At 64.0% G+C, this 57,671-nt stretch carries 45 protein-coding genes (2 of these 45 cut by a window edge); 23 read left to right on the top strand and 22 right to left on the bottom strand.

Translation table 11 applies throughout. From position 1 onward, the window contains the following. The 6 genes from trbF to ODI_RS13625 form a co-directional block, all read left to right on the top strand. Nucleotides 1-634 carry the 3' portion of a conjugal transfer protein TrbF gene (gene trbF, locus ODI_RS13650; RefSeq protein ID WP_067751292.1) on the top strand. It extends 71 nt beyond the left edge of the window, so only the last 634 of its 705 coding nucleotides appear in the window; the start codon falls outside the window, past its left edge; its stop codon occupies nt 632-634. Then, complete coding sequence (trbG, locus tag ODI_RS13645) at nt 631-1,620, top strand: P-type conjugative transfer protein TrbG (RefSeq protein ID WP_067751289.1); 990 nt, start codon at nt 631-633, stop codon at nt 1,618-1,620. Before trbF ends, trbG begins: the two co-directional genes overlap by 4 nt. A gap of 2 nt (nt 1,621-1,622) precedes the next feature. Continuing rightward, nucleotides 1,623-2,915, top strand: coding sequence for a TrbI/VirB10 family protein (locus tag ODI_RS13640; RefSeq protein ID WP_067751286.1), 1,293 nt, complete (start codon nt 1,623-1,625; stop codon nt 2,913-2,915). Continuing rightward, the gene (locus ODI_RS13635) at nt 2,912-3,148 is read left to right on the top strand and encodes a DUF2274 domain-containing protein (protein ID WP_067751284.1); all 237 of its coding nucleotides are present in this window, start codon (nt 2,912-2,914) and stop codon (nt 3,146-3,148) included. Before ODI_RS13640 ends, ODI_RS13635 begins: the two co-directional genes overlap by 4 nt. Nucleotides 3,149-3,294: 146 nt before the next feature. Then, nucleotides 3,295-5,115 carry a hypothetical protein gene (locus ODI_RS13630; protein WP_197707100.1) on the top strand — a complete coding sequence of 607 codons (1,821 nt, stop codon included), beginning with the start codon at nt 3,295-3,297 and terminating at the stop codon, nt 5,113-5,115. Beyond that, complete coding sequence (locus tag ODI_RS13625) at nt 5,112-8,189, top strand: AAA family ATPase (protein WP_067751278.1); 3,078 nt, start codon at nt 5,112-5,114, stop codon at nt 8,187-8,189. Before ODI_RS13630 ends, ODI_RS13625 begins: the two co-directional genes overlap by 4 nt. Nucleotides 8,190-8,511: 322 nt before the next feature. Here the strand turns inward: ODI_RS13625 and ODI_RS13620 are convergent, their stop codons facing one another. From ODI_RS13620 to ODI_RS13600, 5 genes are all read right to left on the bottom strand, one after another. Next, nucleotides 8,512-9,516, bottom strand: a complete 1,005-nt coding sequence (locus ODI_RS13620) for a Wadjet anti-phage system protein JetD domain-containing protein (protein WP_067751275.1) — start codon at nt 9,514-9,516, stop codon at nt 8,512-8,514. After that, complete coding sequence (locus tag ODI_RS13615) at nt 9,513-13,913, bottom strand: coiled-coil domain-containing protein (protein ID WP_067751273.1); 4,401 nt, start codon at nt 13,911-13,913, stop codon at nt 9,513-9,515. Before ODI_RS13615 ends, ODI_RS13620 begins: the two co-directional genes overlap by 4 nt. A gap of 2 nt (nt 13,914-13,915) precedes the next feature. Then, nucleotides 13,916-14,647 (bottom strand): hypothetical protein, encoded by a 732-nt coding sequence (locus tag ODI_RS13610; RefSeq protein WP_067751270.1) that lies wholly within the window; start codon nt 14,645-14,647, stop codon nt 13,916-13,918. Further along, complete coding sequence (locus ODI_RS13605; protein WP_231968056.1) at nt 14,644-16,080, bottom strand: hypothetical protein; 1,437 nt, start codon at nt 16,078-16,080, stop codon at nt 14,644-14,646. The genes ODI_RS13610 and ODI_RS13605 overlap by 4 nt, the downstream gene beginning before the upstream one ends. Before the next feature lie 132 nt (nt 16,081-16,212). Further along, nucleotides 16,213-22,845, bottom strand: a complete 6,633-nt coding sequence (locus tag ODI_RS13600) for a DUF3320 domain-containing protein (RefSeq protein ID WP_067751268.1) — start codon at nt 22,843-22,845, stop codon at nt 16,213-16,215. Between the two features lie 210 nt (nt 22,846-23,055). Between ODI_RS13600 and ODI_RS13595 the strand changes: the two genes are divergently transcribed. The 3 genes from ODI_RS13595 (at nt 23,056) to ODI_RS13585 (ending at nt 25,466) form a co-directional block, all read left to right on the top strand. Then, nucleotides 23,056-23,547, top strand: coding sequence for a helix-turn-helix domain-containing protein (locus tag ODI_RS13595; RefSeq protein ID WP_067751265.1), 492 nt, complete (start codon nt 23,056-23,058; stop codon nt 23,545-23,547). Nucleotides 23,548-23,772: 225 nt separating this feature from the next. Then, nucleotides 23,773-24,165: a helix-turn-helix domain-containing protein gene (locus tag ODI_RS13590; protein ID WP_157929762.1), complete on the top strand. Its 393-nt coding sequence runs from the start codon at nt 23,773-23,775 to the stop codon at nt 24,163-24,165. Further along, entirely contained in the window at nt 24,162-25,466 is a 1,305-nt protein-coding gene (locus ODI_RS13585; protein WP_067751260.1) for a type II toxin-antitoxin system HipA family toxin, read from the top strand. Before ODI_RS13590 ends, ODI_RS13585 begins: the two co-directional genes overlap by 4 nt. Before the next feature lie 299 nt (nt 25,467-25,765). On the opposite strand, the gene ODI_RS13580 is transcribed toward ODI_RS13585, so the two are convergent. Next, nucleotides 25,766-27,112 carry a S41 family peptidase gene (locus ODI_RS13580; RefSeq protein WP_067751258.1) on the bottom strand — a complete coding sequence of 449 codons (1,347 nt, stop codon included), beginning with the start codon at nt 27,110-27,112 and terminating at the stop codon, nt 25,766-25,768. A gap of 402 nt (nt 27,113-27,514) precedes the next feature. Here ODI_RS13580 and ODI_RS13575 point away from each other — a divergent pair, with 402 nt between their 5' ends. Further along, a complete protein-coding gene (locus tag ODI_RS13575; protein WP_067751255.1) occupies nt 27,515-28,126 on the top strand; it encodes a hypothetical protein in 612 nt (203 codons plus the stop codon). Nucleotides 28,127-28,129: 3 nt separating this feature from the next. On the opposite strand, the gene ODI_RS13570 is transcribed toward ODI_RS13575, so the two are convergent. Continuing rightward, entirely contained in the window at nt 28,130-29,200 is a 1,071-nt protein-coding gene (locus ODI_RS13570; protein WP_067751253.1) for an MBL fold metallo-hydrolase, read from the bottom strand. A gap of 106 nt (nt 29,201-29,306) precedes the next feature. Here ODI_RS13570 and ODI_RS13565 point away from each other — a divergent pair, with 106 nt between their 5' ends. The 4 genes from ODI_RS13565 (at nt 29,307) to hxsA (ending at nt 33,295) form a co-directional block, all read left to right on the top strand. Further along, complete coding sequence (locus ODI_RS13565; RefSeq protein WP_067751251.1) at nt 29,307-29,924, top strand: TetR/AcrR family transcriptional regulator; 618 nt, start codon at nt 29,307-29,309, stop codon at nt 29,922-29,924. Nucleotides 29,925-30,099: 175 nt separating this feature from the next. Beyond that, a complete protein-coding gene (hxsB, locus tag ODI_RS13560; RefSeq protein WP_067751248.1) occupies nt 30,100-31,551 on the top strand; it encodes a His-Xaa-Ser system radical SAM maturase HxsB in 1,452 nt (483 codons plus the stop codon). After that, nucleotides 31,539-32,666: a His-Xaa-Ser system radical SAM maturase HxsC gene (hxsC, locus tag ODI_RS13555; protein WP_074046777.1), complete on the top strand. Its 1,128-nt coding sequence runs from the start codon at nt 31,539-31,541 to the stop codon at nt 32,664-32,666. Before hxsB ends, hxsC begins: the two co-directional genes overlap by 13 nt. Continuing rightward, the gene (hxsA, locus tag ODI_RS22705; protein WP_074046776.1) at nt 32,663-33,295 is read left to right on the top strand and encodes a His-Xaa-Ser repeat protein HxsA; all 633 of its coding nucleotides are present in this window, start codon (nt 32,663-32,665) and stop codon (nt 33,293-33,295) included. The genes hxsC and hxsA overlap by 4 nt, the downstream gene beginning before the upstream one ends. A gap of 79 nt (nt 33,296-33,374) precedes the next feature. Here hxsA and ODI_RS13545 read toward each other — a convergent pair whose 3' ends face one another. Then, nucleotides 33,375-34,115 carry an SDR family NAD(P)-dependent oxidoreductase gene (locus tag ODI_RS13545; RefSeq protein ID WP_067751246.1) on the bottom strand — a complete coding sequence of 247 codons (741 nt, stop codon included), beginning with the start codon at nt 34,113-34,115 and terminating at the stop codon, nt 33,375-33,377. 155 nt (nt 34,116-34,270) lie between these two features. Between ODI_RS13545 and ODI_RS13540 the strand changes: the two genes are divergently transcribed. Further along, entirely contained in the window at nt 34,271-34,951 is a 681-nt protein-coding gene (locus ODI_RS13540; RefSeq protein WP_067751244.1) for a TetR/AcrR family transcriptional regulator, read from the top strand. A 30-nt stretch (nt 34,952-34,981) separates the two neighbouring features. On the opposite strand, the gene ODI_RS13535 is transcribed toward ODI_RS13540, so the two are convergent. From ODI_RS13535 to ODI_RS13525, 3 genes are all read right to left on the bottom strand, one after another. Further along, the gene (locus tag ODI_RS13535) at nt 34,982-35,581 is read right to left on the bottom strand and encodes a TetR/AcrR family transcriptional regulator (protein ID WP_067751242.1); all 600 of its coding nucleotides are present in this window, start codon (nt 35,579-35,581) and stop codon (nt 34,982-34,984) included. Between the two features lie 22 nt (nt 35,582-35,603). Beyond that, the gene (locus ODI_RS13530) at nt 35,604-36,215 is read right to left on the bottom strand and encodes an NAD(P)H-dependent oxidoreductase (protein ID WP_067751240.1); all 612 of its coding nucleotides are present in this window, start codon (nt 36,213-36,215) and stop codon (nt 35,604-35,606) included. A 116-nt stretch (nt 36,216-36,331) separates the two neighbouring features. Then, nucleotides 36,332-36,769: an Lrp/AsnC family transcriptional regulator gene (locus ODI_RS13525; protein ID WP_067751238.1), complete on the bottom strand. Its 438-nt coding sequence runs from the start codon at nt 36,767-36,769 to the stop codon at nt 36,332-36,334. A gap of 120 nt (nt 36,770-36,889) precedes the next feature. On the opposite strand from ODI_RS13525, the gene ODI_RS13520 reads away from it, so the two are divergent. The 3 genes from ODI_RS13520 (at nt 36,890) to ODI_RS13510 (ending at nt 39,328) form a co-directional block, all read left to right on the top strand. Continuing rightward, nucleotides 36,890-37,801 (top strand): DMT family transporter, encoded by a 912-nt coding sequence (locus tag ODI_RS13520; RefSeq protein ID WP_067751236.1) that lies wholly within the window; start codon nt 36,890-36,892, stop codon nt 37,799-37,801. Nucleotides 37,802-37,818: 17 nt separating this feature from the next. Further along, nucleotides 37,819-38,148: a DHCW motif cupin fold protein gene (locus ODI_RS13515; RefSeq protein ID WP_067751233.1), complete on the top strand. Its 330-nt coding sequence runs from the start codon at nt 37,819-37,821 to the stop codon at nt 38,146-38,148. A 118-nt stretch (nt 38,149-38,266) separates the two neighbouring features. Further along, nucleotides 38,267-39,328 (top strand): zinc-binding metallopeptidase family protein, encoded by a 1,062-nt coding sequence (locus ODI_RS13510; RefSeq protein ID WP_067751230.1) that lies wholly within the window; start codon nt 38,267-38,269, stop codon nt 39,326-39,328. Nucleotides 39,329-39,500: 172 nt separating this feature from the next. Here the strand turns inward: ODI_RS13510 and ODI_RS13505 are convergent, their stop codons facing one another. The 5 genes from ODI_RS13505 to ODI_RS13485 all read right to left on the bottom strand — a co-directional run bounded on the left by ODI_RS13505 (nt 39,501) and on the right by ODI_RS13485 (nt 45,067). Further along, entirely contained in the window at nt 39,501-41,456 is a 1,956-nt protein-coding gene (locus tag ODI_RS13505) for a family 2A encapsulin nanocompartment cargo protein cysteine desulfurase (RefSeq protein WP_067751228.1), read from the bottom strand. Between the two features lie 9 nt (nt 41,457-41,465). Further along, the gene (locus ODI_RS13500) at nt 41,466-42,398 is read right to left on the bottom strand and encodes a family 2A encapsulin nanocompartment shell protein (protein ID WP_067751225.1); all 933 of its coding nucleotides are present in this window, start codon (nt 42,396-42,398) and stop codon (nt 41,466-41,468) included. 56 nt (nt 42,399-42,454) lie between these two features. Further along, complete coding sequence (epsC, locus tag ODI_RS13495; protein ID WP_067751906.1) at nt 42,455-43,399, bottom strand: serine O-acetyltransferase EpsC; 945 nt, start codon at nt 43,397-43,399, stop codon at nt 42,455-42,457. Between the two features lie 99 nt (nt 43,400-43,498). Beyond that, nucleotides 43,499-43,972 carry a rhodanese-like domain-containing protein gene (locus tag ODI_RS13490; RefSeq protein WP_067751223.1) on the bottom strand — a complete coding sequence of 158 codons (474 nt, stop codon included), beginning with the start codon at nt 43,970-43,972 and terminating at the stop codon, nt 43,499-43,501. A 192-nt stretch (nt 43,973-44,164) separates the two neighbouring features. Continuing rightward, complete coding sequence (locus tag ODI_RS13485) at nt 44,165-45,067, bottom strand: AraC family transcriptional regulator (RefSeq protein WP_067751220.1); 903 nt, start codon at nt 45,065-45,067, stop codon at nt 44,165-44,167. 166 nt (nt 45,068-45,233) lie between these two features. Between ODI_RS13485 and ODI_RS13480 the strand changes: the two genes are divergently transcribed. Continuing rightward, complete coding sequence (locus ODI_RS13480) at nt 45,234-45,989, top strand: SDR family NAD(P)-dependent oxidoreductase (RefSeq protein WP_067751218.1); 756 nt, start codon at nt 45,234-45,236, stop codon at nt 45,987-45,989. A 2-nt stretch (nt 45,990-45,991) separates the two neighbouring features. On the opposite strand, the gene ODI_RS13475 is transcribed toward ODI_RS13480, so the two are convergent. The 3 genes from ODI_RS13475 to ODI_RS13465 form a co-directional block, all read right to left on the bottom strand. Continuing rightward, a complete protein-coding gene (locus ODI_RS13475) occupies nt 45,992-47,461 on the bottom strand; it encodes a UdgX family uracil-DNA binding protein (RefSeq protein WP_067751215.1) in 1,470 nt (489 codons plus the stop codon). Beyond that, complete coding sequence (locus ODI_RS13470; protein ID WP_067751213.1) at nt 47,461-48,666, bottom strand: putative DNA modification/repair radical SAM protein; 1,206 nt, start codon at nt 48,664-48,666, stop codon at nt 47,461-47,463. The genes ODI_RS13475 and ODI_RS13470 overlap by 1 nt, the downstream gene beginning before the upstream one ends. 103 nt (nt 48,667-48,769) lie before the next feature. Continuing rightward, nucleotides 48,770-51,121 (bottom strand): glycerophosphodiester phosphodiesterase family protein, encoded by a 2,352-nt coding sequence (locus tag ODI_RS13465; protein ID WP_157929760.1) that lies wholly within the window; start codon nt 51,119-51,121, stop codon nt 48,770-48,772. Nucleotides 51,122-51,304: 183 nt separating this feature from the next. On the opposite strand from ODI_RS13465, the gene ODI_RS13460 reads away from it, so the two are divergent. Then, nucleotides 51,305-51,763: an Rrf2 family transcriptional regulator gene (locus ODI_RS13460; protein WP_067751208.1), complete on the top strand. Its 459-nt coding sequence runs from the start codon at nt 51,305-51,307 to the stop codon at nt 51,761-51,763. Between the two features lie 137 nt (nt 51,764-51,900). Continuing rightward, nucleotides 51,901-52,794: an NAD(P)/FAD-dependent oxidoreductase gene (locus tag ODI_RS13455; RefSeq protein ID WP_067751903.1), complete on the top strand. Its 894-nt coding sequence runs from the start codon at nt 51,901-51,903 to the stop codon at nt 52,792-52,794. A 61-nt stretch (nt 52,795-52,855) separates the two neighbouring features. Here ODI_RS13455 and ODI_RS13450 read toward each other — a convergent pair whose 3' ends face one another. After that, nucleotides 52,856-53,872: a zinc-binding alcohol dehydrogenase family protein gene (locus ODI_RS13450; RefSeq protein ID WP_067751204.1), complete on the bottom strand. Its 1,017-nt coding sequence runs from the start codon at nt 53,870-53,872 to the stop codon at nt 52,856-52,858. Nucleotides 53,873-54,000: 128 nt separating this feature from the next. On the opposite strand from ODI_RS13450, the gene ODI_RS13445 reads away from it, so the two are divergent. Together ODI_RS13445 and ODI_RS13440 are read left to right on the top strand one after the other, a co-directional pair. Further along, the gene (locus ODI_RS13445) at nt 54,001-54,951 is read left to right on the top strand and encodes a LysR family transcriptional regulator (RefSeq protein ID WP_067751201.1); all 951 of its coding nucleotides are present in this window, start codon (nt 54,001-54,003) and stop codon (nt 54,949-54,951) included. A 52-nt stretch (nt 54,952-55,003) separates the two neighbouring features. Beyond that, nucleotides 55,004-55,582, top strand: coding sequence for a flavin reductase family protein (locus tag ODI_RS13440; protein ID WP_067751199.1), 579 nt, complete (start codon nt 55,004-55,006; stop codon nt 55,580-55,582). A 55-nt stretch (nt 55,583-55,637) separates the two neighbouring features. On the opposite strand, the gene ODI_RS13435 is transcribed toward ODI_RS13440, so the two are convergent. Together ODI_RS13435 and ODI_RS13430 are read right to left on the bottom strand one after the other, a co-directional pair. After that, nucleotides 55,638-56,897, bottom strand: a complete 1,260-nt coding sequence (locus tag ODI_RS13435; protein ID WP_067751197.1) for a saccharopine dehydrogenase family protein — start codon at nt 56,895-56,897, stop codon at nt 55,638-55,640. A 40-nt stretch (nt 56,898-56,937) separates the two neighbouring features. Beyond that, nucleotides 56,938-57,671, bottom strand: partial view of a carboxynorspermidine decarboxylase gene (locus ODI_RS13430; RefSeq protein ID WP_067751195.1) — the 3' portion only. Its footprint extends 364 nt past the window's final position; 734 of the gene's 1,098 nt are visible here — the last part of the coding sequence; its start codon lies off the right edge, out of view; its stop codon occupies nt 56,938-56,940.

Here is a 57,671-nt window from a genome sequence, read left to right as displayed (position 1 = left end):
GCAGGTGTGGGACGAGCGTATCGGCTCGGCCCGCGTGCAGGCGAAGAACTGGCGGCTGATGGCCTTCGGCTGCCTGGCGCTGGCACTGCTGATGGCCGGCGGCTTGGTCTGGCGCTCGGCGCAGTCCATCGTCACGCCCTATGTGGTGGAAGTGGACAACGCCGGCCAGGTACGCGCCGTGGGCGAAGCGGCCACGCCGTACCGGCCCAACGACGCACAAACGGCGCACCACATCGCGCGCTTCATCACGCTGGTTCGATCGCTGTCCATCGACCCCATCGTGGTGCGGCAGAACTGGCTGGACGCCTACGACTACACCACCGACAGGGGCGCGGCCGTGCTCAACGACTACGCCCGTAGCAATGACCCGTTCGCCCGCATCGGCCGCGAGTCGGTGACGGTGCAGATCAGCAGCGTCGTGCGCGCAAGCGACACGTCTTTCAACGTGCGCTGGACGGAGCGCCGCTACGTCAACGGCGCCGCCGCCGGGCTGGAGCGGTGGACGGCCGTGGTGTCCATCGTGCAGCAGACCCCGCGCACCGAAGAACTCCTACGCCACAACCCGCTTGGCATCTACGTCAACGGCATGTCGTGGAGCCGCGAGCTGGATTCTTCCGAAGGAGCCAAGCCATGAACCTGCCTTTCCGCTTTTACGCTTTGCCGTTGTTGCTTCTTGCCCTGTCGGGCTGCGCCACGCAGGGCAAGCCGCCGCCGACCATTTCGCTCGATGAACCCATGCAGGCCCAGCCGTTGCCTGAACCGCCCAAGCCGGTCGAAGTGGTGGAGGTGCCAACGGTGCTGCCGATGCCGGCGCAGTTGAAACCGCTGCCCGAGGTGGACGAAGCGCCGCCGGCGCCGGAGCCGGCCGACGAAACTGTGCGCGTATCGAAGGCCAATGCCGAGGCGCGTATTGCGCCCACGCGCGAGGGCTACGTCAACGCGATTCAAGTCTGGCCGTACACCGACGGCGCGCTGTATCAGGTCTATGCCGCGCCGGGGCGGGTGACGGTGGTTTCGCTCCAGCCGGGCGAAGAACTGGTGACGGTCGCCGCCGGCGATACCGTGCGCTGGATCGTCGGCGACACGTCCAGTGGCAGCGGCGACGAGCTGCGGATCAATGTGCTGGTCAAGCCAATCCGTTCCGGGTTGAAGACGAACCTGGTCATCACCACCAGCCGCCGGACATATCTGCTGGAACTCACTTCGACCGAACGCGCCTGGATGGCCTCGGTGTCCTGGGATTACCCAAGAGACCGGATGCTGGCCTTGCAGCGCCAGGCGCAGGCCGCGCAGGCGACCGCGCCGGTCGATACCGGCCTGTCGCTTGAGCGCATCCGCTTCCGCTACGCGATCAGCGGCAGCAATCCGCCGTGGAAGCCGCTGCGCGCTTTCGACGACGGCGAGAAGGTCTATATCCAGTTCCCCGCGGGCATTGCCCAGGGAGAGCTGCCGCCGCTGTTCGTGATCGGCGCGCAGGGCGACGGGCAACTGGTGAACTACCGCTTCCGCTCGCCGTACTACATCGTCGATCGGCTGTTCGGTGCGGCTGAACTGCGCTTGGGCGGGGACGGTGGCGACGTGGTACGCATCGAGCGCACGGATGGCACGCGGAGGAACTGACCATGAGCCAGGACGACACTCCCGACGTTGCCGCGCCGCAGGCGGGCAAGGTCAAGCCCGAAACGGTGGTGCTACGCGCCCAGCCGCGTCCGGTCACACGGCTGAACCGGCGCACGCTGGCCATCCTCGCCGGCGGCCTGTCGGTCGCCGTGCTCGGCGCGCTGATGTGGTCGCTGCAACCGCAGCGGCGCACGGCCAACGAGCAAGCCGAGCTTTACAACGTGGATCGCGTTTCACGCTCCGAAGGACTCGACCAGCTTCCGGCCGACTATTCCAAGCTGCCGCCGACCTTGCCCCCCGACGTGCCCGAGCTGGGGCCGCCGCTGCCGGGCGACCTTGGGCCGGCCATCGTGAATTCGCAGCAGCCGGCCGTGGCCGCCTACGCGGCCCCCGGTCACGACCCTGCCGAGGCGGAACGCCTGGCCCGCTTGAAGGAGGCCGAGGAAGCGGCTGCATCGTCGGTCTTCTTCCGCACCGGCACCCCGCAAGCCGCGCCGGAGGCGCAGTCGCAGGTCGCTGCTGCGCCGGGCTTCTCCACCAATGCAGCCTTCGACCCGATGGCGGCTGGGCCGGCCTCGACGGCGGCCCAGCCCGCCGACCCAACAGCCGTGCAGAACAGGCAAGACCAGAAGGAGGCGTTCCAGCAGGCCGGAACCACGGAAACCCGTAACTCCGGCAATCTGACCCTGCCGGCCTCGCCGTATCAGGTCATGGCCGGAACGGTGGTCGCCGGGGCGCTGGTTACGGGCATCAAGTCGGACTTGCCGGGCGATGTGATCGCCACGGTGACGGAGCCGGTCTATGACACGGCCACCGGGCGCTTCCTGCTGATTCCGCAGGGTTCCCGCATCCTCGGCCGCTACAACAGCCAAGTCAGCTATGGGCAGAGCCGCGTTCAAGTCGTCTGGAACCGGATCATTCTGCCCGATACGTCTTCGCTGACGCTCGACAACCTAGCCGGCACCGACCCGGCCGGCTACGCCGGCCTGGAGGATGGTGTCGATTGGCATTGGGATCGCATCTTCGCCGGTGCGGTGCTGACCACGCTGCTGGGCGTCGGCGCCGAGCTGGCCGCGCCTGAGAACCGGCAAGACGGAGATCGCATCATCATCGCCGGGCGCGACAGCGCGCAGGACAGCATCAATCAGGTCGGCCAGGAGATGACCCGGCGCAACCTCAACATCCAGCCCACGTTGACCGAGCGGCCGGGCCTGCCGGTTCGCATCATCGTCAATCGGGATCTGGTGCTGCGGCCGTACCAGCCTCTGTTCTTCAATCGGGGGACTTCACGATGAGCACGACCAACACGCTGCGGCTAGGGCCGCTACCGAGGACCGAGAGTGTCAAGCTCACCTTCTCGTGTTCGGCGGTGCTTAAGGCTCAACTTGACCACTACGCCGAACTGCACACGCAGGTATATGGTGAGCACGTGGACGCAATCACACTCGTTCCGCATATGCTGGAGGCGTTCATATTGGGAGATCGTCAGTATAAGAAGAGAAGGCAGGAGCAGGTACGTAAGAAATGATAATTTCATGCGGAGGAAGGCCGTACCGCATGCGCACACCTTGTTACAATGCAAAAAACAGACCAAAGAAAAAACAGGTGACATGGACGCTTTCTCTTCGGGGCGGCGGATACCAAGAAAATAATGGACGCTAGGGACGGAGCACTGTGGCAATTAACATTATCGATGTCGAAGATGTGTTGCGGCAGCGTCCGCTGCCACTTACGCTTTTTGGTTTGCAGGCACTAAACGCAGCCCGCGAACCGTATCGCGCAGTTTTACTTCAGCCGACTGGGGTCATTGAAGCCAATGAGGCAAGGGTAGGGCATGCGGATGCGGCCCTCGGTCATGCACTCTGCAGTGGTTTCGTCTCGACTGCAGCCCAAGTCCATGCCGACTTAGCTGTTGCTCCCGAGTACTGCGTTCCGTGGAGCGTTGTTGAGGAGATTATTGCTGGACGATACCGGCCCCCGGTTGGTGCTTTGTGGGTACTCGGCTGTGAAAGCATACCGCCGGCAGAGATGCAGGCGCTCGCTGAGCGTTGCAACGCCGCTGGTCAATGCGTATTCCATCACGAGCCGATCGACCCAAGACAAATAGCGCAGAAGCGTTATGTCGATCCTCTGTTATATGTGTTCTGGGCTCATGACGCGAATGGCCAGGCAGTTCTCGTCTTGCTAGTACAGCTCAAAACCGTTGCATGTAGAGACTATCGCGATGTCGAGCAGACCTCGTTATGTGTCGGTCGAGCTGTCTACGCGTTCAACCGCGGCGCAGGGAAGATGAGCTTGTTATCGATCATCTGCTCCGATGCCTTCGACTTCTCCGACCACGTAGATCAGGCTCACCTCAACTGTTTGCTGATTCACATCCAGCTCAATCCAAAGCCTGCTCATGTGGACTACGCTGCCTACCGCGCGCGGCTATGTACTGTTGGTACCAATAGTCATGTCGAGCTACTTTGCTTGAACTGGGCCCAAAACATCATGGAGGCGGTAGGCGGCGGGAGGTTTGCCGAATGGAAAAACGTCGCCGGCTCAGCTTGGTATGCGCCACCGGCAAAATTCGGTGCCGACGATGCGCTGATCGACGAGCTGCACCGAGGAGGACTTTACTACAGTGTGCTCTCACAACGATGGCATTCTTTCTTCCTAAACTACGAAGGCCAGATCCTTCAACTGCAGAAACAAAAACTGTTTTTTTTAGGTGAACAGGCACTCGTGCCAAAAACCTTTGTCTCGATCGAGGATCGCTGTACGTGGAACTCAGTGACAAATGCGTGGGAGCCAGGCGCTATTGCCCACGATGGCTTTGCCGTCGTGCTGCTCGGTTATCAAGCGATCGCGGGTCCGTTACAGCAGGCATCACAAGCCAGCCCGCTCGCGGTCGAGCGAGCCATAGAAATTCTTGTTGGCCCTCGCGGAAATCCGACAACCTGGTACGCGGTCAACGAACTCGACGCTTTTCAGCTGGATCGGGACGAGGAATCGATCCGAAGGGTGACTGTTCACCAGGACATTGAGCCGACGAGGCCCGGCGTCGCTTACCGCAGAAAGAGACTGCAGCGCGCACATGATGCAATTAGGTTAACTCAGAGCGATGTGCCGTGGCCAGCGCCGGTACGAGACCTTGCTGATGGTTTCCACTTCGCATGGCGCCGGGAGGCACCACATCACAACGTTCAGCCGGAAACGGGTGGGCGGGGGGGGGCTGCGCTGGTTTATCTTGCGGATCAGGCCGATGACACGGAGATCGACAGCGTGCACCAGAAACTCAAGCAAGCCATCGTCGGCCACGCTGTGAACGCAGCTATCCGTGACGGCAAGAACGGGGCAGAACTTGCGGATGCAATTGTGCGTGCGCAGGACCGGTTGTGCGTTGTATTTCGTAGGGACAACAACTACGGCGCTCGCGGGCCCCAAGGCACGAATCTTATTGACATTCCCGCTGGCGCATCGCCGGTGGACTTCGCGGAAGACAGGTCATGATCAACGCCCAGCGTGTGGAAGAAATACTCAGAGGCCGATACCCTGACCTCGAAGGTGTAAGCCCAGGAGTGTTTCGCGGCGTCGATCGGTTCGGCTCGCGCGAATACGCGATCCGCTATTTCGATCTGAATGATCAGTTGGCTACAACGGCCGCCTCGCTCAAGCGCTATCAGGAAGAAGTTCTCTCGCCGATGTACTTCTCCACCCAGGTCGCCACCGATCTGCGGTGGAGCCACTATTTGTATTTCATCACGAGCGAGAATGAGGCGGATCAGGGCGAGTACACCCGCTTTAAGGCCGTCATTGAGGGGGACAGGGAGTACGCTCGCAAACAAATCGTCCGGGAAGAGGACGTGCCAGACCTTCTCGCCAAAGGGAACTCTGCCGCGCCTACAGGTGCCATGCCTGTCGATCTGGCGACTACGTGGTCACAAACTCTAGAACAACATGGGTTGGGGTTCATACTGGATGACGATATCTCGGTGCCCGACGCGGTGCGCCGTATCGTCGCGGGAACGAAAGATAAGGCCGCGCGGCCCGTCTCCCCGATGGCGCTGCTTCCCGCTGAAACGGCAGCAGCACGCCACTTCCTCAAGCGTTTGACAATCAAAGGGTTTCGGCCGCATCCCGAGCAAAAAGACCATCCTCTGGGACGTGTCAATTTGATCGTCGGCAGCAATGGAGTAGGTAAGACCTCGCTGCTCGAAGCGATAGAGTTTGGGTACTGCGGACGAAATCGCCGTTCCTCCGTCTTGCTGGATCGGACTTCCGTTACTCTGGAACTTGCGGGTACTTTGGAAAAGCTTTCATCTACCACGGATTCGGCTCGCCTCCGAGCGCGTCACTCGAACTGGTATGCCAAGACCGAACTCAAGAAGGTCAGCATCCAGGATAGTTTCGGAAAATTCAACTTTCTTGATACCGATGCCGCTGTCAATCTCAGCGTGTCGGCTAGCTCGGATCAGATCGGCGCCGACGTCGCCCGCCTGGTACTCGGAGCGGCCGCTGAGAACCTAGCAGATCGGCTTCGTCGTGTGGTCGATAGGGTCCGCGACGAGCTGAAGGGTCTGCACCGCGACAATGCGACCAATAAGCAGCTGAAGCTGGCCGCTGCGGGCCGCATGGATGTCGTCAAGAAAGCCCCGAAACTGTCGGACAGCCTATTCTTAGAGTTGCTTACTGCGTTGAAGCAGTTGGGGTGGTTGCAGCCCCCAGAAGAAAAAGCCGGTATCGCTTCCTTGCGCGAGATTCTGCAGGAAGCGGCCACAACGATCGAACTGCTTCGGCATTCTTCGGTCGACGTGCTGCACAGTGATCCCCCAAGCGCGCTGCAGCTCTTGGCGAACCTCAACGAGGAAGCAGGCAAGGCAACGGCACTGGATGAGCGAGCCAAGGCCGCCAAAACTGAGCAGTCCAAAGCGCAGCGTGCCACGCAGGCGTCAGCTGGCCAGATTGCGACGGGCGATGCGCTGCTGCCCTACGCGCGTACCGATTTTGCGCGGCTGTCCAAGCAGGCGCTGGAGCGACAAGATAGTTTCCGCGCACGAGCATCGAGGCTTGCGCTCGTCGGAAACAAGGTGAACGTGAACGCCGTCGAGCGGTTGCTGGACCAACGTGTCGAAGCGGCCGTTTTTTCTGTAGAGGCGCGAGTCAACGAACTTCAACGCCAGCTCACCACAAGCCGTGCCTCTCTTCAGGCACTAGAGAAAACACAGAGCAATCTGACAGTGCTCACGCAACGTCTGCGTGCTACGGCCCAAGACATCCTGCAGCGTGTGCCCAATCCTGACCACTGCCCCGTTTGCCACACCGAGTTCGAAAGCGGCCAGCTGTTCGTTCGGATGATGGCGGATGTCGGCACCAATACTTCCGAGCAAGCAGCTCTTCTCCAGAACGAGATCGCGGCGACGGAAGATGCATTGACCGATGTCCGGTTGGCGCAATCGGCGCTGGAGCCCATACGGGCGTTTCTGGGCGAGAGTGCCCAATCAACGACAGTCCGCGAGGCACTCGCGCAGATCGATGAGGATAGGGCCCTGCTCGAACGCGATCGCACAAGCCTTGAGACAGTACAAAGTCAGGTCCAACAACTGCAGGCCGATGGGCTTTCTTCCGAAGACCTCTCCGACAGGTTGCTGGCAGCCGGGTTGGCCGAACTGCCATCGCTCGATGAATTGCAGGTCATGCAGGCGAATCACAGAGAGGCGCTGTCTAATGCGCAAGAGGCGTCCAAGAATGCTTTACAGGAATCAAGTGACGTTCAACGCGAATGCGAGGCCCTGGCCGCACGCCTGTCGATCAATCTTCCAGACAGTGCCGAAGCGCTCGCGAAGGTGGTCCAAAGGCAGGTTTCCGACATAGAAGCCGCGCTCGGAGCTCGCCAGACTCTCACGTCGATCCTGGCGATTAGCTCAGACAAAACCGCTGACGAAATAACCATCAATCTTGCCGCTGCGCAGCAACTCGTTGCTAGAGTCGCCACCGCCGTCGCGCAGGAAAGTGCCAACGACACAGCACTCGACAGGGAAACCAAAGCGGTTGCAGACCTCACCGAAAAAATCGAGGCGTGCGATATGACCATCGGGCGTCTGGTTGATGCCGAGCGTGTCTTGGACACTTTGACGCAGCAAAGCTCGGGCGGAGAACTGACCAACAAGATTCTTGCCGAGAATGCGCAAGAGATTGCGCGCACGTTCGCCAGCATTCATATGCCCAATGAGTTCGAACTGAAGGCCGATCGCGGCACATTGGCCATTGTCCGTCGAAAAACGGGCGGCAAGGTCGAACTCGATCAGATGAGTACTGGACAGCGTGCAGCATTCGCGCTTTCTCTTTTCCTAGCTATGAACGGCCGTCTCCGCTCAGGCCCGCCGGTGCTGCTCTTTGACGATCCTGTGGCGCACGTGGACGATATCAACGTCTTGTCTTTCCTGGATCATCTGCGTCATCTGGCAATCAATGGGTCACGACAGATTTTTTTTGCGACGGCGGATACTAAGTTAGCGGGACTGTTCCGCCACAAATTCAGATTCCTTGGTGATGACTTTAAGGAGCTGTCGCTTTCTCGGACATAGAACGAAGAGGCTGTCTAGTTCAATCCTTGCTGTCTAGGGTCAAATTTAAGCTATCCTAACTGTCGATTGATGATGGTGTTGCCAGAGTCGTTGCCTCGCAAATCGCTCCATCTGCTACACCAGCAAAAGATGTGCGGTTCTGACGGTAAAAGCGACGGTGGAGGCCCATGTCGATCACCGAAATCCCTTAAGCCACGCGGGTCTGCGTGGCTTGTTGATGATCGAGTGGGCGGGTAGGGTACAGCGTGGCTAGGCGGGCTTCATCGTAGCTGGAAGCTATGTGTTTTTCCGTTCAGCCGCCCAAACCGCCGCTTGGGGCGGCCTAGATGTCCATGGCGCCAGAATGGAGCTGCTCGGTGCCTAGAGCTTCCTGAGGCAGCCACATGCCCGAAGACCAAACTGCTTCGAGCTTTGCAGCCAGCTCTGAGCCGAGCCAAGCAACTGCCAGTCCTACAGCATAGGTTGCACACTCTGGCTTTTCACGCCGGACCCCGTTTGCAATCAACCAGCGGTACAACGGGAGTGCTGCGGAAACAGTCGGATAGCCCGGTTCGATGCAGCGGTTGAAGTCCACGGGAATTGACAAGCCTTTCGGGTCCAGGTCGCCGAAGTATTCCGCTGAAGAAGCTCCTGTTTCCTGCATCGCCTGCTGCAACGCTCGCCCAGTGAGTCTGAAGTTTTCGCCTCCGCCGTAGACGACTGCGGTGTATCGTTGCGTGCCCTCGTTCCATTCTGCGAAGCTCCAGTATGTGTTGTGGTTCTCGACAACGAGTATGGATTTGCCAGGCGTATCAACCTTGCGATACGGCAGCGGTTGGGGTACCCGGAAGCAACCGATGACGGAGAGTGGGAGTCGTCCGCCAAAAAGAAAGTCCCCGGTGCACATGTTGTCGAGTCGCTTCTCGTCGCCGAAGATTTCCAGGGAACGCTCCTTGATGGGAACTGGAGAAAAAGTCCCCCGGCGTCGAAGCAAGAAGTCATTGATGGGCTGCAACGCTGACAATTGCGATGGCCTCAATTCCGGCCAGAATCCTAGCTCCGGCGCCCAGGTCACGGCGGCATGGTTCATGGCAATCTTGGAGCGAGGCGTGCGCTTCAAGGTGATCCAGAGCGGAAGAGCGGGCGAACCAGCCTGTTCCCAACTTCCAGAAGCCGGAAGTGAGATGGTGCCGTCAGCTTCCAGCTTCTTCAGCGCTTCCAGCAGCATCGAACTGCGTTCTGCGCTGTTCTGGACATCTGGGTACAACGAGAAGTAGTGCCGGCGCAACTCGTCTAGCCGCACACGCTTGCGCGGCGAGGACAGCAGGGCTTCAAGGAATGCGTTCAAGCCGCCGGCTCCTCGGGCATGTCGTTGAGCTTCAGGTTCGCAAACTCGAGGTGCCAGCGTCTGGTTCTGCTGTTCTGTCCGGCGCGGCGCAGACGGATGAACCGCTGGAACTCGCCGAGAGCGTTGAAATCCTGAAGCGCCGTGGCGAATATCAGCTGGACGTTCATGGTCTCGGCCAGCAGACGTTGGGCGCGCCACATGGCGGGGCTGGTGGCCTTTGCGAAGGGATTGTCGAGGATGAGTGGTCCGCCGGCGATGCGATGCACTTGCGCGTGGTTCTCAGCTCGCAACTGGTTGATGACCAGGTACAGGAACATCGCCATGACGACGCCTTCGCCACCGGAGTTCGATACCCGCTCGACTGGTACGTACTGCTCTGTCTCCTCAATGGACATCTTCAGGACTTGCAGTCCCAGCGGACGCCCATAAACGCGCATCACAGCGTCGGCGATGAGATCCGTGCCGCGCGGAGGGAACACGTTCGTATCGACCAATGTATCGAGGTAGGCGCTGAGTGTCTGGCGTCGTGTCTCGACCGGGATCGTGCTGAAACTTGCCCGCATCTTCAGGACTTGTTTGCCACCGACGTATGGGGCACCCACTGGCACGGACTTGTCCTTACTCATTGCGCGATTGAGCGTCGTGATGGCCGAGCGGACGACGGCGAGCACCTCCTCGACGCAGGCGTCGAAATCGGCTTGCATCGATTGCAGCGTCGCTTCAGTCGTTGCGATGCGGTCGTCCAGGTGTTCCAGGAGGCGCCTGGCGTCCGTGCATGCGGCGCCGAACTCGTTGGCGACCATTTGTTGCGCCACATCGGGGTCGACCTCGCGGAACGATGGCTGCGACGCAGCTGCCTTGACGAGGTCGAAGGCGGTTCGGGCCTTCGTATGCAGGCTGCTGACGCCGTGTTCCTTTCCTTTGTAGTCCTTCAGCAGCGCGCTGACCTGATTGCTGGCATCGGTCTCGAGAACCAAACTGTCTGGGTCTGGTACTTCCAGGGTCATTCCTACCTGGGCGCCGATTTCCGCTGCGATTAGCATGGGGTCGGGTTTGTCTGCAAGGCCCATGCTGCTGCGCAGCAGCGCCTCGATCTTTTCGTCGGCCTGCGCTGCCTGGCGCTTTCGATTGGCCCGGTCTGCGGCTTGGTTCGCGGCTTCGTTGGCCGTGCGCATCCGCTCCAGCGCCGCGATTACGCGGCCCTCTGCGTCAGTCACCAGCGCAGCCAGGGCATCCAGGTCCAACGCGTCATGAGCGGGTTCCGCAGATCCGAGGTTCTGCTTGTTCGAATCGAACCACTTCTTTGACTCGCCATTCACGACTTGCAGATTCGAGGCGGCATTCACTTGCCCCGGCCTGGCCGCCTCCAGCGCTGCCTTGACGCCCGCCAGCGCTTCTTCGTGATTAAGGCTCAGGAATGGAGCAATATCCGCCATCTGCACGCCCTTGAACTCACGGGTGAACTCCTTGGCCTTGTCCGCGCGGCGCTTTCGCGCATCGTCCAGCTTGTGCGCCAGGAGTCCGAGTCGCTCCTGCTCCTGAGCGTGGTAGGCGGCTTCGGCGTCGCGATAGATGCGGCGCAATGTCTCCACTGGCCGTGGGTTCTGCAGCAACTGCTCGTGGGCCGGATAGTCCTTGTCATAGTGGGCAATGCTCGCCCGCTCTTCGCCGGCGAGCCTGAGTTCATGGTCTGTGCTCACGCGCAAGCCGTGGTCGCTGTCGTGTTCCTGCTGCAGTCGTTCAAGGCCCACATTGGCTGCAGACTTGTTTTCCTGTGCAGTGATGATGCCTTGCACGATCTGTGCAAGTCTCCGGACGCGTTCCTCGTGGCCGGCTTCGTGTTCGCTCTGAAAACTGCGGACTGCTGACGAAGACAGGACTGCAGCCTGGCGTCGCATATCGGCTGCCTGCGCTTGTTGCTCCAGTGCTTGAGCCTTCTCATCCAGTTCAAGCGCCTGCGATTCGAGGGACTCGGCGCGCGCTGTCGCAGCGGCAGCGTCTTCTTCGAAGGCCAACTTGCCGGCTCGCGCACTTCCGAGTTTTCCGTCGCCGAATTCCTTCGCATACGTGTCCAGTTCGTGGAGTGCCTTCTGCGTCTGGTCCTGGCGCTCCCGATAGGCGGACCGGCGCTCATTTTCCTCGGCGACGCGAAGTTCGAGGTTGGAGGCCAGCTTGGCCGCGGCCTCGACGTTGAAGGCCGAATCGTCCTCGGCCGGGACGATCACGCGCTCGGCCAGTTGTGTCGCAGGCTCAAGGGTTGCCACTGACACCACTACTGGCCGTGCCGGTCGGCGCGTCTCCCAGGCGAGTGCCCTGGCTTTGTCAAGTTCCGCGGACGCCACGGAGACGCCGAGGAAGCGGGCGGGGTCGCTGGCGACGAGTGCCCGCGCTTTGGCGGCATCCGGCAGGGCGCGAGAGATGTACGCGTTGTAGGCCTGAGCCGAGCGCACACCTACCTGTAGAAGCGTCTGGACGACGAGTGCGACATCGGCGCTGTAGCCGGCAACCCCGGTTTCATCGATGGCCTGCCTGGCGGCATGCAGCTCCGCCAGGCGCACGTCTCCCAGAGACACTTGTCTCGCCGACTCGGAGACGACCTCGTGCAGGCGGGTGGGCAAGGCCGCGGACAGCGGGTCGACGCGGTCGGATTCAACGGCGTTCAGCAGAGCGGGCAACTGCGCCAGATGCTCAAGCTCGACTTCCCCTCGGGCGATGAACTCGCCGGCTGACCGGGCCTTGCCGGCCAAATCGGCGGCATGGATGCGCTGCGCTGCGGCGGTCTGCCGATGCTCCCGCGCCTCCTTGGCGCAGCGTTGCTGCGACGCTCGATGCAGGTCGCGCTCGGCGGCCGCGGTCGCAGTATCGGCGTCGAGGCGTTCGAGCGCTTCGGCCGTGGTTTCCTCTTGCGCCCGAAACGTTTTGTCCGCTTCCAATGCTTCACGCCGCCGGGCATAAGCCTCCTCGGCCGCTTGATGCTTCGAGCGTTCTCCTACTTGTCGGAGTTCGTCGGCTTCGGCTTGATCTCGTTGTTTGCGAAAGGTCGTTCGTGCCTCCTCACGCGCGGCAGCCCGCTGATCGAGCGTTTGGAGTTCCTCCTTCAGCCGCTGTTCTTCGCTGAACAGCGCCCGGCGCAGGAGCGCTCCTTGAATCTCGGCGTGGTCCTTCGTCGGCTTGAGATTCGCACGCTCGGCTTCGGCCAGTGCGTCAAGCTCTTTGATCTCTTCGTCGACACCGATGATTTCTTTTTGCAGTCGCGCCGCTCGAATGAGCTGCTCGTTCCGCTCTAGGTCTTTTACCTGGCCATCGGCGGCCTCCTTGCGCGCTTTGGCTTGCGCGCTGCGTTTCTGGTGCCAGGCCCAGGTGACCGTTGCTTGTTCCTTGGTGTGGAGCGTCGAATCCGCTTGCGCAGCCGAAGCCATTTCTCGCTGGATCCGCTCGAATTCCGCTTCCTGAGAGTGGTCGAGGCGCAAGGAGACGGCGCGGGCCTGCAGTGCCTGGACCATCTGCGCGCCACGGACCAGTATCGAGCGCTGCGCAGCCAGCGTCTCGAGGTACAGCTGGGCAGCCTCCGCGAACGCGTTCAGCGCCGCCCGGAACCTGATCAGTTCATCGCGACGCTTCTGGAACTGCGGCTTTCGTCGATGCTTTTCGCACACCGCGACCACCAGCTTGCGCGCTTCATCGGCTTTCGTCGTGTCGCTGGTCAGGTGCAGGAACTTGCGCAGGAACTCGCCCTCCGTCTTGAAGTCGAGGAAACCCGTGTCGAAACCGCCTTCCTGGGCCGAGAAGTTGACCTGCATGCGCAGCATGTCCAGGTCGATGAGACGCTCGTTTCTCAAGTGCCGCTGCCACTCGGCCTGGCGGTTGTGGCTGATGAAAACGTCGCCCGGGTATTTTTTCTGCTGTGCGTGCAGCCAACGCGAAAACTCCTGCATGGAGGTTGGCGTGGGCTGCGCCAGACCGGGGGCCGGGATATCCGTCAGGCCGAGGTCGGTGTGCTCCTCGAATGAGAAGAACATGCGGTCGACTTCAGGTGGCTCCGTGTGCGACCTCACTGCGACCGCCTGACCGGTCACCAGGCGGTAGGGTTCTTCTCCCGCTGTTCTGGACGGCATGAGCCATTCAACGATGATGAATCCAGGAGCGCCATCATGAGTGAAGTACTGGGAGAAGGTGTTGTGCTTGCTCTGGATGTGCTTGAGAAACTTCTCTTGAGAGGTCTCGAAGCACGAGAACACGAGGCCGATGAGTGTGGTCTTGCCGCCGCCGTTTTCCAGATTGATGAGCGTGTCGGTCGGGTGGCCGCTGTCCGGGTCGGTCAGATCGAAGGTCATCCCTTCATACCATGCGGTGCGAAAGCCGCAGTTGCCCAGGTGGAGGCGGGAAATTTTCTGCATGATCACACCGCCTTGCGCTCGGTCGTAGCCAGTTGCGCCATCTCGTAGAGTCGCCGCAACGCCAGCTCTCGCAGTTGCACCCGCAGCCGGAAGGTGGGCGTATAGGTCGCCGCCGCTTCGTCCTCCGCGTCGCGGTCGAGCCGGACAAGGCCGTTCTGCGCCATATGGTTCAGCGCAATCTTGACGACGCCGACGACCGAGGCGTGCGACGCCCGCTGACCGGACGGGATGGCGACGGGCAGTGCTGAAATCGTCTCCCAGCCGGGCGCGAGTTCAGATGGCACGTCCGGCGGGAGGTCGGAGGTCTCCTTCAGGCGTCGCGCCAGGGCATGAAGCGTGTCGCGGCAGGTGGCCACCGACGCCGGGGGCGGGGAGTAGTTGTCGTCGTCCAGTCCATCGGTTGTCGGAAAGAAGACCGCGGCAATGGCGATGTGGGCCAGCACGAGGGCCGCCTTCTGATCCGGCGTCATGCCGCTGCGGATATCCGTGATACGCACCGCGAAGCGGCTGTCCTTGGAGGCTGGAACCACGATGAGACCGCGCTGCTCGCTCAAGTCGAGAATTTGCAGTTCCATGCCGGCCGCGACATCTTCGACGTACTGTCTGAACGTCGGGTCCGCTCTGCACAGGGCAAGCAGTTCGCGGTACTCCGCGTCGTTGATGGGTGAGAGCGTCGTGTGCAGCGCCTTGTACGTCAGTCGCGCGGCGTTGCGCACGGTAGGTTCTGCATTCATGCTGAATCTTCCTGAGGAACAAATTCGAGGGCGCTGCCCTGAGCGATGTCGAGGTGGAACGTCTCTCCCGTGAGTTCGACGCTCACCTTCTTGAACTCGTTCTCGGACCGCGCGAACGAGCGGAACAGGATTAGCACGAGGCACCGCCGCATCGTCCTGTCCAGGCCTTCGTCTTCGGCGGCATCCAGCAACTGGTCGATGCGCAGCCGCTGGCCGGTGGCGAACTTCCCAGTCAGCCAGTCGTTGGCGCGCTGCACGAGTTCCTTTGGAAACTGGTCGGGCGGAGGCTCGAATTTCTCGATCGAGCCTGGGTCGGTCTCGATCTCCGTGTCCTCCCCACGTTGCTCCAGCAGCAGGGTGAACACCGAGTTCATTTCGTACACTTTCGGCCACACGGGTGGGTACAGCGCACTGATGAAGACGTCCGCTTCTGCCGAGAGTACTCGGGCGGGAAGGTTGACGAGTTGCGGAAGCAACTGCGGCTCAAGGTCCGGGAGACCGGTTGGCCTGCGTGCGCGGAAGACTGCGCGCTGTGCTTCGATGAAACGCTCGGGCGCCACGTTGATGTCGGTGACGAGCTGCAGCCGAATGAGGCTGGCGCTACGGATGGTTTCCTTCAGCTGCACCAGGCTCGCGCGCGTCTTCGGCTCGTCGGCGCCAAGCAGTGCTTCGCCAACGGCTTCCTCCATCCGCGCGTCTTCCGCCTGGCGCTGGCGCACGTGCGCTCGCGCCTCGTCCAGCCGCCCCGCCATGTCGCGGCTCCAGTTGACGCTGCCGGGCGCCCGGTAAGCCTGATAGAGCCGGTCGCGGATCAACTGGCGGTATTCGATGGAGTACTTCCGGGCTCGCCGGGCGATCTCGACAGCGGCCTCGAACCGTCCGCGGCGCACCAGCAGGTCGAGCATCTTCTCCATCAGCTCCTGCGAGTCCTCCGGCGCGAGGTCGAGCATTCCCAGGTAGACGAGGTAGCCTTCGGCGGTGGGACGGTAGCGGTAGACGTCATCGGCGTCTGGTTCGAAGCGGACCAGTCGATATCGGATCGACCTGGCGGTGCGGGCAGATGCGTCGAAGAACTCCGCGCTGAACTCCCTGTGGTTGTTGGCTTTGTTGTCGAGCGCGTCAAGGACGACATCCGCGATGCGGCGTGCCTGAGGTGATGTGAGGCCAGGCTTCATGCGGCTGGCGATGTATCCCAGGTGAGCCACGACCTCGACCGATGTACTGCCGCTGGAAATGGTCGTCGCTTCCATCATCAGGTCGAGAGCGGACAACGCGAGGTAGTGGGTGTCGATACCGTGGAACAGTGTCCTGTCCGCACTGCCTTCATCACCAAGCATCGTCTTGTAGCGCTCGAGCTGGAAGATTGGGCGCAGGAGTAGCAGGTTGCGCTGCTGACGCGACAGATCAAGCAGGTCTTTGGCGCCGCCATCCAATCGCACGCCATCCTCGGAGGACGCCCGCGGCCCAGGCTCCGCCGGAACTATCCGGGGCGACGCAAGGCCCTGTTCCGAGTCCAATGGTGGTTCCTCCTGGTACGGTATGGTTCCCTTCCTACGAACGTCTGCCTAATGTCCTGTCGAATGTACGGCTTGTGCTAGGCGTACTCGGCTGGAGGCCCGCAGTTGCTGAAGGCCCAGTTTCCGCGCCATTGCGTAATACACGGCTTCGCCTTCCGTCCCTTGCGCGATCACGGCACGGGCCAGAGAAGCCAGTTCTGGAAGACTGATCTCATCGGCCGCCCGCACGCTGTCCTCGTCGGCGGGCGCCCGGAAAGGCGGCTCCGTTGAGGGGGCAAGATGCTCGGGCCAGTAGAACGTGCCAACCTCTTCATCTGTCGTCCGATAGCGGGCCCGAGCAAGTTGGAACACGCGCTCGCGGATCCGTCCGCCCGTGCGCAGCCAGCCGTGGGCACGGGCGATGCGACGGGCCAGCAGCGCGTCGAGCACGGGCCCCTCGTGATCGACGACGTGCGCGATCATGGCCGACAGGATGTCGTTGTACTCACCGTCAAAGAATCTATCGGGATTGGCCCCGGCGACAGCTTCGGTGGGATCTGTAACCCGATAGAGCGAGGCTTCCGGTGGCGTTATTTCTTCGGCATCGGCATGGGCTGCTCCCGCGGAGACCTGGCGAGCAAAGACTTCCTCGACTTGCTGCAATGGAGCTGTCGCCGAGACTTCCGGTGCGATCGGGTCTGGTGCCTGGATGGGGGCCGCCGTTTCCTCGTCCGGCTTCATCACTGACGCCATGGCTTGAGCGATGGCCGCCTGCGCCAGGCGCTCGGCCTCGGCTTCGCGCTCTGCCTCTTCTGCACGCCGCTCGCGCTGGGCCGTGAGCACGGCTCGCAGCCGGGCATCCAGCCTGTCGAGCGTGCCGGCCGGATCGATCCACCAGTCGGTGGACCAGACGCGAACAATGTCCCATCCCAGGCCGCGCAGGACTTGCTCGCGCAGCTTGTCGCGATCGCGCGCAGTGGCGCTGCGATGATAGGTGGCGCCATCGCACTCCACACCGGCCAGATAACGTCCGGCTGCGTCGGGATCGACGATACCGAGGTCGACACGGAACGAAGAGGCGCCGATCTGTGGCTGGACTTGCCAGCCGCGCCGGGCCAGTGCGGTGGCCACGGCCTGTTCAAAGGGACTCTCGAAGCCGCCCAGGCTGCCGCGGTTGGCTTCTACCAGCGCACGGGCACCGCGTTCGGCGAATTCCAGGAAGTGCTTGAGGTCGCGCACGCCGATGGCCTGGGTGCGTGCCAGGTCCATCTGCTCGGCCCGGAAGCTGGCGAACACGCGCAGTTCGTGACGTGCACGGGTAATGGCCACGTTGAGCCGGCGCTCGCCGCCTTGGCGGTTGAGCGGGCCGAAGTTCATGGCCAGTTGGCCTGCGGGGTCCGGGCCGTAGGTGATGGAAAAATAGATGAGATCGCGCTCGTCGCCCTGCACGCTCTCCAGGTTCTTGACGAACAGCGGTTCCAACTCGTCCTCGGCGAAGTAGGGCTCCAGACGTGGGTCCTTGCGTCGTGCGTCGTCGAGCAAATCCTCGATCAGCTTCTGCTGCTCGGCGTTGAAGGTGACCACGCCGATCGTCAGCCCGCTTTCTCGGAAACCGGGGGTCGTCAGCCGCGCCACGACATCGGCGACCAGCGCCTTGGCCTCTGCGGGGTTGGTCCGCGTGCCTCCCTTCTGATAGGCACCCGACACCAATTGCAAGCTGACCGCGCGATCATTGGTGACGGGGGAAGGAAAGGTAACCAGACCGCCGTCGTAGTAGGCATGGTTGGAGAAGGCGATCAGGCTTTCATGTCGGGAACGGTAGTGCCAGTTCAGATTCCGTGTCGGCAGATTGGCGCCGATGCACTCGTCGAGGATACTTTCCAGGTCGGCCTCGACGTCTTCGTCGTCCAGCCCGGATTCGGCGCGGTCGAAGAAGGAGGTCGGCGGCAACTGTTTGGGGTCGCCGACCATGACGACCTGGCGGCCGCGGGCGATGGCACCGATCGCATCCCAGACCGGGATCTGCGAGGCTTCGTCGAAGATCACCAGGTCGAATGCGTTGGCCCCGGCCTGGAGGTACTGGGCGATGGACAGCGGGCTCATCAGCAGGCAGGGCGTGAGCTTGGTCAGCGCCTCGGGAATCTGGGCCATCAGTTCGCGCAAGGGTAGGTGCGCGCGCTTCTTGCCCATCTCGTGCCGCAGCAGCCCCCATTCGGAGTTGCGGCTGACGTTGTCCTGCGAGGGCAGGTCGGCGCACAGGCGGGCACGCAGCCAGTCCCGGGTCAGGGAGGTGAAGCGCTCATCGAGCTCGCGGAAATCGCGGATGCGCTGTTCGTGCTCGGCGCTGACGAAACCGCGAATGACCGGCTCATGATCGACCACGGCGTTGAGCCACCAGCGCGCGTAGTTGGTCTCGAAAGTTCGGCGTGCTTGGTCCGGGCCGACCTGGCCTTGCTCGATGCCCTGGACCAGCGTGGTCAGCCCGAGTGCCAGCGCCTCGTCGCGCGCCTGGCGCCATGCGCACCAACTGCGCAGACCATGTTCGGCGCGCACGATGGACTGACTTTGCTCGATCAGCCCGTCGAGTGACAAAGACTGCCACTGCGTCTGGGCGGCCTCGGCAAAATGTCCGGTTGTCGCTAATGCCTCGCGTCGGGGTAGCAACTGTTCCCATTTCTCCACGTATCGCGCGCCGGCCAGCGCGATGCGGCCGCCTGGCTCCAGCAGTGCGTTGGCATCGCCCAATAGCGCATGCAGCGGTGCCTTGCAGGCAGAGATCTGTTCGGGCGAGGTGGCCAGGCGGGCCAGCACGGCAGCCAGATCTTCCCGCAGTTGGCAGGCCTGTTCGAGGTCATCCAGATTGGTGGCGAGACCTTTCCACATGCCCGCGGTGGACTCTCGCAAGTCGTCCAGGGCGGTCAGCGCCTGTTCTGTATCGGCTCGCTGGCGAAGCGTCTGGTGGTCGCGTGCCAGCTTGGGGCCGCAAGCGCCTTCTTCAACCAAGATATGGGTGTCCAAAGCACCTTGCTGAGCATGGCTGCGCCAGTCGCTCAGGAAGTCGAGTGCGACTCGCAGGCGGTCGATTTGCGTGGCATGGCCTGCCCATAGGCCGTCGGTCGTTGTTTCCAGCGATGCCTGTGCAGCAATGTCCTGGTCGAGTTGGCGCAGTCGCCGAGCCCGCTGCAGATCGGCTTGCAGGGTGGCTCCGCATTGGCCATTGGCGATGACGTCGAAGCCGTCGTCTTCCCAGGCTTGGCTTTCGCGTACGGCAGCCAGGGCGGTTTGCCAGCGCAGGGCCGTGCGCACCTTGTCCTGTTCTGTGTCCAGTCCCGTCCAAACGTCCGCACATTCCGCGCCTGGAGCGATGGCCTGGATCTGCTGGCGCAAGACGCGGATGGCATTCCAATGCTGCAGATCGTTGGCGACGTCTGGCTGCGAGCCGCCTGTAGTGGCGCTGGACAGTTGAGCTGTGACCTTGCGTTTACCCAGCCACGACTTTGGCCAGAACGTCTGCTCGGCCTGTTCCCACATTTGCTGCAACTGGGCGACGTCAAGCTGTTCGATCGTCTCGCCGTAGGGAGCCGACAGGGCAGCATGATGCTCGCTGAGCTGGGCCAGCAGGCCTAGTGCCTGGTTGAGCTGGACGGTGATGCGTACCGGCCAGGGCTCGCTAAGCTCGCCATGAGTCTGCTGATGTTCGGTGAGCAGGGCCAGCCCGTCGACGCAGGCGGTCATGACAGAGGTTGGCCACGGCGTGGACAACTGCATGTTCAGTTCCGCATGGCGGCGCACCAGTGCCGCGCCTTCCTGCAAGCGTTGGCTCAGGCTGCGTGCGTCGGGCCGCAGGACAAAGCGCCAATCACGTCCCGCCGCCAAAGGCAGGCGTTGAGCGAGCAGCAGCAGCGCTTCGCAGGTTTCGGGCGTCAACGTGGGTGAGGGCAGGCCGATGGCCTGGATAAATGCCTGGGCGGATTCGATCGTCGCCTGGGCAGCGGGAAGCACCTCACGCGCAGCGGCGATCAGCTGTTGCTGCCAGGTGGGCGACCAGTCTCCCTGGCCAACCAGGGCGAGGGGGTGCTGCGCCAGCGCGGAATGGCCAATGGCTTGTGCATTGACTTCCAGGCGGTCCACGGCACTGCGCAGCTGTTCGATGCCAACATGATCGTGTTGATCAGCAGCGGGCCAGGCCAAGGGGAGTGTCGGGACGTCGTGTCCCGCGCTGACGGTGCCGATGGCATCGAACAGGCTCAAGCCGTTGCTGCGACGCTGGTGAAGGCGTTCCACATAGATGTTCAGCGCATCGCGCAGACGTTTGAGTTTGTCGGCTTCTGCCCGCCACTGCTCGGCGTCGGCCTGGCCGCTGCTGGACCAGGCGGACTGCAATTGGGCCAGTACGTCAAGTTTGCGGGCCTTGCTCGAGTGCAGCTCCAGGCAGAACTCGCCCAGGCCGATTTCACGCAGGCGCCGGTAGACGACGTCCAGTGCCGCGATTTTCTCGGATACGAAGAGGACGCGCCGGCCCTGTGCCAGGGATTGGGCGATCAGGTTAGCGATGGTCTGGCTCTTGCCCGTCCCCGGTGGACCGATCAGGACGAAGTCCTTGCCCTGCGAGGCGGCCAGCACGGCCGACAACTGCGAGGAATCCGCCGGCAAGGGGCAGAACATCTGCTTGGGGTCGAAGTGTTGGTCCAGTTCACGCACCTGCGGGAACGGAGCACCCGGTGGATAGGCATCGCGCGGGGTGTCCAGCAGGTGGCGCACGACCGGGTTTTCGCGCAACTGTTCGCTGTGCTCGGCCAGGTCTTTCCACATCAGGTACTTGGCGAACGAGAACATGGACAGCACCACGTCCTCGGTGACTTCCCAGCCCTTGATGTCCTTGATGGCGTGGCCGACGATTTTCCAGACCGCAGCGACATCCAGGCCGGTCTCGTCTTGCGGCAGCGCACCTTCGAGGGCGCCTAGGCTCAGGTCGAAGTCCTGGCGCAACATCTCGATCAAGGTCGGATTGAAGCGGGGCTCGTCGTCGTGCAGGCAGAGCGTGAAGCCCGAGCGGGCGCTCTTGCGCTGCAGGCTGACCGGCACCAGGATCAACGGAGCGCGGTAGCGCTGGCCGTCGCGGTCTTCGCGTGTCCAGGATAGGAAGCCGAGGGCGAGATACAGCGTATTGGCACCGCCTTCCTGCAAAGTCGTGCGGGCGCCGCGGAACAGCTCGGTCAGACGTGAATCGAGCTCGGTTTCGGGAACGCCGACGAAAACCTCGCGTTTCTGCAGAGCCTCCAATGCGTGCGCGCGACGTACGTTCTCGCGTTCGCGGGCTTCGTAGATGGCCTGATCACGAGGATCGGCGCCGTCCATCAGGTCCGGACGCGGGCGCAGCTTCAGGGACTGGCCGCTGGCCAGGAGGTCTTCCAACGCCGCGGGGTCCGGCGCTTCCAGTTTGAGCGACTTCTTGCCGCCCTTGAAGTTGAGCAGATTGTTGCGTAGTGAAAGGTCCAGCAGCTTGCGTTGCCAGCGAAGCAGGCGGTCCTTGGGATCGAGTTGGCTGGCATCTTCCGCATTGGCCGGCGCGCTGTCCGGAAGGTCAGGCGCGTCTTCGATCGTGGGAACGGCAGGTGTGGCTGATGACGCTTCGGTATCTGGTGCACCAGCAGTGAGCGCTTCCGCGCTGGCCAATGGTTTGATGCGCTGCAGCCGGGCCCGGCGGATGTCTACGGCCAATCGGAATTCCGCGTCCCGGGATTCGTCCACCTGCTGGACGCCGCGTTCGGTTGCATAGCTGAAGGCGGCGGTAGGGCGCTGCGTGGTCAGGGTGGTCTCGAACAGCACCAGTTCCTTGAGCCTGAGGCGCTTGCGCAACGCGGTCACATCGTCGACGACCGTGGTAGAGAATTCTTCGGGTTGCAGCCAGACGCCGGCAAAGGCGTGACCCTCTGTGAAGACAAGCAGGGGGTTCAATCCTGCCTGCTCAAGTGCGGCGCAGAACAGCAAAGCTAGGTCAAAACACGTTCCCAGTCCCGAGCTTTCGATCTGGCTGGGACTGCGCACCTTCTGGCCCGACTGCTCGAAGCTGGCGGGCGGCAAGGCATAGTCCAGTTGCATGCCGGCCGTGGCGCTCCAGATGGCCGAAGCCAGTTCCCAGGCGCGCTTGGCACCGCCGGCATATCCGTCCAGCGCAGGATTGCGATCGTTCTGGCGCAGCACCTCGGCGGTTCGCTTGAGCAGTCGATCCACGGCCGGATCGTTGGGCTGGACGAAGGCGGCGACCAGGTCGGGCAGATGTGAGATACCTCCCCATTGATTGCGGGGGAGCAACTCCAGGTGGATATCGCGTTGCGCGAGGGCAGGGGCGGAGGCATCTGCGTCCACTTTGCGCAGTGCCAGTGAGACTGCGGCCGTCTCGGCTTCGGTGAGCCGAGCCAGCAATCCGCCGTCCAGGTTCACATCCAGGTCGCGGATCGGATAGCGGGAGCCCGCTGCCAGCGTGTCGATCCGCCACCGGCGCGGTTTCAGGAAGGGCGGATCGGAAGTCAGGACCAACTCGACTTGCTCATGCGTCTGGTCGGTCTCGTTGATCAACCATAGATCCCGGACCAACGGGACTGCATTCTGAAAGTCCGCCAGGTTCAATTTGGCGATCAGGGTTGCGTCAATCTTCGGTTCGGCAGCGGCGGCCGAACCTTGCGGTTGTGTCTCGTCCATGGAATCCCCTGTGGTACCCCGCTGTAACGCGCATTACGCACTGTTACGTCCTGCCACGATATTAGCTCTAGTTGCCAGACATTTCGGCGAGTAAGGGCCATGGCGGCACGGGAGGTAGATCCGCGGCCGTCGGATCCAGTTCTTGCAGGCCCTGGCAGGCAGAAGTAATATGTAAAAAATATCAGACACTTTATCCGCTTGCTATCCGCCATGAACCTAATCGATATCGGCCATGCCGTGCGGACCCGGCGCTCTGAGCTGGGCCTGTCCCAAGCGCAGTTGGCGCACCTGAGCGGCCTGTCTCGTCAGACCCTGGTCGGCCTGGAGAACGGCACCCTGAGCGATCTGGGTGTCAACCGGGTGGGTCAGGTCATGGCTGTTCTGGGCCTGGACAGTCCTAAGCTGGATACCCAAGCGCGGCGGAAGAAGCGCGGCCTGTGGATGGCGGCCAAGACCGCTAGTGTCAGCTATGCGCAAGAACTGGCGCCCGAGACGCTGGAGCAGGCCCTGGCGAGCGGTGAAGTGCCTGCTTCATTTGCTCCGCACCTGACGCATTTGCTGGATGAGGCGCCCGTGCCTGTCGTCGTGATGGCTGTGGAGGAGACTGCCTCGCATACACACCAGCCCCCAAAGCAGGTCTGGCGCAACGTGGCGAAGCTGGCCGGATCGTTGTCCCTGCACCGTCGGACGTTGTGGGCATGAAGTCCGGGCATCACTGCCAGGTAGAGCCGGGGAAAGCCTGTTTCAGCGGGCGCCGGCGCTAATCGTCGATCAGTCGGTAGGGCTGTTGTCTGACGCCGTGAGAGGCACTCTTGCCGGAGTGGAACTGAAGCTCATATATGAGCTATAAAGCTCGATTATTGCATTTTATCGCTCTTATATGAGGCTAAATTTTTTATCCTTAAAAAGCTCTTATGAGAGCTACTATTGACGTTTGTACGTGATATGGTTCCACATATGGAATATTACGGGAATTCGCCTTCTACATTGGCAGAGAGTCTGCATTCCTTGGGGTCGCGGGTTGCCAAGTTGCGCCTGAGCAGGAACCTGACCCAGGCGCATGTGGCGCGCGAGTCGGGGGCTTCCATCAGCAGCATCAAACGTCTAGAAGCGGGTGAGAACACCTCGCTGGAGACGTTGCTGCGGGTGTTGAGCGTACTGGGGCTGGAAGGGCGATTGCTTGAATGCCTGCCAGACCCGGATGTCCGGCCGGTCGAACGTGTTCGCCATGGTGATCGCGAACGCCGCCGTGCACGTGAGCAGAGCACAACGACGGCCAAGGCCACGGACTGGGCCTGGGGTGAGGAGGACGACGCGTGACCAATGCCACCGTCCGCCTGTGGGGTAAGGAGATTGGCGCAGTGAGCTGGCTGGAAGATCGCCAACTGGCGGTGTTCCAGTACATGCCCGACTTTGCGCAAAGCCGGATCGAGCTGGCGCCGTTGACGATGCCGCTCGGGTCCGATCCTTACGAATTCCCCGGCTTGCCGCGAGAGGCATTCAAGGGCTTGCCTGGTTTGCTGGCCGACTCATTGCCGGACAAGTTCGGCAATGCCCTGATAGATGCGTGGCTGGTGACGCAGGGCAGGGCAGCCAGCAGCTTCAACCCGGTGGAACGGTTGTGCTACATCGGCACGCGGGGCATGGGGGCGTTGGAGTTCCATCCGTCTCTTGGGGCGGGGGGGCGACGGTCACGCAAGGTCGAGATCGATGCGCTCACCCGGCTGGCCAATGACGTGCTCAGCCATCGCGAACGGCTTGCCGGCGCGTTGCATGGCGAGGACGACCGGGAGGCGCTGGAAGACATCCTGCGGGTGGGGACTTCTGCGGGCGGGGCACGCGCCAAGGCGGTGCTGGCCTGGAACGAAAAGACCGGGGAATTTCGCTCGGGCCAGGTCAAGGCAGGTGAGGGCTTCACCTACTGGCTGATGAAGTTCGACGGCATCGCCGACAATCGCGACAAGGAACTGGCTGACCCGCAAGGCTTCGGGCTGATCGAATACGCCTGCTATCTGTTGGCGGTCGATGCCGGCATCGACATGAGCCAGAGCCGGATCCATCGCGAAGGTGGACGCGCGCATTTCATGACGCGCAGGTTCGACCGTGATGCGGCAGGCCGTAAGCTGCATATGCAATCCTTGGCAGCCATGCGTCATTTCGACTTCAACGCGGCGGGTGCCTATTCCTATGAGCAAGCGGTGGAGACGATCCGCCGCCTCGGTCTACCTGCCTTGGACATCGAACAGCAGTTCCGGCGGGCGGTGTTGAACGTACTGATCCGCAACCAGGACGACCACGTCAAGAACATTGCGTTCCTGATGAACCGCCGCGGCGAGTGGCGACTCTCGCCAGCATTCGATGTGAGTTATGCCTACAACCCGGGAGGCAGTTGGACGCACCAGCATCAGATGAGCCTCAACGGCAAACGCGATCACTTCGAAATAGATGATCTGGTTGCGTTCGGTGCCTTCTGCGGCATGAAGCCGAAGAAGGCGCGAGACATCGTGGCCGACATCCATCAGCGTGTCGAAGACTGGATGCGCTATGCGGATCAAGCCGGTGTCCCGGAGTCTACGGCAGCCAAATTGCATCGAGGCATGCGTCGAGAAATCGCGGTGTAGCCGTTTGATGGTTGAACCAAGTTGTCTCAGGCAATCTACGCTGCGCTAAGATGCAAATTGATTGACTATGAGCCCGAAAGAATCGACGCCTCGCAAAAGAGCTCCATCACCCGCACCAGCATTAAGCGCGTGATTTTGACGGTAGATGGCGACGGTATGGTTTGTGGCGATCAGAAAAATCCATTTAATCACATGGGCTTACGAGGCCCGTTGATGACAGAGTGGGAGTGATCCCCATAAGTAAAAACAAAGGCGCAGAAGCGCCTTTGTTGTTTTTCGTGCCGCGTCTCCCCCTTCCGTCAATCGCGGCGCATCGCCGCCATCGCTGCCACCCTCACCACATCCGCCTCAGCCCCAGCTTGCGCCACAGCAGCCTGAATCCTCCAGGCCAACGCCTTATCAAACCCCGCAAGCAAATCATCACGCACCACTAACTGCCTAGTCCCAGCGGCATGCACGACATCAGGCACCACCCCATCTTCTTCAACCCCCGCACCCGTGGCACGAACCATCCGCGCACTGGTCAACAACAACCCGCCTTCCTCCCGCGGCAAGGGCAGCACCGTCTGCACCGTCCCTGCGCCAGCCGTCCGTTCCCCAATCAACAACGCCCGCCCATGATCCTGCAACGCCCCGGCAACCAGCTCCGCGCCAGCCCCAGTGCGCCCATCCACCAGCACGCTCATCCGTAATCCAGGCACGATCTCTCCACCCCTGGCCACGAGCCGCCGCGCATTCTGCGCCGACCGCCCGCGTAAGCTACCGATCAAGGTCCCGGAGGGCAGCAGCAGGCCACCCACCTGTTCAGCCACATTCAGCAAGCCACCAGCATTACCACGCAGATCCAGCACAAGCCCTTGCAGCGGCACACTTACCTGATCCGCGGCGGCATTCAATGCAGCACTGAAGTCCGCCGCCGTGCGCTGGTTGAAGGCGGCGATCCGAATCACCGCGATACCACCCTCGCGTTCCCACGACACCGAGGGCGGGGCGGGCAGAGGAGCGCGCACCAATGTCATTTTCAGCGTTGTGGACTCGCCGATGCGCTGCACCTTCAATATCACCGGCGTTCCGACTTCGCCACGCAAGAGGGTCACGGCCTCAGCCAGCCGCATGCCGTCGGTCAGGGTCTCGTCCACAGCCACGATCACATCGCCGCCTCGCAGTCCCGCCTGCTCGGCCGGGCCGCCGGGCAATGCCCGTACGACGGTGAGGCGGCCTTGCGTCATCTGCAGTTCAAGACCCACGGAAGCAGGCGGTGGTTTGAATTCGGCCGGCGCGACCAGCCGGCTGTGGGTATCCAGCCCGGCCAGCATGCCGCGCAACGCTGCCTTCAGCGCAGCCTCGCGTTCGCTGTCTGGGACGCGCATGAGCGTGTCGGTCAGGACGCGGACTTGGGGCGTGACGCCTTTGGCTTTTTCCTGGGTCCTGATTGCCAGTTGCAGGGCTGCGGGCTGCAACAGTGGCGCAAGACTGCGCAGGCCGGCGAGTGTCACCTGGCGGGTGCTGACCGCATCGACGTAGTGCGACTGGATCTGCACGACGGCTGCGGTCAGGGTTTCCTCGATGTCTTCGCGTGGGCCTGCCCAGGCTGCAAACGGAATCGTGAGGGCGGCCAGCAGGGCCAGGATGCGATGGCGGCTCATCGAGGACGTGTGCGGACCACTCACGCCGCTGCTGTGATGCCAGCCCTGCGGCCCACCAGATCGGCCCAATTTCCCACTGAGTAGCGGTGCGCATGAACCAGAGGCAAGCAACCCGTGTGCTGATATGCCAGCAGTTCGTCATCGGGGAGCTGGTTGAGGCGCGCTTTGGGGCAGCACTGCGGCGCAGTCTGGGTGAGGGCGCCGGGGGCGGTGTCAGTCATGCGGTCAAGCCTCCAAAGCCAGGGGTCTCATTCGTCACACCTTTCTGAACCCTGGATGTTAAGGCATGCCTGGCTTCACATTTCGAGACGCTCACTTGCCACTGCAAGCGGGATGGCCGCAAAGCAGCGCTGTCTGCCACGATAAGATGGCCATCTACTCGATCAACGCAGGAGCGAAGCCATGTCCCTTGCGAATTTCAAGCGCGTCGTCGGCCGCCGCGCGACTTGCCTGTCAGCACTGCCCCTGGTGTTGATGCTGAGCGCGTGTTCATCTCCTGATCCAGCCCCACGCGCAGACAGCGCGGTGCTGGCCACGACGCCCAGCGCGGGCACGGCCCCGGCCCAGGCCACCAACACCGCAACATCGAACACTCTGCGGCTGGACGGCCTGGGCGACCTGCGCATCGGCCAGCCCGTTCCCAACTCCAGCACCTGGGCTGAGCGCGGCGCGCAAGCCAGCGACGTCTGCCGCACCGCCAGCTCGCCGCAGTATCCCGGCGCCTATGCCATCGTCATCGACAACACGGTCCAGCGCATCACGCTGGGCCAGCGTTCCAGTCTCACGTTCGACGGCCTGGGCATCGGCGCGACGGAGCAGTCGGTCAGCGTCAAATTCCCGGCCCTGACCCAGGACCTGCACAAATACGAATCCCCGCCCGCCAAATACCTGACCTCGCCCGACGCCTCGCCCAGCAGCGCGGGCGTGCGCTTCGAGATCGGCGCCGACGGCAAGGTCAAGCTGATCCACGTCGGCCTGATGCCGGTGCTGGCCTACGTCGAGGGCTGCGCCTGAGCGTCAGTCCTTGCGCCACCACGCCGAGCCGGCATGCGGCGCGCGCAAGTCCACGCGCTCGCCCATTTCCGGCGTGGTGATCGGCACGCCTTGTTCCCCCGCCAGTCCTGTGATGCGTTCGAAGGGTTCCGACCAGCCATGCATGGCCAGGTCGAAGGTGCCGTTGTGGATGGGCAGCAACCAGCCGCCGCGCAGGTCCTGGTGCGCCTGCAGCGTCTCTTCGGGCTGCATGTGCACGAAGGCCCAGCGCGGGTCATAGGCGCCGGTTTCCATCAGCGTGATGTCGAAGGGGCCGAGCTTGTCGCCGATCGCCTTGAAGCCGTCGAAGTAGCCGGTGTCCCCGCTGAAGAACACCTTCAGGTCGTCGTCCTGGATGACCCATGACGCCCACAGGCTGCGGTCGCTGTCGGTCAGGCCGCGGCCCGAGAAGTGCTGGGCGGGCGTGGCCGTCAGGCGCAGGCCGTCGACCGTGGTGGATTCCCACCAATCCAGCTGCGTGATCTTGACCGTGTCGATGCCCCACGCGACCAGTTGGTCACCGACGCCCAGCGGCGCGATGAAGCGCGCGGTCTTGTCGGCCAGCGCAAGCACGGCGGCGTGGTCCAGGTGGTCGTAGTGATTGTGCGACAGGATGACGCCGGCTATCGGCGGCAGGTCTTCGATGGCGATGGGCGGCGCGTGGAAGCGCTTGGGCCCGGCCCATTGCACGGGCGAGGCGCGTTCCGAGAAGACCGGGTCGGTCAGCCAGAATTTGCCGCGCAGTTTCAGCAGCAGGGTGGAGTGTCCCAGGCGGTACAGGCTGCGATCGGGCGCGGCGTCCAGCTGCGCGCGGGTCAGGGTGCGCACGGGAATGGCCTGGTCCGGCACGGTGTTCGCGGGCTTGCCCAGCAGGAAGCTTCCCATGATCTTCGCGGTCTTCCAGAAGCCCATGGGCGGGCGCGGCTTGGCGTTGTGGAAGCGGCCGTCACGCTGTTGCGGCGAGTCGGCGTGGCTGGGGGCTTTGTCGCGGGCGATGCAGCAGAGAGCGGTCACGGCGAGGATTCCTGACAGGAGAACGATGGCGTAGCGCTTCATCGAAAGGTGGGCGATTGAAAAATACACTGCACAGTGTAGTTTCCGTTTTCGAAAAAGTACACTGTGCGGTGTAAAATTTTCCTCTGCCTTTTCACGTGCCTTGTCCATGCCCCAAGCCCCCCAACGCCTGACCGACCGCAAACGCGAAGCCATCGTGCGCGCCGCCGTGGAGGAGTTCCGCAGCGCGGGCTACGAGGCCACCAGCATGGACCGCATCGCGGCGGCGGCCGGCGTGTCCAAGCGCACGGTCTACAACCACTTTCCCAGCAAGGAAGCGTTGTTCGGCCTGATGCTGGAACGGCTGTGGGAGAGCCTGGCGGCCAGCGTGGACCTGGCATACCGCGCCGATGCGCCGCTGGACGAGCAACTGCGCCGGCTGCTGATGCAGAAGCTGGCCTTGCTGGGCGATCCGAGTTTCATCGACCTGGCGCGCGTGGCCCTGGCCGAGATCATCCATTCGCCCGAGCGGGCGCAGGCCATCGTGTGCCGCATGGGGGAACAGGAAACGGGCGTGACGGCCTGGATCCGCGCGGCCATTGCGGATGGGCGCCTGAAAGCGGTCGATCCGGAGTTCGCGGGCCATCAACTGCAAGGGCTGGTGAAGGGCTTCGCTTTCTGGCCGCAAGTGACCTTCGGCCAGGCCCCGCTGGGCGAGGCCGAGCGCAAGCAGGTGGCGGACTCGGCGGTGGCGATGTTCCTGGGGTACTACGCCCGCGCGCATTGAGGGCAAAGCATAGGCAAAACCTAGGTCAATCCAACTCGAAGTAGACGCGTAGAAACAACAAATGAGGTCGAAGAAGGGTTAATGCCAAAGGACGACACTCAAGCCTTGTGTGACAATATTTTTCTTTTGTTTTTGAGTTGTTTTCGTCATCGCAGCCTTTCCGGAGGAGGGCTACATGGAGGCCTATCCCATTGAAGTGCAGCCACACTGGAGCCGGCGGATCGGTGCTAAGTCTTTAGCGGTCAGTGCTTCGGGAGACTATCTTTTCCTTGAAGAAACAGATCTTCTCGCTTTGAGGGAAGGCCGCGTTTCAGAGTTGCCGCTTGGATTGCAGGCGAAATTGAAGGCGCGTCAATTCACAAAAGCTGTCACCGCGCTAGGGAGCGAAAGTCTGCTGTTGTCTCGTCAGGCAGCGCGCCATGGAACGTTGCATGAAGGGCCGAGCCTTCATATTGTCGTCCCAACTTTGCAATGCGCTCACTCTTGTCAATATTGCCAAGTCAGTCGTTCACTCCTAGATACGGGCCACACGATAACAAAAGAGGATCTTCTTTCGGTATGTGAGTCCATTTTTCAGAGCAACGCTCGTGCACTGACTGTCGAGTTTCAAGGTGGTGACCCTTTATTGAGATTTGACTTGGTAAAGGCTGCGATCATACGAATTAAAGAACTGAATCGCGTGCATCAACGTTCAATACGATTCGTCATCGCGTCGACGTTGCATCAGCTCGATAAAGAGATTTGCGCATTTTTGCGAGAGCATCACGTCTTGCTGTCGACGAGCATTGATGGGCCGTCCTCGTTGCACAATCGCAATCGACCTGTGCCGGGCCGGGATGCATACGAGCGTACGGTACGGGGGATCGGACTGGCGCGCGAATACCTGGGGTTTGATGCAGTTTCGGCGTTGATGACAACGACCAAGGCATCTCTTTCTTTTCCTGAGGCCATCGTCGACGAGTACGTAAATTTGGGCTTTGAGGATATTTTTCTGCGGCCTTTGAGTACGTATGGTTTCGCAAAAAGAAATCAGGCCTTGCTGGGTTATGAGGTGATTGAGTTTCAGCAGTTTTATGCCAAGGCCTTCTCGCGCATCATCTACTGGAATAAGCGAGGGGTTCCGTTGCGAGAGGTCTATGCATCCATCATCCTGAACAAGATACTGTCTCCATTTGACACCGGCTACGTGGACCTCCAGAGTCCAACCGGCGCAGGGCAGAGCGTCCTTGTGTACAACTACGATGGTTATGTCTATCCGAGTGATGAGGCAAGGATGTTGGCCGAAACCGGCGATGTGTCCCTGCGGCTTGGAAAGATAGGAACCCCGATGTCCGTACTGCAAAAATCGGTAGTGCAGCAGGCTCTGATTTCTTCTAGTTTGGTCGCCGAAATGCCTGATTGTCATGCTTGTGCATACCAAAACTTCTGTGCGCCAAATCCAATAGATGCTCAAGCACAATTTGGTCGCATGGATGCTCCTCCTGCTTCAACCGAACACTGCCAACGGCATATCTGGCTCTTTGATTTCTTTTTTCAGAGAATTCAGCAAGCCGATCCAGAGATGTTGGATCTCTTTCATGCCTGGGCGCAACCCGTGAAGGAGGCGAGGCGATTGTGCGACGTTTGAACGCTCATTTCGGTGAGGCTGTGCTCGAAGGGGTTCACCGTGTCATCGATCTTGGAGATCTGGCTGCCGAATGGCAACCGAGTTTACGGTTTTTGTTGATTGGAGAGAGAGAGGGCATAGCAGCTCGCCTCGATAGACTTAGAGCGTCGGGCCTATCGAATGTGAGTTGGATAGATGCCGAAGGGTTGCAGAGGGGAGACGTGGTGGTTTCGGCTGGCAACGGCAAGGAGCTTGTGGTCCTTGATCGCGCATCGGATCATCATCATGGGCTGCAGCTTACGAATCGCTGTAACAGTTATTGTTTGATGTGCTCGCAGCCGCCCACGGCGCAGGATGACGAGTGGATGGTGCAGGAGGCTGTAGATGTCTTGCGGCACATGTCCCCATCGGCAGTGATAGGTCTGAGCGGAGGTGAGCCGTTGCTGCTGGGAGATCGGCTGCGTGAGATCCTGGAGAACGTGAAACATTATCACCCCGCAGCTAAAGTTGATTTATTGACCAATGGCCGTCTATTGGCCGATCGGGAATTCGCTGATTCTCTTCTGAGTGATCTCGAGACCCCCACCTCTTGGCTCGTTCCCTTGTATGGACACGCTGATTTTCTACATGACTTCATCGTGCAGGCCAAGGGTGCATTTGAGCAAACGCTGCAAGGAATTCTCAATCTTCAAGCCTATCGTCAGCCAGTGCAGTTGCGGGTGGTGCTGATCCAGCCAGTGCTTGAGGAGCTTGAGGAACTCTGCATCTACATCGGGCGTAACCTGCCTTTTGTTAGGGAGGTCGCTCTGATGGCTTGTGAGCCTATCGGGTTCGCTTTGGCAAATCGGGACGTCTGCGAAGTGGATCTATCCGAATGGCATGAAACACTGCATGCTTCCTGTCGGATCTTGGCGCGTCATGAAGTACCTTTTTTGTTCATGAACGCGCCGCTTTGTGCATTGCCCGAGCAACTACGTCCCTACGCGCATCGAAGCATATCTGACTGGAAAAATGTCTATGCCCCGGTATGTTCAGAGTGTAGTTTGAGAGCTTCCTGCTCTGGTTTTTTCTCATGGCACGAACGTGGCTGGAAGCCGTTGAAGACGATAAAGATATTTGAAGAGGCAAAGGCATGAGCAGATTCGTTAAAAGCATCAGTCTCTTTCTTGCGGGAATTACACCATTCGCTAGCAAGTCTGCAGAAACGCCTGTCGATGCCGCCAGCCGGGTACTCGATATACTGAATGATCCCAAGGCTGTTCCATTGCAACCATTGAACTTTGATCACGATAACTTGTTTGCAGCGCATCGCTCGCATTCAAGCCACAGATCCCACTCCAGTCATCGCTCTCATTATTCTGGCTCGAGCGGTCGAACCTATTCGTCCCCAGCGCCTGCGCGTATCACTCCACTTTATAGCCCCCCTTCATCGTCATCTTCCTCCGGGAGTTCTGTCGCACCTAGCTATCCCGGAGCGTCCAGAGATGTCACGCCCGGTGGTGGAGTGAGTGGGGGTTCTGCTGTGCGAGGATCTGGCGCGGGGGGAACAGTAGATCTGACTCGGACCGAGAAGTTAAAGCTTCAGATCATGCGTGTACAGATTCAATTGAGCTCTTTGGGGCTGTATCAAGGTAGTGTAGATGGGGTGTTGGGCCGCCAGACGGTTGAGGCTTTAAAGCAATTCCAAATGATCAAGTCGTTGCCCGCAAGTGGCCTGATGACGACGGATACGATGAATGCGCTAGGAATTCCGCTTGTGAATTGAGTTTTGTGCTTGATTGATTTGTAAGACAGCCCCGCCATGTCTCGCAATCTGATCAGGAATGGCAATGGCGGGATGTTGCTCAAGCCAGCGTTCCCCCATCCACGTTCAAGATGGCCCCGGTGATCTGCTTGGCCGCCGGGCTGGCCAGGAAAGCGACCGCGGCCGCGATGTCCTGCGCTTCACCGAAGTGCCCCAGCGGAATCAACGAGCGCTGCATGTCCGCGAACTCTCCCGAGGCCGGATTCATGTCGGTGTTGGTCGACCCCGGCTGCACCAGGTTCACCGTGATCTGGCGCGGGCCCAGTTCCCGCGCGAGGCCGCGCGTCAGTCCCTGCAGGGCGGACTTGGTCATGGCGTAGATGGTCACGCCCGGCACCAGGGCACGGTCGCCCAGGTTCGAACCGATGTTGATGACCCGGCCGCCGTCGCGCAGGTGCGCAATGGCGGCTTGCGCGGTCAGGATGGGGGCGCGCACGTTCACGTCCAGCAAGGCATCGATGTCCTCGAGACTGGCGTCGGCCACCAGGCCCTGGCGCGCGATGCCGGCATTGTTGACGACGATGTCCAGGCCGCCCAGAGCCTTGGCCGCGTCATCCACCGAACGTTTCACCGCCGCGGGGTCGGCGCTGTCGGCCTGGATCGCCACGGCCTTGCGGCCCAGTTTTTCGATCTGCCCGACGACCTCTGCAGCGCGTTCCGCCGAACGTTCATAGGTGATGGCGACGTTCGCGCCTTTTTCCGCCAGCGCCAGGGCGATGGCGGCGCCGATACCACGCGATGCGCCCGTGACGAGGGCGTGCTTGCCTGACAGTTCACTCATGATCTGATTTCTCCATTTATGTATCGAATGACACAAAAATGGTATGAGGGCGGCCCAATGCCTGTCAACAGATATTTGTATTGATCAATATAAATATCTGTTGGCAGCGCCAACGGTATTTGTCCTGGCTCTTTGGGGGATTTATAGTGGGATCGATGCAGAAATCAGACAAACCCGTCCAGCTCGATGCCAGCAACGCCAGCGCCCCGCGCGCGCGGGGCCGGCCGCGCGCGTTCGATCGCGAGGCGGCGCTGGCGCAGGCGACGCGCCTGTTCTGGACCAAGGGCTACGAGGCCACGTCGATCGCCGACCTGACCGATGCGATGGGCATCGGCTCGCCCAGCCTGTATGCGGCTTTCGGGTCCAAGGATGCGCTGTATGCCGAGGCCGTGCAGCATTACGAGCAGACCTATCGGGGCTTGGTGTGGGCGGGATTCGACGCCGCCAGGACGGCCCGGGAGGCGGTGTGGGCCTTGCTGCGGGATTCGGCTGCGGGGCTGACGGGCACTGTGCAGGATGTGCCCCAAGGCTGCATGGTGGCGCTGTCCACGGTCGATGGCGAGGCGCATGGCGAGCTGTGCGCGCTGCTGCGCACGGCGCGCGGCGGCACGCTGGTGCGCGTGACGGCACGCCTGAAGCAGGCCATCCAGGAAGGCGAGTTGCCGCCGGAGACGGATGTGCACGCGCTGGCGCGTTTCGTGCAGACGGTCCAGGGCGGCATGTCCATCCTGGCCCGCGACGGCGTCAGTGGCGACGAGCTGTACGCGGTGGCCGAAGTGGCCATGCTGGGCTTCGATGCCCGCACGGGCGGCAAGGCGCGCAAGTCCAGGAAGTGAGCCTGCGGGCCTGGCGCCTTGGCCGGCACCTCATTTGCTGCGCTTGACCATCCCCAGCAGGGTCTGCCGCAGTTCCTCTTTCGCCTGGTCTTCGGTGATGTCACCCAGCAGCGCGGCATCCGACAACGCATCGGCGGCACCCAGCATCGCCCACAGGCTGGCCGCCGGCACGCCGCTGGGGCCGGCGTAGGGCGCGAACCACGCCGCGCATTTCCCGATGAAGATCTGCAGATACTGCCGCTTGACCGCCGCCAGTTCCGGCGAGCCGCTGAGCGCGGCCAGCACGTCCTGGATCTCGCGGCCTTGCGTGAGCACGCAGTCGACATAGGCGGCAGCGACGACGCGCGCCTTGTCTTGCAGGGTGGGCTTGGCGGCGGCCACGGCGGCATCGAAGATGGCCGTCTGGCGCACGTCGTAATCCTCGTACAGCGCGGCCAGCAGGCCGTTGCGCGTGCCGAAGTGGTCATAGGCCACGGGCTTGGTGACGCCCGCGGCCTCGGCCAGGCGGCCCAGCGTGAGCGCGTCCGTGCCTTCCTCGCCGATCAGCGCCCATGAGACGTCCAGCAACTGGCGGGTGCGGGCTTCTCGGGTCAGGCGATGGCGCGGCGGCGTGGAAGAGGGCGAGGTCATGGGGGAATTGTCCCATTCCCCTTCAGGCCTGGGAAGCGGCGATGTCCTGGCCGACGATGTCCAACCCGATGCTGTGCGCCGTGTCCAGATGTGCGTCGGGATAGCCGGCATCGGAGGCCAGCAGCACGTGCGAGCCCAGCACGGGCGCGCCGCAGTAATCGAAGATGCCGTGGTCGATCTGCGTCTTCATGGCGGGGGCGTATCCGTGGCGGGTGAAGGTGCCTTCGTCGGCACCGCCGACCGCGACGAGGTGCACGCGCAGGCGTTGCAGCTTCTTCACGACCTTGCCGTCGTCGTTGTCCTCGTAGGCCCAGCCTGGCGAGAAGACGCGATCGATCCAGCCTTTCAACAGCGCGGGAAAGGACCACCAATAGATCGGGTAGACGAGGACCAGCGTATCGGCGCGGTCGATGCGCGCGTGCTCGGCGGCCACATCGGCGGGCGGCGCGGCCTGCTTCAGGAACAACGCCTGGTCCGCCAGGCTGAAGCGCGGGTCGAACCCTTCCGCGGCCAGGTCGGCGAACTCGGTGGTGTGCCCCGCATTGCTTGCCGTGATGCCTTGCGCGACGCGCCGGGCAATGGCGTGGGTGAGGGACGAGGGGTTGGGGTGGGCGACGACGATGAGGGTGTGCATGGCCGGTACTCCAATGGCAGGTCGGCAGCCCGTCGGCGGGATGCCGATGCGAGCTCGTACCTACCAACAGTAACCTACCTTTGGTAGTATGTCGATGCCAGCCCTGCTGCTGGCAATCAGAACGCGGGCAGGCGCCTTGCGACAGGTTGGGATTTGACGATGCTGCTGTGGGTTTCCGCCTTGTCGGTGATGCGTTCCAGGATGAAGTCCAGGTGTTCGATGGAGCGCAGGTGCAGGCGGATGATGAAGCAGTCTTCGCCGGTGACCTTGTCGCACTCGGAAAGCTCGGGAATGGTTTCCAGCAGCTTCTGCACGGCCTTCAGCTTGCCGGGCAGGGGCTTGACGCGAACGATGGCCTGCAGGGAATAGCCCAGGGCGCGCGTGTCGGCATCGACGGTGAAGGCGCGAATGACGCCGCGCTCTTCCAGCTTGCGCACGCGTTCCGAGGCGCCGGGGGCGGACAGGCCGATCTGCTCGGCCAGGGTCTTGATGGGCATGCGGGCATCGCGTTGCAGCAGCGTCAGGATGCTGTGATCGGTGTCGTCCAGTGGCATAGGAATATCTCCGTTTATGCCTTCAAAAAGAAAGTATTTTGGCGAAATGACTTAATTAATAATAGGTGAAATCCGCGATGGCAGGCATACATTGGGAGCCGTCCTGGTGGAGGCACTGCAATGAACGACAAGACGCGCGGCGCCGTGGAAATGACCACGGCCATGGTGATATCCGGAACGATAGGCTGGCTGGTGGTGCTGAGCGGCCGGCCCGTGACGGAGGTGGTGTTCTGGCGCTGCCTGTTCGGCGCCCTGACCCTGCTGCCGGTGTGCGCGGCACTGGGGCTGCTGCGCGCGGGCGTGATCAGCCGCCGGCAACTGGGGCTGGCGGCATTGGGAGGCGTGGCCATCGTGGCCAACTGGCTGCTGTTGTTCGCGGCCTATTCGCATGCCTCGATCTCGATTGCCACGGCGATCTACAACACGCAGCCTTTCATGCTGGTGGGGCTGGGCGCGCTGTTCCTGCATGAGCGGCCGACGTGGACGACGCTGGGCTGGCTGGGCCTGTCCTTCTCAGGGGTGTTGATGATCGTGCTGGCCAGGCCCGGGGCGGACGCGGGCGGCGCCCATCTGGTGGGCGTGCTCCTGGCGCTGGGGGCGGCGTTCTTCTATGCCGTGGCGGCGTTCGTCGCCAAGTCGCTGAAGGGGGTGCCGCCGCAGCTGATCGCCCTGGTGCAGCTCCTGGTGGGCACCTTGCTGCTCCTGCCCGCGGCCTGGCAGGGTGGGGTCGACCTTGCGCCCGCAGCCTGGACGCTGCTGCTCACGATGGGTGTGGTGCATACGGGACTCATGTACATCCTGCTGTATGGCGCGATCCAGAGACTGCCCACCACGCTGACTGGCGCGCTGTCGTTCATCTATCCGGTCGTGGCGTTCGGGGTGGACGCACTGGCTTTCGGGCGTCGGCTGGCGCCGGGGCAGATCCTGGGGGCGGCCGCCATTCTGCTGGCCGCTGCTGGCATGATGTCGGCTTGGACGGCACGGCGTCCGGGCGCTGCCAGGCAGGCTTGCCCGGCACCTGTCACGAAATGACTCGAGGAACCCTGACGATGAAGATGACCGGCATCCCTTTCAACACGACGGACTGGTCTGTCGTGCCCCGCACGGAACATTCCGCCGAGGCGGGCCAGGCGTTCTGGCGCACGCAGACCTTCGGCGATATTCGCGTCCGGATGGTGGAGTACACGCCGGGATATGTGTCGGATCACTGGTGCACCAAGGGACATGTACTGTTCTGCCTGGCCGGGGAGCTGGAAACGGAGCTGGAGGACGGCCGTCGTTTCACGTTGACGCCGGGCACGAGCTACCAGGTGGCCGATGGGGCGGAGCCGCATCGTTCTCGCGCGCCGAAGGGCGCGACCTTGTTCGTGGTGGATTGAGCCGCCCAGGTGTAGCCGCAGGCCAATCTTCGCAACATCTTGAGCATTGCCTTTGGCCGCCGGGCGGCTAGACTGCCTCGTGGTATCCAGATGGGGATACGCATGGGATCCGGGAATCATGCAACTTTTCGAGTGTCAGGCCTGTGGCCAGCGTCTCTATTTCGAGAACGAGCAATGTGAGCGTTGCGGCCACCTGTTGGGCTACCTGCCCGATGTGGGGGTGATGAGCGCGGTGCAGCCGGAAGGGGCCGCCTGGATTGCGCTGGCCCGGCCCGATGCCCGTTATCGCTTCTGCCGCAACTGGGAGCAGCACGGCTGCAACTGGATGGTGGACGCCGCGCAGGGTCAGGTGTTCTGCGTGGCCTGTCAGCACAACCGGACCATTCCCGATATTTCCCTGCCGGAAAACCACCTGAACTGGCAGAAGATCGAAGAGGCCAAGCGCCGGCTGGTGTACTCACTGATGCGCTTCGGCCTGCCGCACCCCTGCGATGGCAGCGGTGACCCCGAGCCCCTGGTGTTCGAGTTCCTGGCCGACGTGCCGGGCGGCCCGAAGGTGATGACCGGACACGATAACGGCGTCATCACCATTGCCTTGAAGGAAGCCGACGATGCCACGCGCGAGGCCGCGCGCGCCTCGATGGGCGAGCTGTACCGCACGCTGCTGGGGCATTTCCGCCATGAGGTCGGCCATTACTACTGGGACAGGCTGGTGCGTGATGGCGGCGAACTGGAATCCTTCCGCGCGCTGTTCGGCGACGACCGCCTGGATTACGGCGAGGCGCTGGCGCGGCACTACGAGCAGGGCGCGCCCGCCGACTGGCGCGAGCGCTACGTCAGCGCGTATGCCACGATGCATCCCTGGGAAGACTGGGCCGAAACCTGGGCGCACTATCTGCACATCGTCGATACGCTGGAAATGGCGGCGTCCTTCGGCGTGACCATCCAGCCCGAAGTGGGCGACGAGGCGGGTGTGGAAACACGCGTCACCTTCGATCCCTATCGGGCGCGCAATGTGCAGACCTTGCTGGACGCCTGGCTGCCCTTGACCTATGCGGTCAACAGCCTGAACCGTGCGATGGGCCAGCCGGATCTCTATCCTTTCGTGATCGCGCCCGCGGTGGCGGAGAAGCTGGCGTATGTGCACCGCCTGGTGCATCGGGCCAGGACGGTGCGATAAGGGCGCGCGCCGCCACCCGCCGGGCAACACGGCAAACAGATCCACCGGCCCGGCCAGATAATCATCCAGCACCGACGACAGCTGTCCGGACGCCAGATGAAAAACACGCCCCGCGCGAGGCGGGGCGTGTTGCGTCCGATCTGGAAGGAAGGCGCAGGGCAGAGCCGGCGGGTCATTTTCCGGCCCGGCGTTCTCCAGATAGGCGCCTGACCACGCGCAGCAGTTGGTCGATTTCGTCGTAGGTGTTGTAGAACGCGAGCGACGGCCTGACGGTCGTTTCCACGCCGAAGCGCCTCAGGATGGGTTGTGCGCAATGATGGCCGGTGCGCACGGCGATGCCTTCCTCGTTCAATGCCTGGCCGACCTCCTCGGTGCTGTATCCCGCCAGCACGAAGGACATCACGCTGGCCTTGTCGGCCGCGGTGCCGATCAACCGGACGCCGGGGATCTCGCCCAGGCCGGCCATGCCGTGCACGAGCAGGTCGTGCTCGTACCGCGCGATGTTCTCGATGCCGACGCGGTTGACGTAATCGATGGCTGCGCCCAGTCCGACCGCGTCCGCGATATTGCCCGTGCCTGCCTCGAAGGTGTTGGGAATGGGCTGGAAGACCGTTTTCTCGAAGGTGACGTCGGCGATCATGTTGCCGCCGCCTTGCCAGGGCGGCATGTCTTCCAGTACCGCGCGCTTGCCCCAGACCACGCCAATGCCGGTGGGGCCGAAGACCTTGTGGCCGGAGAACACGAAAAAGTCGGCGCCGATGTCCTGCACGTCAATGCGCATGTGCGAGACCGACTGCGCGCCGTCGATGAGCACCTTGGCGCCGGCGCGGTGCGCGAGCTCGGTGATTTCCTTGACGGGCGTCACGGTTCCCAGCGCATTGGAAACCTGCGTGACCGCGACGATCCGGGTGCGGTCGTTGAGCAGCTTGCGGTATTCCTCCAGCAGGATCTGGCCTGAATCGTCGACGGGAATCACGCGCAGCGTCGCGCCCTTGAGCGATGCCAACTGCTGCCAGGGAACGATGTTGGCGTGATGCTCCAGGTGCGAGACGACGATCTCGTCCCCTTCGCCGACATGCCGGTCCCCCCAGCTCTTCGCGACCAGATTGATGGCTTCGGTCGTGCCCCGCACGAATATGACTTCGTTCACGTCGGGCGCATTGAGGAATTGGCGTACCCGCTCCCTGGCGCCTTCATACGCATCGGTGGCGCGTGCGGCCAGGGCGTGCGCCGCGCGATGGATGTTCGAGTTTTCGTGCGCGTAGAAGTGAGCGATGCGATCGATGACCGATTGCGGCTTGTGGGTGGTGGCGGCGTTGTCGAACCACACCAGCTGCCGGCCGTTGACGCGCTCCTGCAGGATCGGGAAGTCGCGGCGGATGGCATGTATGTCGAACGGCGGATGCCGCGCCGGTCCGACCGAGGGCGTGGCGTGGGCGTGCTGCTTGGGCGGCGCCACGTCGCCGCTGGGCGGGACGAGGGGGTCGAGGAAATAGAACGATGGCGGGGGCGCGTCGGGAACGGACGCTGCCGCGGGTGGAGAGGTTGGCGCTGCGGGGTGGCCGTGCCGCGGGTCCAGGAAGTAGTAGGGGGCCGTGTCTTGCGGATCGTCGTGCGTGGGCGCCGTCACCGGCGGGATGCCGGTGACGGCGCTGCCGTACCGGGGTTCATAGGCGGGCAGCACGCTGAACACCGTGTCCGGTACGCCGTTGCCGGCTTGCGCGTGAGGCAGCAGGGCAGGTGCCCGGTTGGCCAATGAAGGCAAGGGGCTGGGCGAGGCCGGCAGCAGGTTGGCACCTGGCGCCAGCCCTTGGGGAATGGGCGTGCCGGGCACGCCCGGGCCCAGCCCGGCGGGACTGACCAGCGGCGAACCGGGCGGCGCCACATTGACCGGTGCCTGCACGCCGGGCGGCACGGCGGCGTGCGCCGCGATCTCGGGCCGGGCCTGGCGTTGGTCCGCGGCCGAGGTGCCGGATTCCCGTGGGATGTCGGCCACGGGTGCGCCGGGCGGCGCGGAGAAGAACGCCGTGGCCAGGCGGGCCAGGGCACGCGGGTCGATGGGGGCGTCCGGCGCGGCGGGAAGCCCCGCCGGCAGTGCCGCGTCGCGGGAGTAGACGTCGAGACTCATCGCTCGGCCTTACTTGTAGGTATCGGGATAGTCGTGGTACTTGCCGATCTCCACGTCGTCCAGGACCGCGAGCGCATCGGTCGTGAGCACGGCCAGCGAGCAGTAGAGCGAGATCAGGTAGGACGCGATGGCATGGTTGTTGATGCCCATGAAGCGCACCGACAGGCCGGGGCTTTGTTCTCCCGAGAGGCCTGGCTGGTACAGGCCCACCACGCCCTGCCGCTTGTCACCGACACGCAGCAGCAGGATCTTGCTTTTGCCGTCCGCCACCGGCACCTTGTCGGAAGGAATGAGCGGGATACCCCGCCATGTGATGAATTGCGAACCGAAGAGGCTGACGGTGGGCGGGGGCGTGCCGCGTCGGGTGGCTTCGCGGCCAAACGCCGCGATCGCCTGGGGGTGGGTCAGGAAGAACGCCGGCTCTTTCCAGACCTTGGTCAGCAATTCGTCGAGATCGTCGGGCGTGGGGGCGCCGGTCAGCGGGAAGATGCGTTGCTCGTCAGTGACTTGTGCCAGCAAACCATAATCCGGGTTGTTGATGAGCTCGCTCTCCTGGTTCTCCTTGATCGTTTCGATCGTCAGGCGCAATTGCTCCTTGATCTGGTCGTGCGGGCTGCTGTAGAGATCAGAGATGCGGGTATGCACGTCCAGCACCGTACTGACCGAATTCAGGAAGTATTCGCGAGGGGCCTCTTCGTAGTCGACGTAGGTGCGCGGCAGCTGGTTTTCCTCTTCGCGCGCGGTGCAGGTGACCTTGATGCTTTCGGGGTTCTTGACCTTGTTCAGCCGATAGATGCCAGCCTCGACCGGGACCCATTGCAGCAGGTGCGTCAGCCAGCGCGGGCTGATTGTCTCGAGCTGCGGGACGGTCTTGGTGGCGTTGGCTAGCTGGCGTGCCGCGTTGTCGCCCAGGGCGACGGTTCCGCCCACTGTTGCACTCATGTTTCTCTCCGAATGAACGAACTGTGTTGAAGGTCAGGCGGCGGGCCGGAAGGAGGTCAGGCCGAGGCCAGCGTGGCTGGCGCGGCGTGCTCGGCAGTCGATTTCGGGGTACTGCGCAGGGAGGCTTGCGTGATGGTGGTGCCGGGCGCCACGTCTTCGGTGATCCAGACGTTGCCGCCGATGATGGCGCCTCGTCCCAGCGTGATGTGGCCAAGGATCGTGGCGCCTGCGTAGATGACCACCTCGTCCTCGACCGTCGGATGGCGCGCCAATCCTTTCTCCAGGGCGCCATCCGCACCCACGGGAAAGCGCTTCGCACCCAGCGTCACCGCTTGGTAGATGCGCACGCGCTGGCCGATGCGGGCGGTTTCCCCGATGACGACGCCGGTGCCGTGGTCGATGAAAAGGCCGGGGCCGATGGTCGCACCGGGGTGGATGTCGATACCGGTTTCGCTGTGCGCGAGTTCTGCCACGATGCGTGCCAGTAGCGGCAGGCCTTCCTGGTACAGCTGATGCGCGATGCGATGATGGATGAGCGCCAGGACGCCGGGATAGCACAGCAGGACTTCGTCCACGCTGCGCGCCGCCGGATCGCCCTGGTAGGCAGCCAGCACGTCGCTGTCCAGTAGCTCGCGCAGGCGCGGGAGCGCGGCTGCGAACGCGGCCACGCTGGCATGTGCCTGGCGTTCCACCTGGGCGATATCGGGGTCATCCCGCCGGGCCACGTAACGCAGCTCCAGGGCCGCCTGTTCCTGCAGGGCCTGCAGCGCGGTGCTCAGGGTGTAGCCGACATAGAAATTCTCGCTCTCGTGGCGCATGTCCTGCGGCCCCAGGCGCATGGGGAACAGCGCTCCCTTGAGCTGGCCGGCGATTCGCGCCAGGGCGTCGCGAGAGGGAAATTCCCGGGCGTCTGGATGGCGAGCCCGATGCTGCGCATCACGCCAATTGCTGCGGATGTCATTCAGGGCGTGGACGATGGGGGCAATGTCGAAGTTGGCCATGGCAAGCGGGATGCGGAAAACCTGGACGAGCGCGGTCACGGAGGGATGTTTCCGTGGCCGGCTACCGGTAGGGAAAAGGGCGGGACGACGTCCCGGATGTCAGTCCTGCACCCAGGGCAGGCCGTGCAGGCGCCAGCCATCCTGGCGGCCGCGTTGCTGGTTGGCGTCGAGTTCTCCCTCGAAGCCTTCCTGCACGTTGAAGACGTGGGTAAAACCCGCCTTTGCGGCGGCTTCGGCAGCCAGGTGGGAGCGTTTGCCGCTGCGGCACAGCAGCAGGATCACGGCTTCCTTGCCGCCTGCCTTGGCCACCTTGGCTTCCAGTTCACGGACGAATCTTGGGTTGCGGGTCAGGCTGGTGCCGGTCGCCCAGGGCACGTGCAGGCTGTCCGGCACATGCCCGACGAACTTGCGTTCCTCGGCGGTGCGCACGTCCACCAGCACGGCATGGCCTTCCTTCGCGAGTTGCCAGGCGAGTATCGGCTCGACGCTGCCCGAGTAGGGCAGATGCGCGTGATCGCTGCGGACCTGTTCGAGAAGGGCAGGCAGACTGACTTCGGGCACTGTATAGCTCATGGACGACTCCGGGCGGCGACACCCTGTTCTGGATACTCGTCAATCTAGGGCGGCAGGCCGGGATGGTGAACAAATAAGTAGTCGATAGGAAAGAACCCACGGGCATATGTGTTTGTCACATAAGAGCGAGAGGCATAAGGGCGAGAGGCGGGCAAGGCTTGCCGCAAGCCGCGATCTGCCTGACGCCGCGAGTCATGCATTGACGGGCGCCTGGCCCCGTCGTTTTGCCGCATCCCGGTCCTGCGCGGGCGGGGCGCCGAACATCCGCCTGAATTCCCGCGAGAACTGCGAGGCGCTTTCATATCCCACCGCGAAGGCCGCGCTGCTGGCTGCCACGCCCTCGGCCTGCATCAAGCGGCGCGCCTCGATCAGGCGCAGCTGTTTCTGGAATTGCAGCGGCGACAGCGAGGTGATCCGGCGGAAATGCTGGTGGAAGGAAGAGGGGCTCATGTCGGCCGCCGCCGCCAGTTCCTCCACCGTGATTGCGCGGGCGAAGTCCGTTCGCAGCACGGCGACCGCGCGCGCCACGCGCCGCGTGTGGCCTGCGGGCCAGCCCAGGCGGCGGATGGCGGCGCCGTGGCGGCCGGCCAGCAGCCAGTAGTGCAGTTCGCGCACGCGCTGGGTGTGCAGCACCGGGATCGAGGCGGGGTGGTCCAGCAGGCGCATCAGCCGCAGGGCGGCATCGGCCACTTCCGCGTCGGTGGGGGCGCTGCGCACCGGCGGGGCGTCGTCGTCGACGGCATCCTGCATCTGCGGGGCCAGTTCGGCGATCACGGACGGGTCCAGTTCCAGCACCACGGAGCAATAGGGGGCCTGCGTGATCTGGCTGACGGTCGGCACGTCGGCCGTGATGAGCAATGAGTCGCCGGCGCCGAAGCTGACGGTGTGCGCGCCCATGCTGACCTGCTTGCGGCCCTGCAGGACCAGGCAAAGCAATGGCTGCGAAATGGCGTGGGCCAGCTCGGATGGGGCATGGGCGCGGATGGTGGTCAGCCCAGGAATGGGCGTGCGGGCCAGTCCCTCGTCGTTGGCGTGCATGTCCGCGTGACGCTGCACGGTAGCCAGCAGGGTGTCGGTCGAGCGTGTCGTGTTCATGTCCGCCATCCTAGGGCGAGGACAGCCAGTGTGCGCCGGGTTTGGAGGAATAGGCAAGGATCGCCGAGCTTCGGGCAGCGACGCAAGCGGCCTGCGTGCGCAGAATGCCTGTCATCGATTCAGTCCTTGAATCCGACCCTCCCCCGACACGCAAAGGAGTTCCCCCATGAGCAAGATCGCCATCGTGACCGGCGCCAGCCGCGGCCTGGGCCGCAATACCGCCCTCGCCATCGCCCGCCAGGGCGGCGACGTGATCGTCACCTATCAGCGCCGCCGCGACGAGGCCGATGCCGTCGTGGCCGAGATCCAGGAGTCGGGCCGCCAGGCGCTGGCCTTCCAGCTGGATGCGGGCGACGCCGCCAGCTTCGGCGCCTTCGCCGGACGCCTGCGCGAGGCGCTGCGCCAGACCTGGGGGCGCGAGACCTTCGATCACCTGGTCAACAACGCTGGCCACGGCGACTATGCCCTGATCGCGGATACGACCGAGGCGCAGTTCGACGCGCTGGTGAACGTGCACTTCAAGGGCGTGTTCTTCCTGACCCAGACGCTGCTGCCGCTGCTGGCCGATGGCGGACGCATCGTGAACCTGTCCTCGGGCCTGACGCGCATGTCGTATCCGGGCTATGGCGCCTATGCGGCGGTGAAGGCGGCGGTGGAAATGCTGACGGTGTACCTGGCCAAGGAGCTGGGCGCACGCGGCATTGCCGTGAATACGGTGGCGCCGGGCGCCATCGAGACCGATTTCGGTGGCGGCGCGGTGCGCGACAACGCGGACCTGAACCGCCAGTTCGCGGCCCTGACCGCCTTGGGCCGGGTGGGCCTGCCGGATGACATCGGGCCGATGATCGCGCGGCTGTTGTCAGAGGACAATCGTTGGGTGAATGCGCAGCGCATCGAGGTGTCGGGCGGGCAGAACATCTGAGTTCATGCGCCGCCGTCCCGGGCCAGGCTGGCTGCCCGGCCCAGGGCATGCGCGATGTCGCGCACGCAAGCCTCGTGCGCGGAGGCGTCGCCGCTGCGCAGCGCATAGGACGGATGCCAGGTGGCCACCAGCCAGCCTTGTTCGAGCGGGATGGCCTGGCCCAGGTGGTCTTTCAAGGCGGCATCCCTGCCCAGCACCGCCCGCAGCGCGGTTGCCCCCAGCGTCACGACGACAGCGGGCCGCAGACGCGCCAGTTCCGCATCCAGCCAGTGCGCACAGGCCTCGACCTCGCGTTGCGCGGGCGTCTTGTGCAGGCGCCGCTTGCCGCGCGGTTCCCACTTGAAGTGCTTCACGGCGTTGGTCAGATAGAGGCTGTCGCGCGCAACGCCCGCCCGGCGCAAGGCCTCGTCCAGCACCTGTCCGGCAGGACCGATGAAAGGCAGGCCCGCCAGGTCTTCGTGGTCGCCGGGCTGTTCGCCGATGACGACGATGCGCGCGGATGCCGGGCCGCTGCCGGGCACCGCCTGCGTGGTGTCGCGCCAGAGTTCGCAGCGCCGGCATTGGTCCAGCGACGTGGGGACCGGCCGTTGCGGTTGGGCGATGTGGGCCTCCACGGCAATGGGTTTGCCGGCCATGATGCCCACGCCGCTGGCCTGGCCCGTGCGCTGCGCGCCGTTGCGGGCATCGGCGATCATTTGGGGAATCAGCTCGCCTTCGGGCAGGCCCTTCCAGAAGCGCACGGGCATGCGCTGTTCGAGCGCCGTGGTGTTCAGGCGCGCGGGATTGAAGATGCTTTGGTAGTACGTGAGCCAGAGCGGTTCGATGGCGTCGTCGCGTGTGTCGGCCTGCCACGCGGCCGCGTCCGCTGGCGTGTCCGTCAGCCGCAATGCCTGGCCATCCCACAGCGCCGCGCCTTGCGGCGTGCCGATGCACCACGTGGATTTCCCCATGCGGTCGGCGAAATGCCCGGCGGCATAGGGCAGGACATCGTGCTCGGGTTCGTACCACGCCAGGTATTCGGGCGGGCTGGCCGCGCCCCGGCTGCGGAAGCGCACATAGGCGATCATGTCGTGCTTGGCCCGCCGCACCGCCTTGGCCATGGTGGCCAGGCGGGCGCCGTCCTGGTCGGCGGGCGAGGCCACGCTGCGGTCGCCTTGCTGCCAGCGCCACAGCACCTTGTAGAGAAACGCCCAGCGGTCGGCCGAGCGGAACAGGGCGGCGTCCTGCAGCAGCGCGGCGAGATCCCTGGAGATGCGCGGGCGAACGGAAGCGGGCATGGCGGCGCTGCCGGCGGTTTCGGCGGTTTCGGCGGGCGTGTCCAGGGGAAGCTGCAGCGCGGCGGGCGCCGAGGGCAGGCGCGAGACCCAGTTCAGGCTTTCTGGTGGCCAGTGGTGGGACAGTGCCTGCAGCGCCAGGCGCCGCCACTGTGGGTAGCCGCCGTCCACCACCAGCTCGGGCGTGACGGTTGGCATCACAGCAGCGACAGTTGCCGTGGCGCGGGCGTGTGCGCCAGCCGCAGCGCCTCGGAGGATGCCTCGCCCAGCCCTGGCCGATAGTCCTGCACCACGATGAACGGCTTCACCTTGTCCATGGCGCAGCGCAGGCGGATGAGGTCCTGATACCGGATGGCGCGCAGCCGGCGCAATTCGGCGAGGCGCGTGGCGTTGCGCATGCCGATGCCGGGCACGCGCGAGATCAGGTGCTGCGGGGCCCGATTCAGGTCGACGGGGAACTGGTCGCGGTGCGCCAGCGCCCACGCGTGCTTGGGGTCGATGTCCAGCGGCAGGGCGCCGCTGTCCTGGAACAGTTCCTCGGCGCGAAAACCGTAACCGCGCAACAGGAAATCGGCCTGGTACAGCCTGTGCTCGCGCAGCAGCGGGGGCGCCTTCGCGGGCAGGGCGGACGGGCTGTCGGGAATGGGGCTGAAGGCGGAGTAATAGACGCGCTTCAGGTGATAGGCGCCATACAGCGATTGGGCGGTCTGCAGCACGGTGCGGTCGTCCGCGTCGTCGGCGCCCACGATCATCTGCGTGCTCTGGCCCGCGGGCGCGCTGGGCTTGCGATTCTCGCGCGCGTCTTCCTGCGCCAGTCGGATGGACCCCATGGCGCGGCGGATGGTGTGGACGCTTTTCTCGGGCGCCAGCCGTTGCAGGCCGCCGTCGGTGGGCAGCTCGATGTTCACGCTGAGGCGGTCCGCATACTGGCCGGCCAGCGTGACGAGCCGCGGGTCGGCGTCAGGGATGGTCTTCAGGTGGATGTAGCCGCGGAACAGATGGTCTTCGCGCAAGGCGCGCGCCACTTCGACCAGCTGCTCCATGGTGTAGTCGGCGCTGCGGATGATGCCGGAACTGAGGAACAGGCCGTCGATGTAGTTGCGGCGGTAGAAGTCCAGCGTCAGGTCCACCACTTCCGTGGGGGCGAAGCGCGCGCGCGGCACGTTGCTGGAGCGGCGGTTGACGCAGTATTGGCAGTCGTAGAGGCAGAAATTGGTGAGCAGGATCTTCAGCAGCGACACGCAGCGCCCGTCGGGCGTGAAGCTGTGGCAGATGCCGGCGCCCGTGCTGGCGCCCAGGCCGTCGCGGCCGCGCGAGCTGCGCTTGGGCGCCGCGCTGCTGGCGCAGGAGGCGTCGTACTTGGCTGCGTCAGCCAGGATCTCGAGCTTGGTCTGCAATTCCATGGCCACATCATACTGTATAAATACACAGTATGATGTGGCCTGGGGGCAGCGGTGGGACGCGCCCTGAAGATGGGCTGGCGGGGCCAGCCCGTCCTGTGCCGCCTTACTGCACGGTCAGCATCACCGGCGTGGACAGCAGGGTATAGCCCTGTCCATCGCCCTGGTCATGCGTATGCAGGGCCAGCACCGTCGCCGTGCCCGTTCCCGTGAAGGTCAGGCTGCCATCGCCGTCCTGGGCATAGGGGGCGGTGCTTTCCACCACCACATAGCGCGTGGCCTTCAGCGGCTCGGTCTTGCGGTCCTGGCGCAGCAGCGTGCCGGCCAGCGCCAGCTGTCCCACTGGCACGGTCGCCTGCGCGGGCAGGTCCACGCGGGCGGCATAGCCGCCGAACCATTGCGCGTCGTCCGTCGTCAGGCCATAGGTGCCGGCGCGATAGTGCGCGCGCGCAATGGCTTCGTCGCGGTAGGTCCACGGCCAGAACGTCGTGCCGCGGTGCTTGGCCGCTTCCAGGATGGCGGGCGTGAGGTTGTTGTAGCTGGGGTTGAAGGTGGACGACAGCGCCTGCGTGTTGGCCAGGATCTGGCGCACGATGCGCTGGGTGTCCGTGCCGGTGGGGACACCGGTCAGGAAGCCGGCCGAGACTTCGGGCATCCGTTCGCGCAGGCGCTTCAATTGCGATTGCGAGAACGAGATGACCACCAGCTGGTCGCGCACGCCATGTGCATCCACCAGGGCATGCAGCGCATCCACGGCCTCGGGCTTGTTGGTCTTGATCTCGACGAAATGCGTGACCGGCTTGCCCTTGAACTCGTTGAAGAAGGCTTCCAGCGTAGGCACGGCGCGGCCGTTGGGCTTGGTGACCAGCGCCTGGATCTGCGCGTCGCTCATGGCCTCGAACTCGCCGGTGCTGGTGGTGGTGCGGTCGACCGTGCCGTCATGCATGATGTACAGCGTGCCATCGGTGCTGAGCTGGATGTCGGACTCGATGGTGTCTGCGCCTTCGTCATAGGCGCGGATGGCGCCTTCGAGGGTGTTCTCGTCTTCCAGGCCGGGAATGCCGCGGTGACCGACGATGCGCGGCTTGCGCAGCAGGGTGCCGTCGGGCAGCTTGCCCAGCAGGTCGGCATAGGTCTGCGCCTCGCCGGTGACGATGCCGTTCACGCCGCTGGCCAGCACCGTTGCCGCGCGCGCGGCCGTGCCGTCATCCACGGCAGCGGCCCACACGGTGATCAGCATGTCCTGCAGGTAGGCGACGGCATCACGGTCCAGCAGCGCGGGCGGCACCAGCGCGATCTTGCTGCCCGAACGGTTGGTCGCGTGCACGATGGACAGCAGTTCGTTGCGGGTGTTGCCCAGGCCGGCTTGGGTGAAGTCCAGCGCGGTGCGCAGGCGCGGCAGCAGCGCGCGCGCCTCGGTCAGCAACGCGGGGTCCGTCGATACCAGCGTCGCGTCGATGAGCCCGCGCGCGTCGGCGAAAGGCACGAGCGCTTTCGCGGTGGCGGCGTCGCCCAGGCGCAGCACCGGGATGGCGTGGCCAGGCTTGTCGAGGAAGGCGGCCAGCGTGCCCAGGCTCTCGCCATTTTCGGCATGCAGGTTCAGGCTCGCATCCAGCGTCATGATCTGGTTGCTGGCGATGCCGGCCTGCGCGGGGTCGCTGCCCACCAGCGTGGGGGCCAGCGACGCGCCGGTCTCGGGCTCGGTCACGGCGAAGATCTGGCCCAGCGGCGGCAGCGCCTCTTCCTGCGCCTTCACGGTGACGTGGTCCACGCGCAGCACGGCGCCGGTGGCCTGCAGGGCCAGGCCGCCCACGGGGCGCGTGTCATCGAGTTCGCCGTCATGCAGCAGCGTGCCGTCCAGGTACTGCCGCACGCGGTTGCCGTGCACGACGACGGTCGCCGTGTAAGTCTTGGCCGGATCGATGTTCTCGGAGAAGGGCGCCTTGTCCGTCACGTTCCATTGGCCGTCGGCGCGATGGGCAAGCTCGGTGCCGTTGTCGGCCGTGGCGTTCTGGCGCACCGCCATTTGCGTGTAGGGCTCGAGATTGGGCGTGTCCGACGTGCGGTACAGGAAGCCGACCCAGCGGCTGGTGTTCTTGGCCGAGTCGATCGTGAAACGTACGTCGATGCGGTAGTTGCCCTGCGTGGCCAGCGAGGCGGGCAGGGCGACAGCGGTGCCCACCGATTCGTTGGCCAGGCCATCGATGACCAGGCTGCCTGCCTGTTGCGAGGCGGCGTTGACCAGTCCCGTCACCTGCCGCCAGCCTTCGGGCAGCGCGGCGCCGGTGGCATCGTCGAAGCCTTCGTCCAGTAGGGTCGCGGGTTCGGCGGGGGGGGGGGCGCCGCCGGGTTCTTCGACGGGCGGCGAGGTGGGCGCATCATCGTCGGACGATGAGCAGGCGCCCAGCACGAGCGGGGTGGACAGGGCGAGGGCAAGGGCAAGGAGTCGGGGTGTCACGGGTGAGAGCCTGGGTGAGTGGGTGAAGAAGCGAGGAAAACGGCCACTCTAGGCAGGCAAGGTGTTGCGACTATTGCAAAATACATTTCATTTCATAGCGAAAGATTGCGTTGCCTGGGCGCGCGCTTACGGTATCGTGTGCGGCCACCCCTTCTTGACGGCTCGCGCCGATACCCCTTTACCGTGAGAACAGACAGCCGGCTTTCCCGCATGTTGCATGTGATCCTGCACATGGCCCGCGACGAGGCGCCCATGACCTCGGCGCAGATCGGCCTGATGCTGGGCACCAATGCGGCTGTCGTGCGGCGCACGATGGCCGGCCTGCGCGAGGCAGGTTATGTGCGGTCCGAGAAAGGGCACCACGGCGGCTGGCAACTGGCCTGCGACCTGATGCAGGTGACCTTGCTGGACGTGTATCACGCGGTCGGCGGACCGCGCATCTTCGCCATCGGGGCGGACAACCACAATCCGGATTGCGCGGTGGAGCAGGTGGTCAATGCCGCGCTGGCCGATGCGATGCGCGAAGCCGAAACCTTGCTGATCACGCGGCTGGGTGCCGTGTCGCTGGCGGATCTTGCCGCCGATTTCGACAGGCTGTGCGTCGCGCGCGGCGATGCCGGACCGGGGCATGCGCACGGCTGAGGCCGGTGCGCGTGATGCCCCGCTTCTTTCCCTGACGCATCGCGCCGGCGGCGCAAGCCGTCATCGGGACATGCCGGCATTTCATGTATCATTAAATGATTCATGAAATGGGCTGAGTGCCCGGCAAGGAGCTTTTCATGCGTTACGACGTCATCCTGATCGGCGGCAGCTACGCCGGCCTGTCCGCGGCGCTGCAACTGGCGCGGGCGCGCCGGCGCATCCTGGTGGTGGACGCGGGCCGGCGGCGCAATCGCGCGGTCAGCCATTCGCACGGGTTCCTGGCGCAGGACGGCATGCCGCCCGCCGAGATCGCCGAAACGGCGCGCATGCAGGTGCTGGCCTATCCCACGGTGGACTGGGTGCAGGGCGCGGTGGAAGACGTGGCGGGCCAGGCGGATGCCTTCACCGTGACGCTGAGCGACGGCACGACGCGCGAGGCGCGGCGGCTCATCGTGGCGGCGGGCGTCGAGGACGTGCTGCCTGTGTTGCCGGGGCTGGCCGAGCGTTGGGGCCGCCAGGTGTTCCACTGCCCGTATTGCCACGGCTATGAATTGGGCGGCACAGGCATCGGGGTGCTGGCTTCCAGCGACCTGGCCATGCACCAGGCGCTGATGCTGCCGGACTGGGGCGAGACCACGCTGTTCCTGAACGACGCCTTCGTGCCGGATGCCGCGCAGCACGACCAGCTGCGCGCCCGGGGCGCGCGGGTCGTGGGCGGTGCGGTGGCGCGGCTGGAAGGCGAGGGGCCCGGCGTGGACATCGTGATGGACAACGGCCGCGTGTTCGCGCTGTCGGGCCTTTTCGTGGCGACGTCGCTGCGGCCCGCGCCGCTGGTGTTGCGCATGGGCCTGGCAACCGAAGAGAGCCCGATGGGCGTCACGCTGCGCACGGATGCGATGAAGGCCACGTCCACCCCCGGCATCTTCGCTTGCGGCGACGTGGCGCGGGCGGCGGGTTCGGTGGCCTTCGCCGTGGGCGATGGCGCGATGGCCGGCATGGCCACGCACCGCTCGCTGATGTTCGGGCTGTAAGGGCCGCAAAGGCCTGCCGGGCGTTGCTTGAAGACTGCGGCGTTGCGGCAGGCCTGCCTGCTCAGAACCCTTCCAGCACGATCTTGCCGCGGGTCGTGCCGGCCTCGATCCGCGCATGCGCGTCGCGCAGGTTCGCGGCGTTGATGCCCCGGATGCTGCGCGTGACCGTGCTGCGCACCACGCCCTGGTCCACCAGCGCGGCCATGCGGCGCAGGATGTCGTGCTGGCGCGCAAGGGTGGAGGTGTCGTACAGCGAGCGGGTGAACATCAGTTCCCAGTGGATGGACAGCGACTTGCTCTTGAAGGGACGGATGTCGAAGTGCTCGGGGTCGTCGATCAGCGCCAGCTGGCCCTCGGCGCGCAGCACGTCGACGATCTGCGTGATGTAGCTGTCGGTGTGGTTCAGGCCGATGACGTGCGTCACGTCGGAAATGCCCTGGGCCGCCAGTTGCGCGCGCCAGGGTTGATGATGGTCGATCACGTGATGGGCGCCCTGGGCCAGGGCCCAGTCACGCGTCTCGGGGCGCGAGGCCGTGGCGATGAGGGTCAGCCCCGTCAGGTGGCGCGCCAGCTGCAGCAGGATCGAGCCCACGCCGCCGGCGGCGCCGATCACCAGCAGGCGGTTTTCCTGTGCCGGATCCGCGTGCTGCACCTTCAGGCGATCGAACAGCAGTTCCCAGGCGGTCAGGCTGGTCAGCGGCAGGGCGGCCGCGCTGGCGAAGTCCAGGCTGGCGGGCATGGGGCCTGCGATGCGCTCGTCCACCAGATGCAGCTCGGCATTGCTGCCGGGGCGGTTGATGGCGCCGGCGTACCAGACGCGGTCACCCGCCTTGAAGCGCGTGACCCTTTCTCCCACCGCACGCACCACGCCGCTTGCGTCCCAGCCCAGTACGCGCGCCTGGCCGTCCTCGGGCTGCTGGCGGTGGCGTATCTTGGTGTCCACGGGGTTCACCGACACGGCATGCACCTCCACCAGGATGTCGTGGCCTTGCGCGACGGGTTCGGGCAGCGTCAGGTCGACCAGCGCCTGCGGGTCGTCGATGGGCAGGGCGGATTGGTGATAACCGATGGCTTTCATGCGGGGCTCCGGGCAAAGAGGGAAGGCGTGGAAAGGGGAAAAAGCGTGCGGATGTCCGGTATCTTGATTTATCTTTATTCGGCGAAAAATAGGGATAATCAAGAAATACTTTCCGTGGAATGACGAAAATGATCCGGCTGGATGATCTCCAGGTATTCGTCCAGACAGCCGAGTCCGGCAGCTTCTCGGCAGCGGCACGCTTGCTGGACATGGCGCCTGCCCTGGCCAGCAGCGCCGTGTTGCGGCTCGAGCGCGCGCTGGGCACGCGGCTGTTCGTGCGCTCCACGCGCCGCCTGCGCCTGTCGGACGACGGCGAGCGTTATCTGCCGCACGCGCGCGCCGCGCTGGGCGCTCTGGCCGGCGGGCGCGAGGCCCTGGCGCAGGGCAGCCCCGAGATCGCCGGTCCGCTGCGCCTGTCGGTGCCATCGGACATCGGGCGCAATGTGCTGCTGCCCTGGCTGGAGGCCTTCCAGGCCGCCCACCCCAAGGTGTCGCTGCACTTGCGCGTCAGCGACCAGATGGCGGATTTCTTTCGCGAGTCGCTGGATGCCGGCATCCGCTATGGCATGCTGGCCGATTCCTCGCTGGTGTCGCTGCCGCTTGCGCCGGGCAACCGGCGCACGCTGTGCGCGGCGCCGTCCTACCTGGCACGTCACGGTGCGCCGCGCGATCCGGACGAGCTGTCGCGGCACAACTGCCTGCGTTTCGTGATGGGCGACCAGACCTTCGAGCGTTGGAGCTTCCACCTGCCCGATGGTGTCAAGACGGTCGCCGTGCGCGGCGACCGCGTCTGCGACGACGCCGAGGTCGTGCACCGTTGGGCGGTGGCGGGGCTGGGCATCACCTACAAGTCGCGGCTGGATGTGTTCGATGATCTGGCCTCCGGCCGACTGGTGGAGTTGTTTCCGCCGGCGCATGGCCAGCCCGCGCCGCTGCAGCTGGTGTGCGCGCATCGCACATTGCTGACGCCCGTGGTGCAGGGCCTGCATGCCTGGCTGGCGCGCTGCTGCGCGACACTGGTGGGGGAGGGCCAGGCCGTCGCGTCCGAGGCTGTCCTTGCGCGCCACGGCTTCCGGTAAAGTGGCTGCGTCATCCACTCCGCGCGTGTAGCGCGCCTTGCCGGCGTCCACCATGTCTCACTTCCTGCCCGTCGATCTCGCCCATGCCAGCCGTCTCATCAACCACGGTCCCACCGTGCTGGTCACCAGCGCGCACGGTGAGCGCCGCAACATCATGGCGGCTGCCTGGTCCATGCCGGTGGAGTTCACGCCGCCGCGCGTGGCGGTGGTGATCGACAAGCAGACGTTCACGCGCGAGCTGGCGAGCGCCAGCGGCGTCTTCGGACTGTGCGTGCCGGGCGCTGCGCTGATGGACCTGACCTACGCCGTGGGCAGCGTCAGCGGCCGCGACGGCGACAAGTTCGCGCGTTTCGGCATCGAGGCCGCGCGCGGCCCGGTGCTGGGCGTGCCGGTGCTGGAGGCGGGCTGCGCGGCCTGGCTGGAGTGCCGGCTGATCCCGGAGCGCCACGCCGAAGACGCCTATGACACCTGCTTCGCCGAGGTCGTGTCGGCCGCGGCCGACACGCGGATCTTCGCCAACGGGCATTGGTCGGTACGCGAGGACAACGCCACGCTGCACACCTTGCACCACCTGGGCGCGGGCAATTTCGTGGTGGCGGGCAGCATGCGGCAGGCGCACGCGCCGGCTTGATGCCGCGATGACACGCCGGCGGGGGGCGCGTGCCAACCCGCCGGCGCCCCGTGCCTTACGCGTCCACCGAATCGGCCAGCGCGGCCAGCGGCATATCGCGGCCGTCCTCGCGTACCCAGGTCTCCAGGCCCATGCTGGCCAGCAGCGACAGGAACGGCCGGGGCGGCAGTTGCTCGATGTTGGCCATGCGGCCCACGCGCCAGGTGCCATCGGCGATGAGCAGCGCGGCGGCTGCCGCGGGCACGCCTGCCGTGTAGGAAATCGCCTGGCTGCCGATCTCGCGATAGCTGTCGGCATGGTCGCAGACGTTGTAGACGAAGATCTCGCGCGCCCGGCCGTCCTTCTCTCCGCGCACCAGGTTGCCGATGCAGGTCTTGCCCGCATAGGTGGGCGCCAGCGACGCCGGGTCGGGCAGCACGGCTTTCAGCACCTTCAGCGGCACCACTTCCTGGCCCTCGGCCGTGCGCACGGGCTGCTCGGACAGCATGCCCAGGTTCTTCAGCACGGTGAACACGTTGATGTAGTGCTCGCCGAAGCCCATCCAGAAGCGGATGTCCGGCACGTCCAGGTGCTGGGACAGCGAATGCAGCTCGTCATGGCCCGTCAGGTAGGCGCTCTGGCGTCCCACCACCGGCAGGTCCCATTCCTTGCGGTATTCGAACATCTGCGCGGCGGTCCACTGGCCGCCTTGCCAGGACCAGACCGTGCCGGTGAACTCGCGGAAATTCACCTCGGGGTCGAAGTTGGTGGCGAAGTAGCGGCCATGCTTGCCCGCGTTGATGTCGACGATGTCGATGGAGTCGACGCGGTCGAAATAATCGTCGCAGGCGAGCCTGGCATAGGCATTCACGACACCGGGGTCGAAGCCCGCGCCCAGGATGGCCGTGACGCCCGCGGCCGCGCAGGCCTCGCGCCGCTTCCACTCGTGGTTCGCATACCAGGGCGGCGCTTCACAGACGCGGTCGGGCTCTTCGTGGATGGCCGTGTCGAGATAGGCCGCGCCCGTGCGCAGGCAGGCTTCCAGCACCGACATGTTCAGGAACGCCGAGCCGACATTGATGACGATGCGCGCGGCGGTCTCGCGGATGAGCGCTTCGGTGGCGTCGATATCCATCGCGTCCAGGGCGTGGGCGTGCAGCACGCCGGGCTGGCGCAGGCTGCCCTTGGTGTGCACGGACGCCACGATGGCCTGGCACTTCTCCAGCGTGCGCGAGGCGATGTGGATCTCGCCCAGCCGGTCATTGTGTTGCGCGCATTTGTGGGCGACCACGTGCGCCACGCCGCCGGCGCCGATGATGAGGAGATTGGGAGTCATCCGGGCTGCTCCTTGAAAAAGGGGGGACCTGGCTACGCGCTCAGGACAGGCTGTCTACGTAATCGTGGTAGCCGAACTGGCGCACCACGCGCTCGGTGCCATCGGGGTCGCGCACGACGATGGCGGGCATGGTCAAGCCATTGAACCAGTTCTTCTTGACCATGGTGTAGCCGGCGGCGTCGCGGATCGACAGCCGTTGCCCCACGGCCAGCGGCTGGGGAAAATCGAATTCGCCGAAGACGTCGCCAGCCAGGCACGATTTGCCGTAGACCAGGCAGCGATGGGGGCCGGCATTGGGCGCCACGCGTGCCTCCAGGCGATAGATGAGCAGGTCCAGCATGTGCGCCTCGATGGAGGCATCCACCACCGCGACGTGCTTGCCGTTGTAGGCCGTGTCCAGCACGCTCACCTCCAGGCTCGCGCTGTCGGTGATCGCGGCCTCGCCGGGTTCCAGGTAGACCTGCACGCCGTATTTGTCCGAGAACGCGCGCAGGCGCGCGCAGAAATCATCCAGCGGATAACCCTCGCCGGTGAAGTGGATGCCGCCGCCCAGGCTCACCCACCGCACGCGCGACAGCAGGGCGCCAAAGCGCGATTCGATCTCGCCCAGCATGGCGTCGAAGCGCGCGAAATCGCGGTTCTCGCAGTTGTTGTGGATCATGAAGCCGCTGATCCGGTCCAGCACCTGCGCAATGCGCGCCGGGTCGCTCTCTCCGAGGCGGCTGAAGGGGCGCGCCGGGTCGGCCAGGTCGAAGCTGGAGCTGCTGATGCCGG

This window comes from Orrella dioscoreae, from assembly GCF_900089455.2.
GTDB classification, from domain to species: domain Bacteria; phylum Pseudomonadota; class Gammaproteobacteria; order Burkholderiales; family Burkholderiaceae_B; genus Orrella; species Orrella dioscoreae.
Note: the sequence above shows the minus strand (reverse complement) of the source record. Positions and strands in the feature narration are given on the sequence as shown.

Coding starts and splice junctions, on each gene's coding strand:
- trbG (WP_067751289.1), top strand. CDS start 631: ATGAACCTGCCTTTCCGCTTTTACGCTTTGCCGTTGTTGCTTCTTGCC.
- ODI_RS13640 (WP_067751286.1), top strand. CDS start 1,623: ATGAGCCAGGACGACACTCCCGACGTTGCCGCGCCGCAGGCGGGCAAG.
- ODI_RS13635 (WP_067751284.1), top strand. CDS start 2,912: ATGAGCACGACCAACACGCTGCGGCTAGGGCCGCTACCGAGGACCGAG.
- ODI_RS13625 (WP_067751278.1), top strand. CDS start 5,112: ATGATCAACGCCCAGCGTGTGGAAGAAATACTCAGAGGCCGATACCCT.
- ODI_RS13615 (WP_067751273.1), bottom strand. CDS start 13,913: ATGCAGAAAATTTCCCGCCTCCACCTGGGCAACTGCGGCTTTCGCACC.
- ODI_RS13610 (WP_067751270.1), bottom strand. CDS start 14,647: ATGAATGCAGAACCTACCGTGCGCAACGCCGCGCGACTGACGTACAAG.
- ODI_RS13600 (WP_067751268.1), bottom strand. CDS start 22,845: ATGGACGAGACACAACCGCAAGGTTCGGCCGCCGCTGCCGAACCGAAG.
- ODI_RS13595 (WP_067751265.1), top strand. CDS start 23,056: ATGAACCTAATCGATATCGGCCATGCCGTGCGGACCCGGCGCTCTGAG.
- ODI_RS13580 (WP_067751258.1), bottom strand. CDS start 27,112: ATGAGCCGCCATCGCATCCTGGCCCTGCTGGCCGCCCTCACGATTCCG.
- ODI_RS13575 (WP_067751255.1), top strand. CDS start 27,515: ATGTCCCTTGCGAATTTCAAGCGCGTCGTCGGCCGCCGCGCGACTTGC.
- ODI_RS13570 (WP_067751253.1), bottom strand. CDS start 29,200: ATGAAGCGCTACGCCATCGTTCTCCTGTCAGGAATCCTCGCCGTGACC.
- ODI_RS13565 (WP_067751251.1), top strand. CDS start 29,307: ATGCCCCAAGCCCCCCAACGCCTGACCGACCGCAAACGCGAAGCCATC.
- hxsB (WP_067751248.1), top strand. CDS start 30,100: ATGGAGGCCTATCCCATTGAAGTGCAGCCACACTGGAGCCGGCGGATC.
- hxsA (WP_074046776.1), top strand. CDS start 32,663: ATGAGCAGATTCGTTAAAAGCATCAGTCTCTTTCTTGCGGGAATTACA.
- ODI_RS13545 (WP_067751246.1), bottom strand. CDS start 34,115: ATGAGTGAACTGTCAGGCAAGCACGCCCTCGTCACGGGCGCATCGCGT.
- ODI_RS13540 (WP_067751244.1), top strand. CDS start 34,271: ATGCAGAAATCAGACAAACCCGTCCAGCTCGATGCCAGCAACGCCAGC.
- ODI_RS13535 (WP_067751242.1), bottom strand. CDS start 35,581: ATGACCTCGCCCTCTTCCACGCCGCCGCGCCATCGCCTGACCCGAGAA.
- ODI_RS13530 (WP_067751240.1), bottom strand. CDS start 36,215: ATGCACACCCTCATCGTCGTCGCCCACCCCAACCCCTCGTCCCTCACC.
- ODI_RS13525 (WP_067751238.1), bottom strand. CDS start 36,769: ATGCCACTGGACGACACCGATCACAGCATCCTGACGCTGCTGCAACGC.
- ODI_RS13520 (WP_067751236.1), top strand. CDS start 36,890: ATGAACGACAAGACGCGCGGCGCCGTGGAAATGACCACGGCCATGGTG.
- ODI_RS13515 (WP_067751233.1), top strand. CDS start 37,819: ATGAAGATGACCGGCATCCCTTTCAACACGACGGACTGGTCTGTCGTG.
- ODI_RS13510 (WP_067751230.1), top strand. CDS start 38,267: ATGCAACTTTTCGAGTGTCAGGCCTGTGGCCAGCGTCTCTATTTCGAG.
- ODI_RS13505 (WP_067751228.1), bottom strand. CDS start 41,456: ATGAGTCTCGACGTCTACTCCCGCGACGCGGCACTGCCGGCGGGGCTT.
- ODI_RS13500 (WP_067751225.1), bottom strand. CDS start 42,398: ATGAGTGCAACAGTGGGCGGAACCGTCGCCCTGGGCGACAACGCGGCA.
- epsC (WP_067751906.1), bottom strand. CDS start 43,399: ATGGCCAACTTCGACATTGCCCCCATCGTCCACGCCCTGAATGACATC.
- ODI_RS13490 (WP_067751223.1), bottom strand. CDS start 43,972: ATGAGCTATACAGTGCCCGAAGTCAGTCTGCCTGCCCTTCTCGAACAG.
- ODI_RS13485 (WP_067751220.1), bottom strand. CDS start 45,067: ATGAACACGACACGCTCGACCGACACCCTGCTGGCTACCGTGCAGCGT.
- ODI_RS13480 (WP_067751218.1), top strand. CDS start 45,234: ATGAGCAAGATCGCCATCGTGACCGGCGCCAGCCGCGGCCTGGGCCGC.
- ODI_RS13475 (WP_067751215.1), bottom strand. CDS start 47,461: ATGCCAACCGTCACGCCCGAGCTGGTGGTGGACGGCGGCTACCCACAG.
- ODI_RS13470 (WP_067751213.1), bottom strand. CDS start 48,666: ATGGAATTGCAGACCAAGCTCGAGATCCTGGCTGACGCAGCCAAGTAC.
- ODI_RS13455 (WP_067751903.1), top strand. CDS start 51,901: ATGCGTTACGACGTCATCCTGATCGGCGGCAGCTACGCCGGCCTGTCC.
- ODI_RS13450 (WP_067751204.1), bottom strand. CDS start 53,872: ATGAAAGCCATCGGTTATCACCAATCCGCCCTGCCCATCGACGACCCG.
- ODI_RS13445 (WP_067751201.1), top strand. CDS start 54,001: ATGATCCGGCTGGATGATCTCCAGGTATTCGTCCAGACAGCCGAGTCC.
- ODI_RS13440 (WP_067751199.1), top strand. CDS start 55,004: ATGTCTCACTTCCTGCCCGTCGATCTCGCCCATGCCAGCCGTCTCATC.
- ODI_RS13435 (WP_067751197.1), bottom strand. CDS start 56,897: ATGACTCCCAATCTCCTCATCATCGGCGCCGGCGGCGTGGCGCACGTG.